At 67.3% G+C, this 54,103-nt stretch carries 65 protein-coding genes and 1 tRNA gene (1 of these 66 cut by a window edge); 45 read left to right on the forward strand and 21 right to left on the reverse strand.

The features are described 5' to 3' along the window. A partial coding sequence (locus HCX50_RS16905) for a biotin carboxylase N-terminal domain-containing protein (protein ID WP_272953125.1) occupies positions 1-396 on the reverse strand: 396 nt, incomplete at its 3' end. Between the two features lie 78 nt (positions 397-474). Further along, the gene (locus HCX50_RS16910) at positions 475-1,113 is read right to left on the reverse strand and encodes a Maf family protein (RefSeq protein ID WP_167635166.1); all 639 of its coding nucleotides are present in this window, start codon (positions 1,111-1,113) and stop codon (positions 475-477) included. A 23-nt stretch (positions 1,114-1,136) separates the two neighbouring features. Between HCX50_RS16910 and HCX50_RS16915 the strand changes: the two genes are divergently transcribed. The 6 genes from HCX50_RS16915 to HCX50_RS16940 all read left to right on the forward strand — a co-directional run bounded on the left by HCX50_RS16915 (position 1,137) and on the right by HCX50_RS16940 (position 9,956). After that, positions 1,137-2,384, forward strand: a complete 1,248-nt coding sequence (locus HCX50_RS16915) for a class I SAM-dependent RNA methyltransferase (protein WP_091030264.1) — start codon at positions 1,137-1,139, stop codon at positions 2,382-2,384. 40 nt (positions 2,385-2,424) lie between these two features. Next, the gene (locus HCX50_RS16920; RefSeq protein ID WP_091030266.1) at positions 2,425-3,084 is read left to right on the forward strand and encodes a response regulator transcription factor; all 660 of its coding nucleotides are present in this window, start codon (positions 2,425-2,427) and stop codon (positions 3,082-3,084) included. Next, positions 3,074-4,309 (forward strand): hypothetical protein, encoded by a 1,236-nt coding sequence (locus HCX50_RS16925; protein ID WP_091030269.1) that lies wholly within the window; start codon positions 3,074-3,076, stop codon positions 4,307-4,309. The genes HCX50_RS16920 and HCX50_RS16925 overlap by 11 nt, the downstream gene beginning before the upstream one ends. Beyond that, positions 4,306-5,313 (forward strand): hypothetical protein, encoded by a 1,008-nt coding sequence (locus tag HCX50_RS16930; protein WP_244175894.1) that lies wholly within the window; start codon positions 4,306-4,308, stop codon positions 5,311-5,313. The genes HCX50_RS16925 and HCX50_RS16930 overlap by 4 nt, the downstream gene beginning before the upstream one ends. Before the next feature lie 315 nt (positions 5,314-5,628). Further along, entirely contained in the window at positions 5,629-6,828 is a 1,200-nt protein-coding gene (locus HCX50_RS16935) for an ROK family transcriptional regulator (protein ID WP_167635167.1), read from the forward strand. 98 nt (positions 6,829-6,926) lie between these two features. After that, positions 6,927-9,956, forward strand: coding sequence for an alpha-mannosidase (locus HCX50_RS16940; protein ID WP_167635132.1), 3,030 nt, complete (start codon positions 6,927-6,929; stop codon positions 9,954-9,956). A gap of 7 nt (positions 9,957-9,963) precedes the next feature. Here HCX50_RS16940 and HCX50_RS16945 read toward each other — a convergent pair whose 3' ends face one another. From HCX50_RS16945 to HCX50_RS16960, 4 genes are all read right to left on the reverse strand, one after another. After that, positions 9,964-10,206 carry an acyl-CoA carboxylase subunit epsilon gene (locus HCX50_RS16945; RefSeq protein WP_374225478.1) on the reverse strand — a complete coding sequence of 81 codons (243 nt, stop codon included), beginning with the start codon at positions 10,204-10,206 and terminating at the stop codon, positions 9,964-9,966. Beyond that, positions 10,203-11,792, reverse strand: coding sequence for an acyl-CoA carboxylase subunit beta (locus tag HCX50_RS16950; protein WP_374225477.1), 1,590 nt, complete (start codon positions 11,790-11,792; stop codon positions 10,203-10,205). Before HCX50_RS16950 ends, HCX50_RS16945 begins: the two co-directional genes overlap by 4 nt. A gap of 87 nt (positions 11,793-11,879) precedes the next feature. Continuing rightward, positions 11,880-12,839, reverse strand: a complete 960-nt coding sequence (locus HCX50_RS16955; protein ID WP_091030285.1) for a hypothetical protein — start codon at positions 12,837-12,839, stop codon at positions 11,880-11,882. 79 nt (positions 12,840-12,918) lie between these two features. Then, positions 12,919-13,611 carry a phosphocholine cytidylyltransferase family protein gene (locus HCX50_RS16960; RefSeq protein ID WP_091030288.1) on the reverse strand — a complete coding sequence of 231 codons (693 nt, stop codon included), beginning with the start codon at positions 13,609-13,611 and terminating at the stop codon, positions 12,919-12,921. A gap of 247 nt (positions 13,612-13,858) precedes the next feature. On the opposite strand from HCX50_RS16960, the gene HCX50_RS19960 reads away from it, so the two are divergent. Genes HCX50_RS19960 through HCX50_RS16975 form a run of 3 tightly spaced genes read left to right on the forward strand, consistent with a single transcriptional unit; the run spans position 13,859 to position 17,587 of the window. Then, on the forward strand, positions 13,859-15,739 hold the full coding sequence (locus HCX50_RS19960) for an ABC transporter ATP-binding protein (protein ID WP_337750019.1): 1,881 nt from the start codon (positions 13,859-13,861) through the stop codon (positions 15,737-15,739). Then, positions 15,715-17,280 carry a hypothetical protein gene (locus HCX50_RS16970; RefSeq protein WP_091030292.1) on the forward strand — a complete coding sequence of 522 codons (1,566 nt, stop codon included), beginning with the start codon at positions 15,715-15,717 and terminating at the stop codon, positions 17,278-17,280. Before HCX50_RS19960 ends, HCX50_RS16970 begins: the two co-directional genes overlap by 25 nt. Positions 17,281-17,320: 40 nt before the next feature. Further along, positions 17,321-17,587: a DUF3039 domain-containing protein gene (locus HCX50_RS16975; protein WP_046013003.1), complete on the forward strand. Its 267-nt coding sequence runs from the start codon at positions 17,321-17,323 to the stop codon at positions 17,585-17,587. A 2-nt stretch (positions 17,588-17,589) separates the two neighbouring features. On the opposite strand, the gene HCX50_RS16980 is transcribed toward HCX50_RS16975, so the two are convergent. After that, positions 17,590-18,915 carry a nicotinate phosphoribosyltransferase gene (locus HCX50_RS16980; protein WP_091030295.1) on the reverse strand — a complete coding sequence of 442 codons (1,326 nt, stop codon included), beginning with the start codon at positions 18,913-18,915 and terminating at the stop codon, positions 17,590-17,592. A 63-nt stretch (positions 18,916-18,978) separates the two neighbouring features. Here HCX50_RS16980 and murI point away from each other — a divergent pair, with 63 nt between their 5' ends. From murI to HCX50_RS17000, 4 genes are all read left to right on the forward strand, one after another. Next, on the forward strand, positions 18,979-19,809 hold the full coding sequence (murI, locus tag HCX50_RS16985) for a glutamate racemase (protein ID WP_091030299.1): 831 nt from the start codon (positions 18,979-18,981) through the stop codon (positions 19,807-19,809). A 53-nt stretch (positions 19,810-19,862) separates the two neighbouring features. After that, complete coding sequence (rph, locus tag HCX50_RS16990; RefSeq protein WP_091030304.1) at positions 19,863-20,600, forward strand: ribonuclease PH; 738 nt, start codon at positions 19,863-19,865, stop codon at positions 20,598-20,600. A 2-nt stretch (positions 20,601-20,602) separates the two neighbouring features. Further along, a complete protein-coding gene (gene rdgB / locus HCX50_RS16995; protein ID WP_091030495.1) occupies positions 20,603-21,196 on the forward strand; it encodes an RdgB/HAM1 family non-canonical purine NTP pyrophosphatase in 594 nt (197 codons plus the stop codon). A 106-nt stretch (positions 21,197-21,302) separates the two neighbouring features. Further along, complete coding sequence (locus HCX50_RS17000) at positions 21,303-22,223, forward strand: cation diffusion facilitator family transporter (protein ID WP_091030308.1); 921 nt, start codon at positions 21,303-21,305, stop codon at positions 22,221-22,223. Between the two features lie 20 nt (positions 22,224-22,243). Here the strand turns inward: HCX50_RS17000 and ligD are convergent, their stop codons facing one another. Then, positions 22,244-24,214, reverse strand: a complete 1,971-nt coding sequence (ligD, locus tag HCX50_RS17005; RefSeq protein ID WP_167635133.1) for a non-homologous end-joining DNA ligase — start codon at positions 24,212-24,214, stop codon at positions 22,244-22,246. A gap of 58 nt (positions 24,215-24,272) precedes the next feature. Here ligD and ku point away from each other — a divergent pair, with 58 nt between their 5' ends. Then, the gene (gene ku, locus HCX50_RS17010) at positions 24,273-25,082 is read left to right on the forward strand and encodes a non-homologous end joining protein Ku (RefSeq protein WP_029262512.1); all 810 of its coding nucleotides are present in this window, start codon (positions 24,273-24,275) and stop codon (positions 25,080-25,082) included. A 32-nt stretch (positions 25,083-25,114) separates the two neighbouring features. Here ku and HCX50_RS17015 read toward each other — a convergent pair whose 3' ends face one another. The 3 genes from HCX50_RS17015 to HCX50_RS17025 all read right to left on the reverse strand — a co-directional run bounded on the left by HCX50_RS17015 (position 25,115) and on the right by HCX50_RS17025 (position 26,358). Then, positions 25,115-25,879, reverse strand: coding sequence for a DedA family protein (locus HCX50_RS17015; RefSeq protein WP_091030316.1), 765 nt, complete (start codon positions 25,877-25,879; stop codon positions 25,115-25,117). A 96-nt stretch (positions 25,880-25,975) separates the two neighbouring features. Next, positions 25,976-26,057, reverse strand: a tRNA-Leu gene (locus tag HCX50_RS17020). 85 nt (positions 26,058-26,142) lie between these two features. Continuing rightward, on the reverse strand, positions 26,143-26,358 hold the full coding sequence (locus tag HCX50_RS17025; RefSeq protein ID WP_140403302.1) for a hypothetical protein: 216 nt from the start codon (positions 26,356-26,358) through the stop codon (positions 26,143-26,145). 189 nt (positions 26,359-26,547) lie between these two features. On the opposite strand from HCX50_RS17025, the gene HCX50_RS17030 reads away from it, so the two are divergent. From HCX50_RS17030 to HCX50_RS20275, 11 genes are all read left to right on the forward strand, one after another. Then, complete coding sequence (locus HCX50_RS17030; RefSeq protein WP_337750028.1) at positions 26,548-27,690, forward strand: CpaF family protein; 1,143 nt, start codon at positions 26,548-26,550, stop codon at positions 27,688-27,690. Beyond that, on the forward strand, positions 27,687-28,544 hold the full coding sequence (locus HCX50_RS17035; protein ID WP_091030320.1) for a type II secretion system F family protein: 858 nt from the start codon (positions 27,687-27,689) through the stop codon (positions 28,542-28,544). Before HCX50_RS17030 ends, HCX50_RS17035 begins: the two co-directional genes overlap by 4 nt. Beyond that, positions 28,541-29,425 carry a type II secretion system F family protein gene (locus tag HCX50_RS20225; RefSeq protein ID WP_167635134.1) on the forward strand — a complete coding sequence of 295 codons (885 nt, stop codon included), beginning with the start codon at positions 28,541-28,543 and terminating at the stop codon, positions 29,423-29,425. Before HCX50_RS17035 ends, HCX50_RS20225 begins: the two co-directional genes overlap by 4 nt. 711 nt (positions 29,426-30,136) lie before the next feature. After that, positions 30,137-30,358 carry a hypothetical protein gene (locus HCX50_RS17045; protein ID WP_167635135.1) on the forward strand — a complete coding sequence of 74 codons (222 nt, stop codon included), beginning with the start codon at positions 30,137-30,139 and terminating at the stop codon, positions 30,356-30,358. Further along, entirely contained in the window at positions 30,355-30,753 is a 399-nt protein-coding gene (locus tag HCX50_RS17050) for a hypothetical protein (RefSeq protein WP_167635136.1), read from the forward strand. The genes HCX50_RS17045 and HCX50_RS17050 overlap by 4 nt, the downstream gene beginning before the upstream one ends. Further along, the gene (locus HCX50_RS17055) at positions 30,750-32,660 is read left to right on the forward strand and encodes a bifunctional DNA primase/polymerase (RefSeq protein WP_167635137.1); all 1,911 of its coding nucleotides are present in this window, start codon (positions 30,750-30,752) and stop codon (positions 32,658-32,660) included. The genes HCX50_RS17050 and HCX50_RS17055 overlap by 4 nt, the downstream gene beginning before the upstream one ends. A gap of 162 nt (positions 32,661-32,822) precedes the next feature. Then, positions 32,823-33,131, forward strand: coding sequence for a WhiB family transcriptional regulator (locus HCX50_RS20270; protein ID WP_167635138.1), 309 nt, complete (start codon positions 32,823-32,825; stop codon positions 33,129-33,131). After that, positions 33,128-33,700, forward strand: a complete 573-nt coding sequence (locus HCX50_RS17065) for a hypothetical protein (RefSeq protein WP_167635139.1) — start codon at positions 33,128-33,130, stop codon at positions 33,698-33,700. Before HCX50_RS20270 ends, HCX50_RS17065 begins: the two co-directional genes overlap by 4 nt. Positions 33,701-34,018: 318 nt before the next feature. After that, on the forward strand, positions 34,019-34,150 hold the full coding sequence (locus HCX50_RS20090; protein WP_272953126.1) for a hypothetical protein: 132 nt from the start codon (positions 34,019-34,021) through the stop codon (positions 34,148-34,150). Then, entirely contained in the window at positions 34,147-34,803 is a 657-nt protein-coding gene (locus tag HCX50_RS17070; RefSeq protein WP_167635140.1) for a recombinase family protein, read from the forward strand. The genes HCX50_RS20090 and HCX50_RS17070 overlap by 4 nt, the downstream gene beginning before the upstream one ends. Further along, positions 34,803-35,261, forward strand: coding sequence for an XF1762 family protein (locus tag HCX50_RS20275; RefSeq protein ID WP_443189884.1), 459 nt, complete (start codon positions 34,803-34,805; stop codon positions 35,259-35,261). The genes HCX50_RS17070 and HCX50_RS20275 overlap by 1 nt, the downstream gene beginning before the upstream one ends. Here HCX50_RS20275 and HCX50_RS20280 read toward each other — a convergent pair. The 4 genes from HCX50_RS20280 to HCX50_RS17090 form a co-directional block, all read right to left on the reverse strand. Then, entirely contained in the window at positions 35,252-35,485 is a 234-nt protein-coding gene (locus HCX50_RS20280; protein ID WP_443189885.1) for an HNH endonuclease, read from the reverse strand. The genes HCX50_RS20275 and HCX50_RS20280 overlap by 10 nt on opposite strands. Continuing rightward, positions 35,445-37,337 carry a Druantia anti-phage system protein DruA gene (locus tag HCX50_RS17080; protein WP_167635142.1) on the reverse strand — a complete coding sequence of 631 codons (1,893 nt, stop codon included), beginning with the start codon at positions 37,335-37,337 and terminating at the stop codon, positions 35,445-35,447. Before HCX50_RS17080 ends, HCX50_RS20280 begins: the two co-directional genes overlap by 41 nt. Before the next feature lies 1 nt (position 37,338). Then, on the reverse strand, positions 37,339-39,162 hold the full coding sequence (locus tag HCX50_RS17085) for an ATP-binding protein (protein ID WP_167635143.1): 1,824 nt from the start codon (positions 39,160-39,162) through the stop codon (positions 37,339-37,341). Between the two features lie 74 nt (positions 39,163-39,236). Further along, entirely contained in the window at positions 39,237-39,770 is a 534-nt protein-coding gene (locus HCX50_RS17090; RefSeq protein WP_167635144.1) for a sigma factor-like helix-turn-helix DNA-binding protein, read from the reverse strand. Positions 39,771-40,128: 358 nt separating this feature from the next. On the opposite strand from HCX50_RS17090, the gene HCX50_RS17095 reads away from it, so the two are divergent. Continuing rightward, positions 40,129-40,350 carry a hypothetical protein gene (locus HCX50_RS17095; RefSeq protein WP_167635145.1) on the forward strand — a complete coding sequence of 74 codons (222 nt, stop codon included), beginning with the start codon at positions 40,129-40,131 and terminating at the stop codon, positions 40,348-40,350. A gap of 18 nt (positions 40,351-40,368) precedes the next feature. On the opposite strand, the gene HCX50_RS17100 is transcribed toward HCX50_RS17095, so the two are convergent. Beyond that, a complete protein-coding gene (locus tag HCX50_RS17100; protein ID WP_167635146.1) occupies positions 40,369-41,781 on the reverse strand; it encodes a recombinase family protein in 1,413 nt (470 codons plus the stop codon). Between the two features lie 130 nt (positions 41,782-41,911). Here HCX50_RS17100 and HCX50_RS20095 point away from each other — a divergent pair, with 130 nt between their 5' ends. After that, a complete protein-coding gene (locus tag HCX50_RS20095; protein WP_272953127.1) occupies positions 41,912-42,043 on the forward strand; it encodes a hypothetical protein in 132 nt (43 codons plus the stop codon). 60 nt (positions 42,044-42,103) lie between these two features. On the opposite strand, the gene HCX50_RS17105 is transcribed toward HCX50_RS20095, so the two are convergent. Genes HCX50_RS17105 through HCX50_RS17115 form a run of 3 tightly spaced genes read right to left on the reverse strand, consistent with a single transcriptional unit; the run spans position 42,104 to position 44,385 of the window. Then, positions 42,104-43,549, reverse strand: coding sequence for a recombinase family protein (locus HCX50_RS17105; protein WP_337750038.1), 1,446 nt, complete (start codon positions 43,547-43,549; stop codon positions 42,104-42,106). After that, positions 43,549-44,007: an ImmA/IrrE family metallo-endopeptidase gene (locus tag HCX50_RS17110; protein ID WP_205829336.1), complete on the reverse strand. Its 459-nt coding sequence runs from the start codon at positions 44,005-44,007 to the stop codon at positions 43,549-43,551. Before HCX50_RS17110 ends, HCX50_RS17105 begins: the two co-directional genes overlap by 1 nt. Beyond that, positions 44,008-44,385 (reverse strand): helix-turn-helix domain-containing protein, encoded by a 378-nt coding sequence (locus HCX50_RS17115; RefSeq protein ID WP_167635148.1) that lies wholly within the window; start codon positions 44,383-44,385, stop codon positions 44,008-44,010. A 56-nt stretch (positions 44,386-44,441) separates the two neighbouring features. Here HCX50_RS17115 and HCX50_RS17120 point away from each other — a divergent pair, with 56 nt between their 5' ends. From HCX50_RS17120 to HCX50_RS17145, 6 genes are all read left to right on the forward strand, one after another. Further along, positions 44,442-44,699, forward strand: coding sequence for a hypothetical protein (locus tag HCX50_RS17120; RefSeq protein ID WP_167635149.1), 258 nt, complete (start codon positions 44,442-44,444; stop codon positions 44,697-44,699). Beyond that, positions 44,696-45,163 carry a phage antirepressor KilAC domain-containing protein gene (locus HCX50_RS19970; RefSeq protein WP_205829337.1) on the forward strand — a complete coding sequence of 156 codons (468 nt, stop codon included), beginning with the start codon at positions 44,696-44,698 and terminating at the stop codon, positions 45,161-45,163. The genes HCX50_RS17120 and HCX50_RS19970 overlap by 4 nt, the downstream gene beginning before the upstream one ends. Before the next feature lie 65 nt (positions 45,164-45,228). After that, positions 45,229-45,552 (forward strand): hypothetical protein, encoded by a 324-nt coding sequence (locus HCX50_RS17130; protein ID WP_167635150.1) that lies wholly within the window; start codon positions 45,229-45,231, stop codon positions 45,550-45,552. Then, on the forward strand, positions 45,549-46,538 hold the full coding sequence (locus HCX50_RS17135) for a hypothetical protein (RefSeq protein ID WP_167635151.1): 990 nt from the start codon (positions 45,549-45,551) through the stop codon (positions 46,536-46,538). The genes HCX50_RS17130 and HCX50_RS17135 overlap by 4 nt, the downstream gene beginning before the upstream one ends. Next, positions 46,531-47,244 (forward strand): hypothetical protein, encoded by a 714-nt coding sequence (locus HCX50_RS17140; RefSeq protein WP_167635152.1) that lies wholly within the window; start codon positions 46,531-46,533, stop codon positions 47,242-47,244. Before HCX50_RS17135 ends, HCX50_RS17140 begins: the two co-directional genes overlap by 8 nt. Beyond that, positions 47,241-47,675, forward strand: coding sequence for a hypothetical protein (locus tag HCX50_RS17145; protein WP_167635153.1), 435 nt, complete (start codon positions 47,241-47,243; stop codon positions 47,673-47,675). Before HCX50_RS17140 ends, HCX50_RS17145 begins: the two co-directional genes overlap by 4 nt. Before the next feature lie 17 nt (positions 47,676-47,692). On the opposite strand, the gene HCX50_RS17150 is transcribed toward HCX50_RS17145, so the two are convergent. Continuing rightward, entirely contained in the window at positions 47,693-47,965 is a 273-nt protein-coding gene (locus HCX50_RS17150) for a hypothetical protein (protein WP_167635154.1), read from the reverse strand. A 32-nt stretch (positions 47,966-47,997) separates the two neighbouring features. Next, positions 47,998-48,474 carry a hypothetical protein gene (locus tag HCX50_RS17155; RefSeq protein ID WP_167635155.1) on the reverse strand — a complete coding sequence of 159 codons (477 nt, stop codon included), beginning with the start codon at positions 48,472-48,474 and terminating at the stop codon, positions 47,998-48,000. Positions 48,475-48,501: 27 nt separating this feature from the next. Between HCX50_RS17155 and HCX50_RS17160 the strand changes: the two genes are divergently transcribed. The 12 genes from HCX50_RS17160 to HCX50_RS17210 all read left to right on the forward strand — a co-directional run. Continuing rightward, positions 48,502-48,900, forward strand: a complete 399-nt coding sequence (locus HCX50_RS17160) for a hypothetical protein (protein WP_167635156.1) — start codon at positions 48,502-48,504, stop codon at positions 48,898-48,900. Then, positions 48,897-49,109 (forward strand): hypothetical protein, encoded by a 213-nt coding sequence (locus HCX50_RS17165; protein ID WP_167635157.1) that lies wholly within the window; start codon positions 48,897-48,899, stop codon positions 49,107-49,109. The genes HCX50_RS17160 and HCX50_RS17165 overlap by 4 nt, the downstream gene beginning before the upstream one ends. Then, positions 49,106-49,567 (forward strand): hypothetical protein, encoded by a 462-nt coding sequence (locus tag HCX50_RS17170; RefSeq protein ID WP_167635158.1) that lies wholly within the window; start codon positions 49,106-49,108, stop codon positions 49,565-49,567. Before HCX50_RS17165 ends, HCX50_RS17170 begins: the two co-directional genes overlap by 4 nt. Beyond that, a complete protein-coding gene (locus HCX50_RS17175; RefSeq protein WP_167635159.1) occupies positions 49,564-49,866 on the forward strand; it encodes a hypothetical protein in 303 nt (100 codons plus the stop codon). The genes HCX50_RS17170 and HCX50_RS17175 overlap by 4 nt, the downstream gene beginning before the upstream one ends. Continuing rightward, the gene (locus HCX50_RS17180) at positions 49,863-50,108 is read left to right on the forward strand and encodes a hypothetical protein (RefSeq protein ID WP_167635160.1); all 246 of its coding nucleotides are present in this window, start codon (positions 49,863-49,865) and stop codon (positions 50,106-50,108) included. Before HCX50_RS17175 ends, HCX50_RS17180 begins: the two co-directional genes overlap by 4 nt. Beyond that, positions 50,105-50,365: a hypothetical protein gene (locus tag HCX50_RS17185; protein WP_167635161.1), complete on the forward strand. Its 261-nt coding sequence runs from the start codon at positions 50,105-50,107 to the stop codon at positions 50,363-50,365. Before HCX50_RS17180 ends, HCX50_RS17185 begins: the two co-directional genes overlap by 4 nt. A gap of 336 nt (positions 50,366-50,701) precedes the next feature. After that, positions 50,702-51,370, forward strand: a complete 669-nt coding sequence (locus HCX50_RS17190; RefSeq protein WP_205829338.1) for a hypothetical protein — start codon at positions 50,702-50,704, stop codon at positions 51,368-51,370. Between the two features lie 277 nt (positions 51,371-51,647). Beyond that, the gene (locus tag HCX50_RS17195; RefSeq protein WP_205829339.1) at positions 51,648-52,589 is read left to right on the forward strand and encodes a helix-turn-helix domain-containing protein; all 942 of its coding nucleotides are present in this window, start codon (positions 51,648-51,650) and stop codon (positions 52,587-52,589) included. Continuing rightward, entirely contained in the window at positions 52,586-52,789 is a 204-nt protein-coding gene (locus HCX50_RS20285) for a helix-turn-helix domain-containing protein (RefSeq protein WP_443189886.1), read from the forward strand. Before HCX50_RS17195 ends, HCX50_RS20285 begins: the two co-directional genes overlap by 4 nt. A gap of 37 nt (positions 52,790-52,826) precedes the next feature. Beyond that, positions 52,827-53,354 (forward strand): hypothetical protein, encoded by a 528-nt coding sequence (locus HCX50_RS17200; protein WP_167635162.1) that lies wholly within the window; start codon positions 52,827-52,829, stop codon positions 53,352-53,354. Further along, positions 53,347-53,805, forward strand: coding sequence for a hypothetical protein (locus HCX50_RS17205; protein WP_167635163.1), 459 nt, complete (start codon positions 53,347-53,349; stop codon positions 53,803-53,805). The genes HCX50_RS17200 and HCX50_RS17205 overlap by 8 nt, the downstream gene beginning before the upstream one ends. Before the next feature lie 79 nt (positions 53,806-53,884). Then, a protein-coding gene (locus HCX50_RS17210; protein ID WP_167635164.1) for a hypothetical protein crosses the window boundary here: on the forward strand, positions 53,885-54,103 show its 5' end (the start). Its footprint extends 786 nt past the window's final position; 219 of the gene's 1,005 nt are visible here — the first part of the coding sequence; the start codon lies at positions 53,885-53,887; the stop codon falls past the right edge of the window.

Genomic DNA, 54,103 nt, shown 5'->3' on the forward strand with positions numbered 1-54,103 from the left:
GAGGGGAGCGCCGACCTTCTCGGCGACGTGACGTGCGGTCACCTTGTCGCCGAGGGCTTCGATCGCCTCGGGCGACGGGCCGATCCAGGTCATCCCCGCATCGATGATGGCGCGGGCGAACTCGGCGTTCTCAGCGAGGAACCCGTAGCCGGGGTGCACGGCGTCGGCACCGGCGCGGCGGGCGATCGAGAGGATCTTCTCGATCTGCAGGTACGTCTCGGCGCTGGTCGAGCCGCCGAGCGCGTACGCCTCGTCCGCGAGACGGGAGTGCAGGGCATCACGATCCTGGTCGGCGTAGACGGCGACCGACGCGATCCCGGAGTCTCGAGCGGCGCGGATGATGCGTACGGCGATCTCGCCGCGGTTGGCGATGAGCACCTTGGCGATAGCAGGCATGGTTGCCAGCCTAGCGAGAAGGCACTCGATCCCTTTGACGACTCCCCACAAGAAAGAGGGGGAAACGTGGAGGGGAGTCTACGACCACAGGTCCGTCCACTGGACGCCGAGCTCTGCGGCCAGGCGCCGCACGGTCGACAGGGACATGCCCACCACGGTCGAGGGATCGCCGTCGACCCGGGTGATGAAGGCGCCGCCCAGGCTGTCCACCGTGAACGCTCCGGCCACGTGCAGCGGTTCGCCCGAGGCCACGTAGGCCACGATCTCGGCGTCGCTGACATCTGCGGCGAAGGTCACCGCCGCTTCGGCGACGGCGGTCGCCTCGACGGGCTCGGCGCCAGGAACGATCCGGAACACCGAGTGCCCGGAGTGCAGGATGCCGGTCGCGCCGCGCATCTCCTGCCAGCGTCGGGTGGCCTCTTCCGCGGTGTACGGCTTGCCGTAGACCCGCCCGCCGAGCGCGAACATCGAGTCACCGCCGATCACGAGACCGTCGAACTCGCCCGCCTCGGCGAGACTGCGGGCGACCGCTGCGGCCTTGGCGCGGGCGAGGAGCAGCACCAGTTCGGCGGGTGCGAGCGGGCTGCCGTGTTCGGCCTCGGCGGCCGCGGCTACGGCATCCTCGTCGACGTCCGGAGACAGGGTGAGTGGCTCGATCCCCGCCTGCCGCAGCAGCATCAGTCGAGCGGGAGACGTGGAGGCGAGGCAGACGCGCATGTCCACCACCGTATCCTCGAAGAATGACTTCCTCCGCAGCCGACGTGCTCGAACTCGACATCACCGGCATCGCACACGGGGGCACCTTCGTCGCCCGCCATGAGGGCCGCGTGGTCTTCGTCTCCGATGCGATCCCCGGGGAGCGCGTGCGCGCCAGGGTGATCGCCCCGCAGGAAGGGGCGGATGCCTCCACCCGCAGCTTCTGGCGGGCCGAGACGATCGAGGTGCTCGACGCCTCGGAGCACCGCCGCCCGCACATCTGGGCCGAGGCCGATCTCTCCCGTGATCCGGCGGACCGCCCGGGCGGAGCCGATCTCGGCCACATCGACCTCGGGCACCAGCGGGTGCTCAAGCGCCAGGTGCTGACCGAGGCGCTCGACCGGTTCGCGGGATCAGGCCTCGTCGCTCCCGAGATCGAGGCCGTCGATTCCGGTGACGGCACCGGCTGGCGCACCCGCGTCACCCTGCACGTCGATGAGTCCGGTGAGGTCGGTCCGTTCGCTGCGCGCAGCCACCGCGTGATCCCCGTCACCAGCTACCCGCTCTCCCGTCCTGCCATCGCCGAGGCCGCGCTCGCGCTGCACGGCGAGGCACCCGGACGCATCGAACTCGTCGAGCCCGCTGACGGCAAGGTCCGTGTCATCCGGCGGGAAGAGACCGAGCGGCCGGCGAAGGTCGCTCGCGGCTTCCGTCGCCGTCCGACACCGGAAGTGATCGAGGAAGTCGTCGGCGACCGCCGCTTCCAGGTCGATGCGACGGGCTTCTGGCAGGTGCACCCGCGCGCGGCGTCCGTGCTCGACGCCGCGGTCTACGGCGTGCTCGAGGGGCACGTCGACGAGCAGAAGACGCACTACGACCTCTACGGCGGTGTCGGGCTCTTCGCGGCGACGCTCGCCGACCTCGGCGGCACCGACATCGTCACGGTGGAGTCGAGCGCGCGGGCCACGCAGCACGCAGCCGCGAACCTCGCCCCGCTCGATGTGAAGGCCGTGACCGCGCGCGTCGATCGCTTCCTCTCCACGCAGAAGAGCGGGGGGCGCACCGGAGCGGTCATCCTCGACCCGCCGCGTGCCGGGGCCGGGCGCCAGGTCGTCGACGCGGTGCACGCCCTCGCGCCGGAGGCCATCGCATACGTCGCGTGCGACCCGGTGGCCCTCGCCAGAGACCTCGGGACGTTCCGTACCCTCGGGTGGAAGGTCGACCGCCTGCGCGGCTTCGACCTCTTCCCGCACTCGCACCACTTCGAGGTCGTCGCGCTCCTCACCCGGTGACCGATCCGGGCCGCCGCCGGGTACTCACTAGGCTGGGTGGATGAGCAGGGTCGCACTCATCGACGATCACGAGTCCGTTCGCCTCGGCCTCGAGGCCGCGTGCGCGCGCGATTCGCAGACGGTGGTCTTCTCCGGCAGCACGGTCGTCTCCTACCTCGAGTGGCGAGTGGCCTCCGCGTCCGCTCCGGCCGACGTGGTCGTGCTCGACCTCACTCTCGGTGACGGTTCGACCGTGACCGAGAACGTGACCTCGCTCGTGAACGACGGCGCGAGCGTCGTCATCCACAGCGTCGCGGACCGTCCCGCAGCGGTGCGCGAGGCGCTCGCCGCCGGGGCCGCCGGTGTCGTCAGCAAGTCGTCCGCTCTCGACGACGTGCTGGATGCGATCCGCACCGTCGCTCAGGGCGAGGCGCTCAACAACGTCGAATGGGCCAGTGCCGTCGACGGGGATCGGGCCTTCGCCGACGCCCAGCTCTCCACTCGCGAGCGCGAGGTGCTCCGGCTCTACGCCACGGGGCTGCCGCTGAAGGCGGTCGCCGAACGCCTCGGCGTCGCGTACTCGACGGCCAAGGAGAACATCACCCGCGTCCGCGTGAAGTACGTCGAGGTCGGTCGCCCCGCACCCACCAAGGTCGACCTCCTCCGTCGGGCCATGGAGGACGGGATCGTCGCGGCCGACGGGGCGCCGAGTGCCCGCTGATCCGCTCAGCATCCGCGATGCCTGGAGCAAGATCCCTTCTCCCGGCAGCGCGGACACCGAGTTCGAGCGCTTCACCGGCAAGCGCATGGAGCGGATCCTCGCGATCGTGGTGGCGATCGGCTCGGCCGCGCTCGGCGTGCAGGCCCTGATCGCCGCGTTGAGTTCTCCGATGCGGGCCGATGCGGGGGATGTCGTGATCCTGGCCGCGGTGTTCGTGCCCCTGGCTGCGATGCTCGTGGCCTGTCTGATCGGACGCGGTGTACGCCTCTTCTCCGGCGTCTTCGCCGTGATCTACGTCCTGGCCCTGGCCGCCTGGCCGAGCGTCGTCGATCCGACCGACAAGAGCGCGGGCGATCAGCCGTGGATCTTCTTCCTCGTCAACGTCGGCGTGGTCGCGGCGATGCTCGCGTTCCCGCTGCGGCTCCAGTTCGCCTGGGCGGCGGGGATGCCGTTCGTCTACGGGTACGTCCGACTCGTTCAGGGCGAGTTCTCGCGGGAGTTCTGGGTGACGACCGCTTTCGACGTGTCGTTCACGCTGATCCTGGGCGTGGTCATGATCGCGCTCGGCTGGATGTTCCGCTCGGTCGCCGCCGGTGTGGACGAGGCCAGAGGTCAGGCCGTCTCGTCGTACTCGACCGCCGCCGCTGCCGCTGCCGCAGAGGAGGAGCGGGTGGCCATGTCGGCGCTCATGCACGACAGCGTCCTGGCGGCGCTGATCGCCGCCGAGCGTGCGGAGGGCGAGCGGGCGAAGGAGCTCGCGGTCGCGATGGCGCGCGAAGCGCTCACCCGACTCGCCAATACCGAGGTCGCGGTGGCGCAGGAGGGGAGCGATGAGCCGATCGGGACGGCGCAGATCGTGGTGGAGCTGCGTCGCGCGCTCTCCGAACTCGGCGCCGATGCGATCGTCGAGGAGCGGGGCGGCATCGGGCTGATTCCGGGTCGCGCCGCCCGGGCCCTGGTGCTCGCCGCGCGTCAGGCCATCGGCAACGCCGTCGCTCATGCCGGCGGGCGGGGCCTGCACATCATCGCCGAGGGTCATGGCGACGAGGGGATCGCCGTGACGGTGTCCGATGCCGGGCCGGGTTTCGATGTCGACAGCATCGGCGCGGATCGTCTCGGCATCCGGGCTTCCATCCTCGCTCGCATGGCCGGTGTCGCCGGCACCGCGCAGATCCGGTCCGACGACCACGGCACGATCGTGGTCCTGGGGTGGGAGCGCTCGTGAACCGCACCGTCCGCAGCGTCGCCACCTCCCTCGCCGTCGGCTTCGCGCTGTACTTCGTCGCGCGCGGCATCTGGTGGATCGAGCAACCGACCGCACCGCTGGTGATGGTCCTCGCGATCGGTCTCTATCTCGTCGTGGTCAACGTCGCGATCCTCGGCAGCGCCAATTCGGTGCGGATGCCTCTGTGGTCGGCCGTGCTCGCGCTGCTGGCGAGCGCCGTCATCCCGGCGCTGGTCACGTTCGCGCTCGATCCCGCCGACCGCACGGCGCCGTTCGCCACCTGGTACATCGGCGCACTCGGCCTGCTCGGGGTCGTGTGCGTCGTCCGTCGTCGGTTCCTCGTCGGCTGGGCGACACTCGCGGTCCTGGTGGCGGCGACGTCCGCCTATCTGGGCCTGGGCGTGGCGCTGAGCCTCGGTCTGGTGGGCTCGATCATGTGGGTCGTCGTCGCCCGACTGCTCGTCATGTTCTGGGACCGAGCGGTCCGCGACACCGAGCGCCTCGCCGAGATCCAGCAGGCGGTCTCGGCCTGGCATGCCACGCAGCGGGTGCGTCAGCGTGAACGCCGCCTGCGCACGCAGTTCGCTCTGGCCGTCGCGGGGCCCGTCCTGAGCCGTGTGGTGGCGTCTCGTGGAGCGCTGGACGATCAGGAGCGCCTGGATGCGCGTCTGGCCGAGGGGCGACTGCGGGATGAGCTGCGCGGGGCGGACCTGCTCAACGACGCGGTGCGGAACGCGATCGAAGCCGCGCGTCGCCGCGGCGCTGTCGTGACGGTGTTCGACGAAGGCGGTTTCGACGGTATCGAGGCGGCGCGTCGGGTCGAGATCAGAGATGAGCTGGCCGCCGTGCTCACCCGCGCGGAGAGCGCTCGCCTCATCATCCGCTCGTCCCGCGACCCGCGCGTCGCCGTGACCGTGGTCGGCCGCGCCGGCACCCGCGCCTCCGGGGACGACGATTCCGTCGACCTGTGGCACGAGATCCTGAGGGAAGCCGCTGCGGTCTGATCGCCGCCCGACGCGGCGCGCCGCCCCTCGGCTCCGGTGGGGGAGGAGACCGGAGTCGAGGCGGTAGAGAGAGTGGGCGAGGGGCGGCGTATCCGCCTGCCCCTCGCCGTGCGGACAGTTACCCGAAAACCGTCCGCTGGTGGCCGATCAGCGTCTGTCTACCCTGGGACAGAGAGACCAGCCGAACGCGAAGCGTCTCACTCAGTCTGAAGGTTCTTCCAATCGTTGTCTGTAGGTATTTTGGGGGACACGATTTCCCCGGCAATGGGGGATCATTGGACGATGGGAACGCGCCGGGGCACGAATCTTCCGCGGATGGGCGACTTCAACCAGTCCGTCGTGCTGGAGGCCATCCGGCAGTCCGGTGACGGATCGAGCCGGATCGAGCTCGCCGAGGCGACGGGCCTGTCGGCCCAGACCGTCACCAACATCACGCGGCGGCTGCTCGACGAAGGCCTCATCCGCGAGGCCGGGCGCACCATCAACGGACCGGGCAAGCCCCGGGTCACGCTGCGGCTCGTCGCGGACAGCCGGTTCTCGGTCGGGGTGCATCTGGACCCCGCCATCATGACTTTCGTGCTCCTCGACCTCTCCGGTGCGGTCGTGCGGCGTGTCGGTGTGCGCACCCCGGCCATGGAGCCGCGCCGGATCGTCCAGGCCATGGCGGCGACGATCGACGCCCTCATCACGGTGTCGGGCGTCGACCGGGCATCGATCGCCGGTGTGGGGGTCGCGGCCCCCGGCCCGCTCGACGCGGAGAAGGGCACCGTGATCGATCCGCCCAAGCTGCTCGGCTGGAACCGGGTGCCGCTTCGCTCGGTGCTGGCCGAGGCGATCGGTCTCCCCGTGGTGCTCGAGAAGGACACGACCGCCGCCGCGGTGGGCGAGCTCTGGACGCGGAGGGCGTCGGCCGATGACTCGTTCGTGTTCGTGTATCTGGGTACCGGCATCGGTGCGGCGCTGGTCAGAGACGGGGAAGCGGTCCCCGGAAGCACCCGCAACATCGGAGAGGTCGGACACCTCATCGTCGACCCGGACGGACCGCCGTGCACCTGCGGCTCCCGCGGCTGCGTCGAAGTCGTCTGCACGCCGCAGGCGATCGTCGCGCAGGCGGAGCGAGCGGGAGTGTTCCGCGACGATGTCGAGGTGAGCGATGTCGAGGTGGTCGACACGCGCTTCACCGAGCTGTGTCGACGGGCGGCCGAGGGTGATGCGCTCGCCGACGGTGTGCTGCGGCAGGCGGCGGCGCACATGTCGGTGCTGACAGCTGCCCTGACCAACATGCTCGACGTGGATCGTGTGGTGTTCGGCGGCCCGTTCTGGTCGCGGCTGGCCGAGGTCTATCTGCGAGAGATCCCCGACCTGCTCGAACAGGCGAGTGCCACACGCTCGGTGCGCTCGCTGCCTGTGGACGGAACGGTCGTCGGTGACGATGTCGCCGCTGTGGGGGCCGGTTGCGTGGTGCTCGACGCGGTGCTGAGCCCGCGAGCATCGACTCTGCTGCTCGATCACTGAGCGGGATTCCGCAGGCGAGGGATCCGTGGCGAACGCTTGACAGAAATAACTCCAATCGATGTATTATCTGTCATTCCCCCTCAGCGATCGGACCACCGATGCATGACAACTCCGTGCTCGTCGACGCGCGCCTCGAGCGCTTCGTGGAGGAGCGGTTGCGTCCCGCCGTGTACGCCGGAGCGGTGGCGCTCGAACTTGCGGCGTGGACGGCTCCCGGAGAGCCGGTGCCCTTCGCCGAGGCGGTGCAGCAGCGGTTCGCGGACTTCGAGGTGGGGACGCCGTGGGGTCGGGCATGGAGCACGATGTGGCTGCGCATCACCGGGGTGATCCCCGCCGTCGGCGAGGGACAGCGGGCAGAGCTGCTGCTGGATCTGGGCTTCAATACGGCGGATCCCGGATTCCAGGCCGAGGGCACCGTCTATCGCCCTGACGGATCGATCGTCAAGGCCGTCGAGCCCCGCAACTCCTACGTCCCGCTCGACGGTGCCGCCGGAGACTCGTTCGAGTTCTACCTGGAGGCCGCGGCGAACCCCGACGTGGCCGAAGGGTTCCGGCTCTTCCGGCCCACCACGCTGGGTGAGTGGCACACGGCGGGGGAATCCCCCCTCTACGTCTTCCGGCAGGCCGACGTCGCCGTCCTCGACGTGACGGCGTGGGAGCTCCTGCAGGATGTCGTGGTGCTGCGTTCGTTGATGCACGAGCTTCCCGCGCAGTCGTCGCGGCGCGCCGAGATCCTGCGGGCGCTCGAACGCGCGATCGACGCCGCCGACCCCGAGGACATCGCCGGCTCTGCGGCAGCCGCCAGGGCAGAGCTCGTCGGAGTGCTGTCGCATCCGGCCGCAGCGTCGGCGCATCGCGTGCACGCGGTCGGCCACGCGCACATCGACTCGGCGTGGCTGTGGCCGGTGCGCGAGACGCAGCGGAAGGTGGCACGGACGTTCTCGAACGTCCTCTCGCTGCAGCAGGAGGACCCGGACTTCGCTTTCGCCGCGTCGTCGGCGCAGCAGTACGCGTGGATGAAGCGGTTCCAACCGGAGCTGTTCGAGAGGTTGCGTCGCGCGGTCGCCGAGGGACGCTTCGTCCCGGCGGGCGGGATGTGGGTCGAGTCGGACACCAACATGCCCGGCGGTGAGGCGCTGTCGAGGCAGTTCATCCGCGGCAAGCGGTTCTTCCTCGAGGAGTTCGGAGTCGAACCGTTGGATGTCTGGCTGCCGGATTCTTTCGGATACTCCGCGGCGCTGCCGCAGATCGCGCGGGCGGCCGGATCGCGATGGATGCTGACGCAGAAGATGTCGTGGAACGAGTCGAACCGGATGCCGCATCACACCTTCCAGTGGGAGGGCATGGACGGCACCCGGATCTTCACGCATTTCCCGCCGGTGGACACGTACAACGCACAGCTCTCCGGAGAGGAACTGGCGCGCGCCGAGGCCCAGTATGCCGAGAAGGGCCGCGCGAACACCTCGCTCGTGCCGTTCGGCTACGGTGACGGCGGCGGAGGACCCAATCGCGAGATGCTCGCCGCGGCCGCACGCCTGCGTTCGCTGGAGGGGTCTCCGACCGTGACACTGTCGACGCCGCGCCGTTTCTTCGAGGCCGCCGAGGCCGAATATCCCGATCCTCCGGTGTGGACGGGGGAGATGTATCTCGAATTCCATCGAGGCACCTACACCTCTCAGGCCAGGACGAAGCGGGGCAACAGGCGCAGTGAGCACGCCCTGCGTGAGGTCGAGTTCTGGGCGACGGCTGCGGCGCTGCGTGGTGCCGACTACCCGTATGACGAACTCGACGCGCTCTGGGAGGTCGTGCTGCTGCAGCAGTTCCATGACATCCTCCCCGGCAGCTCCATCGGCTGGGTGCATCGGGAGGCGGAACGACGCTACGACGAGGTCCTCGCCTCGGCGGAGCGCATGATCGCGGAGGCACTGGCTGTCGTCGCCGGTTCGGGTGGATCCGAGCTGGTCGCGAACGCGGGTCCCTACGCACGGGAGGGAGTGGCGGCGATGGGGATCGCCGCCACGCGGGGCACTGGGGGTCCTGCGGCGGTCTCGCGGACGACGAGCGGCTTCGTGCTGGAGAACGCGCACCTGAGGGTGACGATCGACAGCGCGGGCCTGGTGACGTCACTCGTCGTCCGCGCGACCGGGAGAGACGCGATCGCGGTGGGGGAGCGGGGGAACCTCCTCCAGCTGCATCGCGATACGCCGACTCGCTGGGATGCCTGGGACATCGACGAGCACTACCGCCGACACGTCATCGATGTGACGGATGCGGTCTCGGTCGACATCGTCCCGCATCCCGCGTCGGCGGTCGTCTGCGTGGTCCGCGAGTCGGGGGGTTCGCGGATCACGCAGACACTGACGCTCGCGTCCGACGCCGAGGCGCTCGACATCGAGACCGTCGTCGAATGGCACGAACGGCAGAAGCTCCTCAAGCTCGCGTTCCCGCTCGACGTGCACACCGACCTGGCGACCTCCGAGATCCAGTTCGGTCACGTGCATCGCCCGACGCACATGAACACCTCGTGGGACGCCGCGAGGTTCGAGACCGTCGCGCACCGATGGGTGCACGTCGGGGAACCCGGCTTCGGCGTCTCGGTCGCGAACGACGCCACCTATGGGCACGACATCACTCGCGCACCGCGTGCGGGCGGCGGAACCACGACGACCGTGCGCCTCTCGCTCCTGCGGGCGCCGCTCTACCCCGACCCGGAGGCGGATCAGGGCACGCACACGTTCCGCGTGAGCGTGCGCCCGGCGTCGACCATCGCCGATGCGGTCCGCGAGGGGTACCGGTTGAATCTGCCGCTGCGTCGAATCCAGGGCGCAGGCCCGGTGGAACCGTTGTTCTCCGTCTCGTCGGACGCGGTCGTCGTCGAGGCCGTGAAGCTCGCGGAGGACCGCAGCGGTGACGTGGTGGTGCGCCTCTACGAGGCGCACGGTGGGCGTGCGGCTGCCGCGCTGACCACCGGATTCACATTCGACTCCGTCGTCGAGACCGACCTCCTCGAGCGCGAGATCGCCACCGGCACGGTCGGCGGGGTCGATCAGCAGTCGGTGCAGCTGGAGCTGCGTGCTTTCCAGCTGGTGACGCTCCGCTTCCGCGGGGCATCGTCGCCCGGGGCCTGATCCGCGATCAGCCGGAGAATCGTCCCCAGGGGATGTCTCGACGCAGCGGACGGCGCAGCGGGCGCTGCGTGCGGGTCCACGCCGAGACCGATGGCTCTTCGACGACGGCGTCCGCCGCCTCGGTGGCGTACGCCTCGCTGATCACCGCGATGAGGGCGGCGAGTTCCTCTTCGGTGGCGGCCCCGCGGGTGATCTCGAGCATCGGGGCGACGTCCCCCGATGCTCCGCCCTGTGCGTCGTGCGCGGTCACAGCGGGATGTTCCCGTGCTTCTTCGGCGGCAGCTCTGCACGCTTGCCGCGCAGAGCCCGCAGTGCCTTCGCGATCGAGACGCGGGTGTTCGCCGGCTCGATGATGCCGTCGAGCTCGCCGCGCTCCGCCGCGAGGAACGGCGACGCCACGTTGTACGTGTACTCGTTCGCGAGGCGGGTGCGCACGGCGGCGACGTCTTCGCCAGCCTCCTCCGCCTTCTTGATCTCGCCGCGGTAGAGGATGTTGACGGCGCCCTGGCCACCCATGACGGCGATCTCGGCCGTGGGCCAGGCGAGGTTCACGTCGGCGCCGAGCTGCTTCGATCCCATCACGATGTACGCGCCGCCGTAGGCCTTGCGCAGGATGACGGTGACCAGCGGCACGGTGGCCTCGGCGTACGCGTAGAGCAGCTTCGCACCGCGGCGGATGACGCCGGTCCACTCCTGGTCGGTGCCCGGCAGGTATCCGGGCACATCGACGAGGGTGACGATCGGGATCGAGAACGCGTCGCAGAAGCGCACGAACCGGCTGGCCTTCTCTCCGGCCTCGATGTTGAGCGTTCCGGCCATCTGGGAGGGCTGGTTGGCGATGATGCCGACCGAGCGCCCCTCGATGCGGCCGAAGCCGATCACGATGTTCGGGGCGAACAGCGGCTGCACCTCGAGGAAGTCGCCTTCGTCGACGATGTGCTCGATCACCGTGTGGATGTCGTAGGGCTGGTTCGTCGAGTCCGGCACGATCGTGTTCAGCGTGCGGTCGGCGTCGGTGGTCTCGAATTCGAAGGTGCTCTCGTACGAGGGCAGCTCCGCCATGTTGTTGTCGGGGAGGAAGCTGAGGAGCGTGCGCGCGTAGTCGATCGCGTCGTCCTCGTCCTCGGCGAGATAGTGCGAGACGCCGGAGCGCGTGTTGTGCGTGTACGCGCCGCCGAGCTCCTCCATGCCCACGTCCTCGCCGGTGACGGTCTTGATCACGTCGGGTCCGGTGACGAACATCTGGCTGGTCTTGTCGACCATGATGACGAAGTCGGTGAGGGCAGGCGAGTACACAGCTCCTCCGGCGGCCGGGCCCATGATGATCGAGATCTGGGGGATGACGCCGGAAGCGCGGGTGTTCAGGCGGAAGATCTCGCCATACTTGCCGAGGGCCACGACACCCTCCTGGATGCGTGCGCCGCCCGAGTCGAGGATGCCGATGCACGGCATGCCTCCGGAGAGGGCGAACTCCATGATCTTGATGATCTTCTCGCCGGCGACCTCGCCGAGCGATCCGCCGAAGGTCGAGAAGTCCTGGGAGTACACCGCGACGGTGCGTCCGTTGATCGTGCCGACGCCGGTGACGACCGAGTCGCCGTAGGGACGGGAGCGGTCCATGCCGAACGCGGTCGTGCGGTGGCGCACATACTCGTCGAACTCGACGAAGCTCCCGGGGTCGACAAGCAGTTCGATGCGCTCGCGGGCGGTCATCTTGCCCTTGGCGTGCTGCTTCTCCTTCGCCTTCGCTTCCGCGTCGACGACGGCTTCCGTATAGCGAGCGCGCAGATCCGCGATCTTGCCGGCGGTGGTAAAGAGGTCGGGCTTGTCCGTCACGGATTCCACCCTAGCGTCGGGGCGACGCGCGCCGTTGGATGCTCGGCACAACGGGGCGGTCGATCCTTTGGCGATGAACGCGCGAGCTCAGTGCCCGCTGGGGTTCGGGTCCTGCTCCTGGCCATTGCCTTCGAGTGCCGGATCTGTTTTGGGTGAGCGGCCGAGGGAGAGCGCTTTGCGACCGACCCACTCGACACCGCGGACCGTCGTCCCGGCAGCGCCGGCCACCGCCGTGCCCGCGTACCGGGCGCCGCGCAGCATACGAAGTTCGACCTTCTCGGCACCGGGAACGGGCTCCAGCTCGAGAGGGAGATCGATCGGGGCCGCTCCGAACGCCCGATGGGATGTGGTGAGTACGCGACGACCGAGGATGTGGTTCCCGGCCCCGCCGATCGCCGCCCCGATACCGAACGGCAGCGCTTTGCCGATGATCGACGCTCCGCCCTTCGCGGCGAACTGCTTTACGAACATGCTCTTGAGCTGGTCGACCAGGGGCCCGACGGCGGCACGGGGCAGCGACTTCGTGACCAGCTCGCCCCAGTAGGACGATCTGCTCCCACCGCGTCCGGCCACCTGTCCGGCGAGCTGCCCGACCAGATCGACGCCCTCTTTGCCGAGCATGAGTGTCATCACGAGTGCGCGTGCGCGATCAGGGTTGGCGACCGCGATGCCGTGCACCTCGGCGACGGACTGGGCGAAGAGGGCCGTCGATTCCACGAACCCCACCGTCTCGACTCCCGACAGTGCCAGGGTCACTCCCGTGCCGATGCCGGGAACGACCGCGGTCGCTCCCACCGCGGCCCCGCCTGTGGTGACGGCAGCCAGGTAGCGCCGCTCGAGGATGCGGATGATCTCGGCGGGCGTCGCGTGCGGGTTGCGCAGGCGGATGCTGCGGATGTGCGCGAGGACGAGTGGGCGCTGGATCGACAGGACGCGGTCGAGCCCGCGCACCATCATCGGATGCTCAGGCGACCCGGCGGGCGGCACGCTCTTGTCCCACGGGGCGTCGTCCGGAAGGGAATGGATCTTGTGCACCTTGGGGGCCATGGAGTGATCCTACGAAGCCCGGCCGCGAAAACGCCGAAAGCCCGGCCCCTCGAAGGGGCCGGGCTTTCGGGAAAGCGGGTCAGACGAAGAGGTTCGCCCGCTCGAGGTCTTCGGCGAAGTCGACTTCCACCGCGTACAGGTCCGAGACGTCCATCGGCTCGAGGAGCAGACCGTCTTCGGCGATGGCCAGCTCGAGCCCGCGCTCGAAGTAGTCCTGGTCCTCGACGCGCTGCAGCTGGCGCATGAACGCCTTCTTGTGCGTGGAGGAGATGTAGTTGATGCCCACAGCCTCGCCCAGACCGCCCTTGACGGTCTTGGACAGTTCGTTGATGAAGCCCTCGGCGGTGACCGTGTACTTCACCTCTTCGTCGCTGACCTTGGAGGTGTTGACGGTGACGAACGACTGGTCGCGCTCGATGTAGGCAGCCGCCCGACCGAGGATCATCGGATCGAACACCACGTCGCCGTTCATCCACAGCACGCCGCCCTTGCCGGTCGCGCCGAGGGCGCGCAGCAGACTCTTCGACGTGTTCGTCTCGTCGTAGCGCTCGTTGTGGACGTAGTTGACGGCGGGGAAGGCGTCGATGATGGTCTCGGCGCGGTAGCCGACCACGGTGGTGATCCGCGCGTCCGAACCGAAGGCGGCGCGGATGTTGTCGTGCTGCTGGCCCATGATCGTGCGGCCGTCGCTCAGTTCGGTGAGCGGCTTCGGCAGCGCTCGGCCGAGGCGCGAGCCCATGCCGGCGGCGAGGATGACGGTCTGAAGAGTCACGAGTGCTCCTAAAGGAAGTTGTGTTCACGGTCGATTCATCGACCAGACACTTCGTCGTGCCGAGTTCATGGTAGCGAGGCAGCCTGGGAAGCCCCGGGTCGAGGGGCCTCCCGTTGTCATTTCGTGATCGAGTACACACCGGACGCACAGGCTCGCCACGAGCCGGTTTGTATCGGATCCGAGGGCTGTGCGGTCGAATGTTGCGCGGCGGCCTTGGTATGCCGCCACCCATTGATACCGTAGGACGGTGACTTCCTCCCCTGACGACCGCGCCGCCGAGGTGGACGATACCGAGACCGCGCCGCCCCAGGCATCGACGAAGCGTGCTTCGACTGGTGAGCCCACGCCGGACGCCGCCTCAGCGCCGAAGAAGACGAGTCGCACGTCGCCCGCGAAGTCGAATGCCGCGAAGACGAGCGCCAGCACGGCGAGTGCCACGAAGAAGCCCGCCGCGAAGAAGCCCGCCGCGACTCGCGCTCCGGCGAGACCCGCTGCCTCGAAGGGCACGGCAGCGAAGGTGCCCGCCACCAAGACGACGGCGAAGGCGGCTGCCGAGAAGGCGGCGCCGACCGCTGAGGTCGTCGTGGAGCCGCTGAAGAACGCGATGCTCGATCGACCGGGGGCGAAGGCCGCGCCGAAGCGGACGCCCGCGGCGGCCCGGACGGCCGCGGCGAAGAACACGGTCGCACGTGCCGCAGCGACGAAGTCCCCCTCATCGACAGCGGCGGCGGCCAAGACCGCGGCTGCGAAGACGGCGGCTGCGAAGACCGCGGCGGCCAAGACCGCGGCGGCCAAGACCGCGGCGGCGAAGACCGCGGCGGCGAAGACGGCAGCTGCCAAGACCACCGCCGCCAAGACAACAGCCCGGTCGGCGACCGCGAAGACGACGGCGGCGAAGACGGCTGCGGCGAAGACCGCGGCGGCGAAGACGGCTGCGGCGAAGACGGCTGCGGCGAAGGCGGCCGCAGAAGAGGCCGCCGCAGAAGAGGCCGCCGCAGAAGAGGCCGCCGCAGAGAAGGCGGCAACGGAGAATGCGGCGACGGAGAGTGCGGCGACGGAGAGTGCAGTAGCGGCCGAGGCGCGTGCCGACGCCCCGGCGACGCCCGTCGTAGAGCCATCACCCACTGCCGATCAGACGCCCCCGGTGAAGTCCGCTCCGGTACTCGAGTCCGCTCCCGCTTTCGAGGAACCGGCGCTCGGCGAGGCAGACGCACCCGTGGTGCCGGTCGCCGACGACGTCGCTGCACCCACCGTGGTCGCCGAGCCGGAACCGACAGAAGAAGCGGCGTCGGTCGAGGTCGTCGAAGCCGTGGTCGACTCGGATGATGCGACGTCTGACGCCGTCGGCGCGATCAACAGTGCGTCCGGCGGCGAGGCCATCAGCATCCGCGGTCTCGTCAAGCAGTTCGGCGACAATCGTGCCGTCTCCGGGATCGACCTGACCGTGCCTGCCGGGTCGTTCTACGGGGTCGTCGGCCCCAACGGTGCCGGCAAGACCACCACGCTCTCGATCGTCGCCGGCCTGCTGCGCGCCGATGAGGGAAGCGTCGTGATCTGCGGAATCGATCAGGCGACGCAGCCGCAGGCCGCGAAGCGCATGATGGGTGTGCTGCCCGACCGGCTGCGCACGTTCGACAGGCTCACAGGGCGTCAACTCCTTTATTACTACGGGCTTCTGCGGGGGCTCACGGCCGATGTCATCGAGAAGCGTGCGTCCGACCTCGCCCGTGCGTTCGATCTCGGCGACGCGCTCAGCCGGGTGGTTTCGGACTACTCGGCCGGCATGACGAAGAAGATCATGCTCGCCGGGGCAATGATCCATTCGCCGCGCGTCCTCGTGCTCGATGAGCCGTTCGAATCGGTCGACCCGGTCTCGTCCGCGGTCATCCTCGACATCCTGCGTGCCTACGTCTCACACGGTGGCACCGTCATCCTCTCCAGCCATGGCATGGACCTGGTCGAGCGCGTCTGCTCGCGGGTGGCCATCATCGTGAACGGCGAGGTGCTCGCAGAGGGAACGATCGACGAGGTGCGCGCAGGCCAGACCCTCGAAGCGCGCTTCGTGGAACTCGCCGGTTCCAGCGGAGAGGTGGAGGGGCTCGAGTGGCTGCACACGTTCTCCGACTGAGGTTCGCGCTGCTCGTCGGGGCGCTGCGCAGCGATCGTCGGGTTCGGATGCTCGTTCTGCTCGCTGCGGTCGTCGCGGTCACCGTCGTCGTCTGCCTGGCGGTCTTCAGCCTCGCCGATGCTCCTGTTCCCGTCGCCCGCGCGGTCACTGTGCTCGGCGGGGCTGCCCTGCTCGTCGGCTTCCTCGTCGGCCCGATCCTCGTCGGCGCGGTCGACCAGCTGGATCCCCGCCGATTCGCCGTCTTCGGCGTGGACGAGCGTCAGATGCCCTGGGTGCTCACGCTGGCGGCTTTCGTCAGTGTGCCGAGCCTGGCACTGCTCGCCGTCTACATCAGCGTCTGCATCGTCGCGGTCCGGGCGGGGACACCGTGGCCGCTGGCCATCCTGATGACGCTCCTCGGCGTCGTCACGACCGTGCTCATCTCCCGGATCGGTATGGGGGTCAACGCCCTGCTGCTCCCGGAGCGCCGATCGCGCGAGCTCACCGCACTGTTCGCACTCGCGCTGCTGGTGATCGCGTTCCCGGTCGCTGTGTTCCTCGGTTCGCTGCGCTGGGACGGCCTCGTCCCCGACTCTCTGGCGACGCTGTCGACCGTGCTCGGGTTCAGCCCGTTCGCGGCTTCGCCCGCCTTCCTCTTCTCGTCCGCGGCGGGAGAGACGGCATCGGCGTGGGTGAGTGGCATCGTGGCGGTCCTCACCGTCGGCCTCCTGTGGGTCGCATGGTCGTGGCTCGTGCGTCGCCTGCTCACGACGACCGAGCGCCCCGTCACCTCGCGAGAGCGCACCGGGCTCGGCTGGTTCGGTCTGCTGCCGTCCAACGCTTTCGGCGCGATCGCCGCCCGCAGCCTCGTCTACTGGCTCCGGGACCGCCGGTACATCATGAACATCATCGTCGTCCCGGTCGCCGGGGTGCTGACGGTGCTTCCGCTCATCGTCGCTGGCGTGCCCGTCGAGGTCGCCGCACTGGTGCCCGTCCCGGTGATGGCACTGTTCTTCGGTTGGCTGCCGCACAACGACGTCGCCTACGACTCGACGGCCCTGTGGACCCACGTGGCCAGCGGGGTGCGAGGGCTTCCCGACCGCCTCGGTCGTCTGGTTCCGGTTCTGCTGGTGGCGGTGCCGGTCCTCGCGATCGCCACACCGCTGTCGCTTCTCCTCATCGGCGACTGGAGTCTCCTGCTGCCGCTCGGGGGCCTCGCGGCGAGTCTGCTGTTCTCGGCGCTCGGCATCTCGAGCATCGTCTCCGTCGTGGCCCCGTACGCGGTGTCCCGGCCCGGTGACAGCCCCTTCCAGCAGCCGCAGCGGCCCAGCTCGCGAGGCACGTACGGCCCGGCGGCCGCTTTCCTCGGAGCGATACTGGTCAGCATCCCGACCATCTGGCTGTTCGCTGCCACGCTTCTCGAGGGCTCGGCCTATGCGCCGGCGACGTTCTGGGTCGGGCTCCTCATGGGGCTTGCGGTGCTGGTGGCAGGAGCGGTCATCGGCGGCCGTATCTTCGAGCGCAGCGGCGAGCGGCTGATGGAGTTCGTCGAGACCGCGTGACGACCGCCCGCGGTGTCTTCGACGCCGCTAGACTCTCGGGATGAGTACTCCGCTGGACAGCCCCGATCAGGGCGGCGTGGCAACGCTTGATCGCGAACTGGAAGAGCTCCTCCGCGAGGAGAATCTCGAGCCGGGCGACCACGAGCGCTTCTCGCATTACGTGAAGAAGGACAAGATCCTCGAGTCCGCGATCACCGGGAAACCGGTGCGGGCGCTGTGCGGCAAGAAGTGGACGCCGGGTCGCGACCCGGAGAAGTTCCCGATCTGCCCCACGTGCAAGGAGATCTACGAGTCGATGATCAGCTGACGTCAGTCGGCTTCGACGTACACGGTGGGAATCGCCGGGTCGGACTTGCTGAGCGCGAGAGCGCGCACCGGCAGTTCCTCGCGCACGCGCAGGTGGTGCGCTCGCGCGGCCGCCGTCCCCGCCGCCCCCTCGTGGGCGGTGTCGATATCTCCCGCCTCGACGAAGGTCACCTGAAGCGAACGGCCATCGGGGTGCTCGTCGGGCGTGTCGAGCTCCTCGAAGCCGTCGGAGACGACGACTGTCTCTGCGGTCGCGACGCCGTCGACCAGCGTGCGGAACGCGGCCTTGCGGCCGCCGTAAGACGCCTTGTCGGCAGATGCCTTCGCGACGCCGATCCATGACCCGTCGGCATCCTGCCGTGCGACGAGCTTGTAGACCATGCTCGCTGTCGGGTAACCGGAGCCGGTCACCACGGAGGTGCCGACGCCGTAGGCATCGACCGGTGAGGCGGCGAGGGCTGCGATGGCGTACTCGTCGAGGTCGCTGGTCACGGTGATGCGCGTGTGGGCGGCCCCGAGCTCGTCCAGCTGCGCGCGCACATCGGCGGCGACGGTCGGAAGGTCGCCGGAATCGATGCGCACGCCGCCGAGCCGGGTGCCGGCGACGCGGATCGCCGTCTCGACGCCCGTGCGGATGTCGTAGGTGTCGACGAGCAGTGTGGTGTCGGTGCCCATGCTCTCCACCTGGGCGCGGAACGCCTCCTCCTCGGAGTCGTGCAGCAGCGTCCACGAGTGGGCGGCCGTGCCCATCGTGGGGATGCCCCAGCTCCGACCGGCTTCCAGGTTGCTCGTGGCGCCGAACCCCGCGATGTAGGCGGCGCGCGCTGCGGCCACGGCCGAGCGCTCGGCCGCGCGGCGTGAGCCCATCTCGGCCAGCGGACGCTCGCCCGCCGCGATGCTCATCCGGGCGGCGGCGGTCGCGACGGCTGAATCGTGGTTGAGCACGCTGAGCGCCAGGGTCTCCAGGACCACGGCATCGGCGAATGTTCCCTCGACGGTGAGGATGGGCGAGCCGGGGAAGTACAGCTCACCCTCGCGGTAACCGTGGATCGATCCGGTGAATCGGTAGGCCTCCAGGTGCTTCAGCGACGCCGCATCCACGACCTGCGCGTCGCGGAGGAAGCGCAGTTCGTCCTCTCCGAAGCGGAAGTCGCGCAGCAGTCCGAGAAGACGGCCGGTGCCGGCGACCACGCCGAACCGGCGGCCGCCGGACAATCGTCGGGAGAACAATTCGAAGACGCTGGGGCGGAAGGCCGTCCCATCCCGAAGGGAAGCGGCGAGCATCGTGAGCTCGTAGCGGTCGGTGAGCAGCGCCGTCGACGTGGTCATGCGCTCAGCTTACTGAGCGTGCTGATGCGCGGGTCGGGTCGCGCGCGGGTAGGCTGGGGAGTCATGAACGACGCGCCGATCGGGATCTTCGACTCCGGTGTCGGCGGGCTCACGGTGGCGCGGGCCATCCGCGCCCAGCTGCCCCGAGAGTCGTTCGTCTACATCGGCGACACCGCGCACTCCCCGTACGGCCCCAAGCCGATCGCCGACGTCCGCCGGTACTCCCTCGAGGTGCTCGACACACTGGTCGACCAGGGTGTGAAGATGCTCGTGATCGCCTGCAACACCGCGTCGTCGGCGATGCTCCGTGACGCGCGCGAGAGATACGAGATCCCCGTCGTCGAGGTCATCGGGCCCGCCGTGCGCCGAGCGGTGTCCACGACGCGCAACGGACGAGTCGGCGTCATCGGCACGGTGGGCACGATCGGATCCCGCGCCTATCAGGACATGCTCGAGGTGAACGAGAGGCTTCAGGTCTTCACCGCGGCCTGCCCGCGGTTCGTCGAATTCGTCGAAGCGGGGATCACGGGGACTCCCGAGGTCCTCGCGGTCGCCGAGGAGTACCTCGCCCCGCTGCGGAACGCGGACGTCGACACACTGGTGCTCGGATGCACGCACTATCCCTTTCTGCGCGGTGCCATCAGCTACGTCATGGGCGAGGGCGTCACCCTCGTCTCCAGCGATGATGAGACCGCCGGTGATGTGTACCGCCAGCTGGTCAGAGGCGACCTCCTGGCATCGCCCGATGCGACAGCGACCTACGTCTACGAGGCCACCGGCGCCTCGGCCGATGAATTCACGGCACTGGCCAACCGACTCATGGGTCGCGAGGTCCGGGACGTGCAGCTCGTGCAGACCGGCGTCATCACCCTTCCTGACATCGCCTTCGAGTAAGGCCTCTTCGAATCGTCCGCTCGATTCGTCTCCACCCCGACCGAGAGAAGCACATGTCCGAAATCGTCCGCGTCGACGGCCGTTCCACCGATCAGCTGCGAGAGATCACCATCGAGCGCAACTGGAGCGCGCACGCCGAGGGGTCCGCCCTGATCAGCTTCGGCGGCACGAAGGTGCTGTGCACGGCATCCTTCACCAACGGCGTCCCACGCTGGCTCACCGGCAAGGGCAAGGGATGGGTGACGGCGGAATACTCGATGCTTCCCCGCGCCACGAACAGCCGCAACGACCGCGAGAGCGTCAAGGGCCGCATCGGCGGTCGCACCCACGAGATCTCCCGCCTCATCGGCCGTGCGCTGCGCGCCGTCGTCGACACGAAGGCACTCGGCGAGAACACGATCGTGATCGATTGCGATGTGCTGCAGGCCGACGGTGGCACTCGCACCGCTGCCATCACGGGTGCCTATGTGGCGCTGGCCGACGCGATCGAGTGGGGTCGGGAGAAGAAGTTCATCGGTAAGAACTCCACGCCACTCCTCGACTCCGTCGCCGCCGTATCGGTGGGGATCATTGACGGCGAACCCATGCTCGATCTGGCATACACCGAGGATGTCCGCGCCGAGACCGACATGAACGTCGTGGTCACCGGGCGCGGGCTCTTCGTCGAGGTGCAGGGCACCGCCGAGGGAGCGCCGTTCGACAAGCGCGAACTCGATGCGCTGCTCGAGCTCGGCGTGGCCGGCTGCGAGGATCTGAAGGGCAAGCAGCTCGCCGCGCTGGCGGGGGAGTGACGATGCAGGTCGTCCTCGCGACCCACAACGCCCACAAGGTCGCGGAGTTCCAGCAGATCGTGGCGCAGGCGCGCCCTGATCTCGAGGTCGTCGCCTACGACGGCCCCGAGCCGGTCGAAGACGGCGTCACCTTCGCCGAGAACGCACTCATCAAGGCGCGCGCCGCTGCTGCCCATACCGGACTCGCGGCCCTGGCCGACGACTCCGGGATCTGCGTCGACGTGCTCGGCGGTGCGCCCGGGGTCTTCTCCGCCTACTGGGCCGGACAGCAGAAGGATGCCGCGGCGAATCTCGAGCTCCTGCTCGACCAGCTGCGGGATATCGCCGACCCGCACCGGGCCGCACACTTCACCTCGACGATCGCCCTCGTCCTGCCGGATGGGCAGGAGCACGTCGTGGAGGGCCGATGGCCGGGGCGCCTCGCGCACGCAGCGTCCGGGGAAGGCGGCTTCGGGTACGACCCCATCTTTATCCCGGACGGGCAGCCGGAGGGGCAGGAGCGGACCGTGGGCGGCTTCTCCGCTGACGAGAAGCAGTCGCAGTCGCATCGGGCCCGCGCCTTCGCGGAACTGCTGCCGCTGCTCGGCGCGCTCTGACGTCGGACCGTCCTTCAGCGAACCGCAGATGACGGTGAGAATCGTTACCCTTCCCGACTAGTCGGAACCGGGCTTCCGGCCCGGTTTCCCGGTCTAGCCTGGGGGCATGCACGATCACGCACCCGCCGCCGGCGGCATCCGTTCAGCCAGCAGTCGACGCCTGTTGGCGATCTCGCTGTCGCTCACCGCGACCGTGATGGTCGTGCAGGTCATCGGCGCGATCCTGACCGGGTCGCTCGCCCTGCTCGCGGATGCCGCGCACATGTTCACGGATGCATCCGCCCTCGTGATCGCTCTGATCGCGGCGACGGTGGCCGCACGCCCGGCCGACGACCGACGCACCTTCGGCTATCAGCGCGCCGAGGTGTTCGGGGCGCTGATCAACGCCGTGATCCTGATCGCCCTGGCGACCTGGGTCGCCGTCGAGGGAATCGGGCGGCTCGTGAACCCGGGCGAGGTCGAGGTCGCCGGCGGGCTCATGCTGGTCGTCGCCGTGGTGGGCCTGTTCGCGAACGCCATCTCGATGTGGCTGCTGAGCCGCGCGCAGCGGACGAGCATCAACGTACGCGGCGCGTATCTCGAGGTGATGGGCGACCTGATCGGATCGGCGGCTGTCATCGTCGCGGCGATCGTCATCCTCCTCACCGGATGGATGCCGGCGGACGCCATCGCCTCGCTCTTCATCGCCGCGATGATCATCCCGCGGGCGATCACGCTCCTGCGCGAGGTCTTCTCGGTCCTCGCCGAGTCCGCGCCGAAGGGGACGGCTGTCAGCGACATCCGGACTCACCTGCTCGGCTACGCGGGTGTCATCGGCGTGCATGACGTCCACGTCTGGCAGCTGACCCGAGGCGCCCCGGTCTTCACGGCCCACGTGAGCGTCGATCCGCAGTTGCTCGCCGACGGACGGTCGACGCAACTGCTCTCCGACATGCAGGCGTGTCTTGCCGATCACTTCGATGTCGCGCACTCGACGTTCCAGATCGAGCCGGCCGAGCAGTCCGACTGCGAACCGCATCACGCCTGAGCCGTCGTGACGAGCGGCGGTCAGACCTCCACGACGATGTCGTCCGGCTCTTTGTCCGGGCGCAGCCCCCGCCACCGCGCGTGACGGAGGATTCCGTCCGGGGTCCAGTTCGCGAACTCGACCTCGCCGACGAGCTCAGGGCGCACCCAGAGCGCATCGGACGCATCGGGGGACGGCACGCCATCGAGGGGAGCGGTCTTCACGCGCAGAGGTTCGAGGCGAGTGAGAAGGTCGCGCAGGATGCGGTCGGTGAACCCGGAGCCCACGCGGCCGACGTAGCGGAGCCGAATCGATCCATCGACGCCGCGCGCCGGTTCGGGCACCGCCAGCAGCAGAGAGCCGAGGGTGCTCTCCCTGTCGCCTCTTCCCGGGCGGATGCCGACGATCACGGCCTCCTGCATTCGGGTGTGCTTGAGCTTCAGCCATGACGGGCTTCGTTGCCCCGGGCGGTAGCGGGACTGCGGATCCTTGACCACGACCCCCTCGAGACCGAACTCCCGGCTCGCGGCCAGGGCGGCATCGACATCGTCGAAGACCGGCGGGAGCTGGACGGGAGCATCGAGGTCGGCGATCACGTCCTCGAGCAGTGTGCGCCGTTCCCGCAGCGGCATGCCGGTGAGGTCATGACCGTCGAGCCGAAGCAGATCGAACAGCATGTAGACGATCGGCGTGCGGATGACCTCGCGCTCGATCTCGCGCGGTCGCGTGAGATGCATGCGGTTCTGCAACAGCGAGAAGCTCGGCCGGCCGTGGGCGTCGAACGCCACGATCTCTCCATCCACGACGGCGTCCGCGACCGGGAGGAACGGCGCCCCGTCGGCTGTCAGCTCGGGGTAGCGGGCCGTGATGTCGGTGCCGCGACGCGCGTGCAGCCGCATCCGCCCGTCCGCCCATGTGCCCATCGCGCGGATGCCGTCCCATTTCACCTCGACCCAGGAGGGGTCGCTCAGCGCGCGCGCGACCCCGGGGGTGGCGTTCTCCGCGAGCATCGGTGCGAGCGTGGCGGCGGTGCCGTCGGTCGCCGGGATCGGCTCGCTCCGCGGATGGCGCGACGGTCGACGCGGCGATACCGTCGCTGCGGGCGGCGGCGTCGATTCGACGGCGAGAGGCCGAAGGCTCGCGAGGGGGTCGGTGCCGGAAGCGGCCCTGGCCAGTACCTGATCGAAGTCAAGCTGCGCCAGGGCGGGGTCGTCGAGTTCGTCCCAGGTGCGAGGGGCAGCGACCCAGGGCCGTGCGCGGCCACGGAGGGAGTACGGCGAGATGGTCGTCTTCTTGCCGTTGTTCTGACTCCAGTCGAGGAAGACCTTGCCCCCGCGCACTGCCTTCGACATGACGCTGGTGGCGAGGTCGGGGTGATCGTTCTCGATCAGGCGCGCGAGCTCTTTCACGACGGCGGAGATCTCGTCGCTGGTCTGCTCGCCCGGAAGGGCCGCATAGAGGTGGATGCCCTTGCTCCCGCTCGTGACGGGGAACGGATCGAGGCCCATGTCGGTCAGGATGACGCGGGCGAACCGGGCGATCTCCGCGCACTGCGCGAGGCCCACGCCGGGTCCCGGATCGAGGTCGAGGACCAGTCGGTCCGGACGACCGGGCAGACCCTCCGACGTGAAGCGCCATTGCGGCACGTGCAGCTCGATCGCCGCGACCTGGGCGAGCCACACCAGGGTGGGCACGTCTTCGACGAGCGGATAGTCCTTCGGTCCATCGGAGTGCTGGATCGCCTGCCGCGGAATCCACTCGGGTGCCCCGGGTTCGAGCTGCTTCGTGAAGAATGCATCGGCCGGAGCATCCTCGGTCCCGACGCCCTCCACCCAGCGCTTGCGCGTGACCGGTCGCCCGTCCAGGAGGGGGAGCAGAAGGGGAGCGATGGCGCTGTAGTAGGCGATGACCTCGCCCTTGGTGGTGCCGGTCTCGGGATAGACGACCTTGTCGAGGTTGGTCACGCGCAGACGACGGCCGTCGACCTGCACGACCTGCCCCTGTCCGACCATGCAGCCAGCGTAGTCAAGGGTCTGGCCGCGACGGCGTCGGCTGGTGTTCACTGGTCACATGAGAACGATCTGGAAGGGCGCGCTGACGTTCGGCCTCGTGAATGTGCCGGTCAAGGTGTACTCCGCGACCGAGGACCACGACGTGCCGCTGCATCAGGTGCACGAGAAGGACGGCGGGCGCATCCGCTACCAGCGCACCTGCGAGGTGTGTGGCGAGACCGTGGCCTACGCCGACATCGACCGCGCCTACGTCGAGGAGGGGCAGACCGTCGTGCTCACCAAGGACGACCTCGCCGCCCTCCCTGCGGAGAAGAGCCGGGAGATCGACGTGGTCGAGTTCGTCCCGTCCGACCAGGTCGATCTGCTCACGCTCGACAAGCCGTACTACCTCGAACCGGACTCGAAGTCTCCCAAGGCGTACGTGCTGCTGCGGAAGACCCTGGAACAGACCGACCGCACCGCGATCGTGCGGTTCACGCTGCGGCAGAAGACGAGGCTGGCGGCGCTCCGTGTGCGGGGCAAGGTGCTCGTGCTGCAGACGCTCCTGTGGGCCGACGAGGTGCGCGAAGCCGAGTTCCCCGCGCTGGACGAGGACGTGCGGATCTCGAAGAAGGAACTGGAGCTCTCGGCATCCCTCGTCGACAGCTACTCGGCCGATTTCGACCCCGAGGAGTTCGTCGACGAGTACCAGAAGGAATTGCGCACCCTCATCGACGCGAAGATCGAGGCGGGCGACACGTTCGACGTGGCCGAGACCTTCGGCGAAGCCGAGAAGGCGGCCGAGGGCGGCGAGGTCATCGACCTGATGGAGGCCCTCCGTGCCAGCGTTGCGCGCACCAAAGAGGAGCGCGCCAAGAACGCGGGCTGAGAGATCGGCTCCGCGGTGGCGGCGCCGGGTTCTCAGTGCTTGCCGTCGCCGTCCAGGTCGGGCGCGCGGTCGAACACGTCGGCGTCGAGAACGAGTTCCTGCGCCTCTTCGGCATCGGTCACGACGTCTTCACCGGCGGCCGCGGCCTTCTTCGCCTTGTGGCGCTCTGAGAAGTAGTGCCAGAGGGTCACCAGCGCGGTGCCGCCGACCGCGATCAGCAGGATCACGTCAATGTACTCGACGACGAGATTGCGCACCCACGGGATGTACGCGATCAGGTAGCCGACCATCGTGAGGCCGAAGCCCCAGATCATGGCGCCGATGAAGTTGTACAGCGAGTATCGACGCCACGGCATGTGTCCGACGCCCGCTGCGACCGGGGCGAAGGTGCGCACGATCGGGACGAAGCGCGCCAGGATGACCGTGAGACCGCCGAAGCGCTCGAAGAACGCGTTCGTGCGCTCGACGTTCTTCTTACTGAAGAGGCCCGACTCCTTGCGCTCGAAGATCGCTGGGCCGCCCTTGTGGCCGATCAGATAGCCGACTTCGCCGCCGATGAACGCCGAGAGGGCGATCAGGAGCGAGACGACCCAGATGTTCACGCCGAACACGTTGCTGGTGTGCGTGAGCAGGCCCGCGATGATGAGCAGCGTGTCGCCGGGAAGCAGGAACCCGACCAGCAGACCCGTCTCGGCGAAGATGATGAAGCACACGACGAGAAGTGCCCACGGCCCGGCCGCGCCGATGATCGTCTGGGGGTCGAGCCAGGGGATGAGGGCGGTCGGCGCGTGCAGCATGGTTTCGAGCACTGGGGGAGTCCCGTCGGTCGTGATTGGTCGGCGGTAGAACAGAGCGATGTCGTGGCGGCCTGAGATGGCTGCCGTCGTCTCTCGTGCGGAAGGTGGGACTTGAACCCACACGCCCTGGGGCACAGGAACCTAAATCCTGCGTGTCTGCCAATTCCACCACTCCCGCGCGGTGGAATCAGTCTAGTGACCGCTGAAACGGCGTGTCTGGGGATCAGCCCGCAGTTCGCCCCCGCCTACCGACGGGCCGCGCGTCACGCTTGAGGGGTCGAGGGCGGGATGCCGGGCTCCGACGGGTTCGGCGCGAGAGGTTCTTCGGGGTTGGGGGCCAGAGGCTCCTGGGGGTTCGGCGCCAGCGGCTCTTGCGGGTTCGGGGCCAGTGGCTCTTCCGGGTTCGGGGCGAGCGGCTCATCGGGGAAGAGCGGAGAGGGCTCGTCGGGGTTAGACGGGGACGGGGTGGTGTCGGTCATGTCGGTGTCCTTTCGCTGAGATCACGGCTTGTACCAGCGAGTTCAGCAGGGTGCGGCCACGGCGTCTGCTCCCTTGCGCAGCGGTGACGGATGTGGTGGGGGTCGCGGTGAGGCGGCCCTCGCGCCGGTCCGCACGACGGCTGTGGATAACTTCGGACCCGCCTGGCGGATTGTTGCGAGGATGCCGGGGTGAGTCATCCTTCCGCCCTCGTCGCCGAACGCGTGCGGATGCGTCTCCGGTCCGAGGGGGTCGACCCCACCGTCGATCCGGACTCGGCCTGGCGGATCACTCACGCGGAGGTACGTCGTCATGACGACCATGCCCTGGCGCGTGGAGAGGCCCTGATCGAGGATGAGGCGGCCTGCGTCCGCGAGGTGCTGGCATCCCTCAGTGGATTCGGGGCGCTGCAGCCCCTGCTGGACGATCCTGAAGTCGAGGAGATCTGGCTGAACGGCACCGGGCATGTGCACGTGGCTCGCGAAGGCGTGGCCGAACGAACTCCGTTGCGCCTCGGTGAGATCGCGGTGCGTGACCTCGTCGAGCGGATGCTGCAGTCGACCGGACGGCGCGTCGACATCAGCCAGCCGTTCGTCGACGCGTCGCTGCCGGACGGCTCGCGTCTGCACGTTGCCATCGCCGATGTCGTGCGCGGTTCGTGGGCTGTCAACATCCGCAAGTTCCTGCCGAAGTACCGGTCGCTCGAGGCGTTGACGCTTCAGGGCATGATGCCCGCCACCATCGCGGAGACCTTGAGGGGCGCGATGCACGACGGTCGCAGTGTGATCGTCTCCGGAGCGACGCATGCCGGCAAGACGACCGTCCTCGGGGCGCTGCTGGACTCGTGCGCCGGGTCGCAGCGCATCGTGACGGTCGAGGAGACGTTCGAGCTGGCTGTCGACGGTCCCGACCTCGTCGCGCTCCAGGGGCGTCAGGCCAGCCTGGAGGGCACCGGCGAGATCACCCTGCGCCGCCTGGTCAAGGAGGCATTGCGCATGCGACCCGATCGGTTGGTCGTCGGCGAGGTGCGCGATGCCGAGGCTCTCGATCTGGTGCTCGCACTCAACACCGGCGTTCCCGGCGCCTGTACCGTGCACGCGAACTCCGCCACGGAGGCGCTCGAGAAGCTGAGCATCCTGCCGTTGCTGGCCGGCCGCAACATCGATCGCGGATTCATCGCACCCGCGCTCGCGGGCTCGGTCGACCTCGTGGTGCACTGCGTGCGCGACCGCGCGGGGGAGCGGCGCGTGCAGGAGATCGTCGCCCCCACGGGCGCCGTCGAAGACGGACGCATCCTCACCACCCGGATCTATCACGCCGAGGTCGCGTCGTGACGTTCCTCCTCGGGGCCGTTCTCGCGGCCGGAGTGCTCCTGTGCGCGTCGCCGTGGCTGTGGCCGCCGAGGCCGGACGCGATCCCGACGGCCCCCAGGTCGCGCCTGATCCGGCTGAACGCCGAGGCCGGGTTCGACAGTCTCTCGGCACGAGCGCTCATCGCCGTGATCGTCGCCGCCGGGCTCATCGCCGCCTCCACGGTATGGCTGCTGACGGGGCTCCCCGTGCTGGTGCTGCTCGCCGCGTCAGCAGGAGCCACGGCACCGATCATGTTCCTGCGGGGAAGGCGGCTGCGCCTGCGACGCCTGCGTCGGCAGCTCTGGCCCGATGTGTGCGACCTTCTGATCGCGTCGATCCGCGTCGGACTCTCCCTCCCCGATGCCGTGGCGAGCCTGGCCGAGTCCGCACCCACGATGCTGCGGCCTGCGTTCGGCGTGTTCGCCAGAGACCTGCAAGCGAGCGGTCGATTCGAGACGAGCCTCGATCGGCTGAAGTCGTCGTTGGCGGACCCGATCGGCGATCGCATCGTCGAGACCCTGCGGATGGCGCGTCAGGTCGGCGGCACCGAGCTGGTCGGGGTGCTCCGCGCGCTCTCCGCGTCCGTGCGGGCGGATGCCGCCCTGCGGGGAGAGGTCGAGGCGCGGCAGTCGTGGATTCGCGGCGCGGCCGTGCTCGGCGCGATCGCACCGTGGGTCATCCTCGCGCTGCTGGTCATGCGACCGGAAGGCGCCTCGGCGTATGGCACACCCGAAGGCGTGATCGTGATCTGCGTCGGTGCGGGGGTCTCGATCATCGCCTTCCAGATCATGGTCCGGATCGGGCGGCTCCCGGAACCTCGGCGGTGGTTCGGGTGAGCGGGTTCTCTGCGCTCGCCTGTGCCGTGCTCGTCGGTGGGGGCTTCGCCGCCGGGGTACTGAGCATCCTCTCCGGCCTCCCGCGCTGGAGGGCCGCTTCACTGACCGTGCGGATCGGTCCCTACGTTCGAGACGTGGTTCCGGATGAGGACCTTCCGCGGGGGGTCCTCCCGCTCGCGGGCACCCTGCCCGCGAGCGCCCGAACGTTGTGGGGCGGGCTGCGGGAAGCCTTCGAGCGCATGCTCGGAGGCGGAGAGTCACTTCGGCAGCGGCTCTCCCAGGCCGGTGTTTCGATGGAGCCGGCGACGTTTCGCGGTAGGCAGTTGGGCTGGGCGCTCGCCGGCATCGGTGCGGGCGCCGTCGTCTTGATCGTGCTCGCCCTCACCGGACGACTGTCCGTCCCCACGGGTGTCATGCCATTGCTGTGCGGCGCGGCCGCCGCGGCCGCGTACGACCTGCAGCTGTCGGCGCGGGCCAAAGCGCGCCGTGCCCGCCTCACCGATGAGCTTCCGACGACTCTGGAGTTCCTGGCCCTGTGCCTTTCGGCCGGCGAGGGCTTCCTCGATGCCCTGCGCCGTGTGGCCGCTGTCGGCTCCGGCGAGCTGACCGGTGAGCTCCGCAGGGTCGTGCTCGCGGTCGGCACCGGGTCGCCGCTGTCCGATGCACTGACCGAGATGGCGAGACGCCTCGACCTGGCCGCGCTGTCGCGCGCCGTCGATCAGGTGATCGCCGCCCTCGAGCACGGTGCGCCACTCGCCGCGGTGTTGCATGCGCAGGCAGGAGACGCGCGGGAAGACGCGAAACGCACGCTGATCGAGCAGGCGGGACGCAAGGAGATCCTGATGCTGCTGCCGCAGACAATTGTGAAAAGGTGCTACTGATGAACGACCGCGACCTGGCCACACCGAGCTGTCCTGAATGCCTAGAGCCTATGCAACCGCGGGCGGCGTGGTGGTTCTGCCAGCCGTGCCACGTCTATGTGGACGTGTGACTGCTGGCGGTGCCGGGGTGACAGTAGCGGTGGTCCTAGCGAGCGGCTCTGAGCGCGCTCTGAGCGGTCTAATGGCCCCGCTCGGCCCTTACCCCCTACTCCCGGCAGCCTCACACGCCTCAGAGCCAAACACGCCGCAGAGAACGAATAGGGGTATCGGCCAGGGGGCGGGGCATAATAGCAAACATGCAATCCACTATCAAGGTGGTCTGTCGGGGCACCAAGCGCCACGGGAGCCACCCTTCGCGCATCGTCGCTCAGTACCACTGGTCTGAGTCCGACGCTGTGTGGGAGCGGGTTGATCAGTTCGGGTCAGACCGTGACTGGTTCATCCAGGCAGGCACGGATGGCGCGCTAACCGGCTACCCCACGCCGCGCTTCAAGTGTGCGTGTGGCCGCGATGAGCAGCCCCGCGACGAGGACTTGCAGGCCCGCCTTCAGCGGGCACAGGCCACGGGCGAACTCGTCTTGTAGGCTCGACACACACAACTGAATAACCGCTGGTGATCGGCGGCATACAAAAGCAAGGTCACATTCCAACTCCTCACCGGGAGTCAGTTAGTCAGCCAAGAGCTGACCTGACTCCGTGGGGAGTTTTCCGTTGTCTAGCTCCAATTCTCCAACACAGGCCAAGGCGCTGTCCGACGTCATGGTCGGCGTGCGCACTGGTGACACCCAGAGGGAAGCCAAGGGACGCCGGGACCTGGCCGAAGCCAAGATCGCCGCCTACATCGAGCGCAACCTCGCTGTCGCTCCACCGCTCACCAATCAGCAGATTCACCGGCTGACTGCTCTGCTGCGCACGTCAGGCGGTGCGAAATGAGCGCCCTGGCAGTCGCCCCGTTCACCGAGGCTGACTACCCCAGTAAGCCGAGGCTGTCACGTTCCGAGGCGATGGTCGTGCTGCGCTTGGGGCCGAACGTCGAGTGGCTCCGCCCGTTCGCTGAACACGCTGGCGTCGCCCCGGTCGCCGCCCCGCCGTGGGGGTACATCCACGTTCATGGCGAGTGGGGTGAGTCGCCCTTGTGGGAGCTGAAGGGGTTCTACTCCCGTGGCGACCTCGCATGGGGGCTGCAGTCGCTCTACAACCGTGACCACGACTGGTGCCTGCTCGACATCAACGGGTACCTGAACGACCACGAGTGCCACGGGGTGTTCTACTGGCTCCCGACCGACCCCCGCGAGTTGCGGCTGCGGATGGGGGTGACCCCGTGGTGAGCAATCTCGACATCGCGCTCAGCCTCGCCCGAGCGGGCTTCTACGTGTTCCCACTGACCTCAAATGGCAATTTCCTGAAGGGGTTCAGCTGGGACAGGGGCGCGTCACGATCCCAGAAGCAGATCCGCGCGTGGTGGGCCAGCGACTCCCGGCAGCGCATCGGCATCCACTGCGGGCGGAGCGGCATCGTGGCTGTGGACCTCGACCGCAAACATGGCAAGGACGGCTTCGCGAGCCTGAGGGCTGCGGGCCTCACCCTCCCGCGCACGTTCAACTACACCAGCCGGAGCGGCAACGGCGAGCACCACATCTTCCGGGCACCGGCAGGGGAACAGCTAACCATCGACCGCGATCTCAACGGCATGCCGGGAGTCGATATCCGCAGCGGTATCGGGATGGTCGCGTACGTAGGGCCGAAGCTGACAACTAAGCCCCGGCTGGCACCGGCTCCAGAGTGGGCGTTGGTCCATAAGAAAGACGGCTGGGACTACGACACGGCCGACCTGGAGGCGTGGCTCGACGCGGAGGGCAGCGCGCCCGACCCGAAGCAGAAGGCGCGGGCTGCCAAGGCGCGCCGCATGGCGACTATCTTCCCCGAGGGCGGTGTGGACAACGGCGACCTGCTCAGGCGGATCACCCCGCTCGTGTCGGGGTTGATGTGGGGCAGCGGTCGCCGGCAAGCGTATGAGGCTGCGCGGGCGCGGTACACAAGTGACTACCCCGACCCGAAGTACCTGATCGCGTTCGACCGCGCGTGGGCCAAGGCAATCACGCGGGTAGAGGCCGACGGACAGAAGCCGACAGCACCGATCGACGCGCACGACGGTTCGCGCACGCTTCAGCTCACCCCCGCATCGGCTATCAAGCCGCGCCCCGTCAGGTGGCTATGGGAGGGCCGCATCGCTATCGGCACGCTGGCACTGCTGGCAGGCCGGGAGGGCATCGGCAAGTCGACGCTCGCGTACTGGCTGGTCGCGCAGATCACGCGGGGCAGGCTGCCGGGTGAGTCGTTCGGCAAGCCGCGCGCGGTGCTGATCGCTGCCACCGAGGACTCGTGGGCGCACACCATCGTGCCCCGGCTCATCGCGGCGAAGGCTGACCTTGACAAGGTGTTCCGGGTCGCGGTGCGCAGCGCCGATGAGGTCTACGTCGGCATGAACGTCATCAAAGACCTGAAGCTGCTGGAACAGGCAGCCGCGCAGGTCGATGCGGGCCTACTACTGCTGGACCCCCTGATGAGCCGCCTCGGCGACCAGGACACCCACAAGGACTCCGACGTGCGTATCGCGCTGGAGCCGATGGTTGACGTTGCCGACCGCGTCGGAATGTCGGTGCTGGGGCTGATCCATCACAACAAGTCCGGCAGCACGGACCCGCTTCAACTGATCATGGGGTCGAAGGCGTTCACCGCAGTAGCGCGCAGTGTCCACACGGTGGTGATCGACCCGGACGACGAGGAAGAAGAGCGCAAGCTGTTCGGCACCCCGAAGAACAACCTCGGGCGGACCAACCTGCCCACGCTGTCATTCACTATCGCATCCACGGCCATCGATACGGACGAGGGCACCGCCTGGACGGGGCGGCTCGTGTGGGGTGCCGAGGTCAGCGAGTCGATCAGCGCCGTCATGGAGCGTTCGGGTGCGGAGAACACCGACCGCACCGCATTGAAGGAAGCAGCTGACTGGCTGCATGACTTCCTGTCGATGACCGGCGTGGTGGGCTCAGCGCGCGTCAAGGAGGAGGGCCGTAAAGCGGGGCACTCGGAATCGGCGCTGAAGCGTGCTCGGCACCGCATCAAGGCTGAAACGCGTTCGGAAGGCTTCCCGCGTACGACGTATTGGTACCTGCCGGGTGAGGAAAGCGTTTCCAGGGGTGCCGCTGCTGGGCCAACGCCGGGGGAGAGCTAATGACTGGCCTAACTAACCCAACTAAACCAACTGGCCCGACTGGCCCAACAGTCGTAATCAGTGCAGTCGGGCCAGTTGGTGCAGTCGGCCGGGTCCCCACGCGCGCGGCCCAACAGGCACCGCACTGTGTGGACATTTCACTAGCTGCACAGGAGGACAGCGATGAGTGCTGATGACGCCTGGGGTGACCTCAACGCCGCTCTGGAGGACTACGCGCCACCTTGCAGCGGCCTGCACCTGTTTACCGCCGATTCTCGGACCGACGAGCAACGGGCCGGGTGTGCATCAATCTGTGCGCGCTGTCCCATCGCTGACCTGTGCAACCACTACGCCGTCGCTTCGCGAGTTGACTCCGGCTTCTGGGCTGGCATCGACCGGGCTGGACGCGGCAGGGGTTGCCCGCACACATCAACCCCCGACGCTGGGGCGGTTTCCCCAGCACCCATCACACAGAAGGAAGAACCATCATGAGCAAGACCACCGCAGCATCCGTCGAGTCGGCCCTCCCCGCCGCCCTGAATGGCTTTAAGGAGCAGGCCGCGCAGGTGAAGGAGGCGCACCGCGCCTCCCGCCAGTCGATCCAGGATGACCCGATGATGTCCGACCTGGGCAAGCGCGGCAAGCTCGACATGCTCAAGATCGAGACCAGGGCCAAGCTCGATGGAATCAAGGCCGAGCAGGAGGCCTTCGTCAAGAACCTGCGCGCTCAGGTCGAGAAGGAGTTCCGGGGGAACCAGCCCGCGGACGCTGACTCGGTGCTGCTGCGCCGCGACGCGGCCGACCGTGCGCGCAAGATCATCGACCACCGCGAAGCGATGGAGGTGCTGCAGGACGCCATCGCCAACGGTGACGCCAGCATGGCCCACGCCATCGGCATCCGCGCCCGGAACAGCGTGTGGGAGGCCGTGGCCGAGGCGTACCAGGCTGCGCACCCCCAGACGGCGGACGCGGCAACAGCGCTGTCGTACGTCGAGGCGAACACTAGCGGCGCGGCGTACAACATGGCCAACAACATCACGTTCTCGGACCCCAACGTCTGAGTCATGACTGGGCGGGGTTGTTTGACTCCTTTCGCCCCGCCCCGCTGAGGGTGCATCCTCAGCCGCAGAGGCTCCCTGGCACACGCTGGGGGGCCTCTCTGCGTACCTGGGGCCAGGGCGCGGGCGCCAGGCCGGCGAGCAGCCGCTCAGAAGCGCTCGCGGACGGGCGCGCGGCACGCCACACGACCAACAGTGCGGAACGGGTGAGCAGAATGTGAAGCGTCAAGCGCCATGACTGAACATTGTGTTTGCTGAAGGGTCCCCTTGCGGCTAAAGTTCACGCATTCGAACAAAGCTTCGAAGGATTGGGATAACCGCATGAACGCCGCACAACGCCGTCACTATGACGCCATTCAGCAGCTCGCCCGCGACGAGTGGCCGGTCAACGAGCCAAGACCCAAGGACCACGTTGACGACGAGTTCAAGACGGCGCAGGAAAGCAAGCGATGACCACCATGATCGGCTATCTACGCGTGTCCACCGAGGAGCAAGCGAATAGCGGCCTGGGGCTTGACGCCCAGCGGGAGTCCATCGAGCGCTATGCCGACGCGCACGGGTGGGACGTGGTCTGGTACGTCGATGAGGGTCTGTCGGCTAAGTCGCTGGCCCGCCCGCAGCTACAGGCCGCGCTCACGCGTCTTCACGTGCTACCGAAGCGCCGCGACGTCGACGGCATCGTGGTGGCCAAGCTCGACCGCCTGAGCCGCAGTGTGCATGACTTCTCGGGCATCCTCAAACTCGCCAACGCGCGCAAGTGGGCTGTGGTAGCCATTGACCTCGGTGTGGACACCAGCACTCCCACCGGCAAGCTCGTGGCCAACGTGATGATGTCGGTTGCCGAGTGGGAGCGCGAGGTCATCGGGGAGCGCACTTCCGCCGCCATGCAAGCTGCCAAGCGTCAGGGGAGGCATATGGGGCGAGTATCCGCGCTGCCGCCGAGCACGGGTGATCGTCTGATGACGCTGCGAGCCACGCACACCATTGCTGGGACAGCGCACGCTCTCAACGTCGAGGGTCTTTGCACCGCATTAGGAGCGCCGTGGTCGGCCAACGCCGTAGCGAAGGCGCAGAAGCGCATCGAAGCTAGGGCGGCGACCAGATAATGAGCCAATCACGGCTGCGCATCCGAACGATCAGCTTGCGTGATGCCAACGCTTTCATCGATCAAGAGCATCGGCATCACAAGCCGGTCACCGGACACAAGTTCTCGCTGTCCGTCATCGATGGCGAGGGCCGCGTGCGCGGCGTTGCCACGATTGGGCGGCCGGTCGCGCGACACCGGGATGACGGAACGACTGTCGAAGTCACGCGGGTCGCAACTGACGGATGCCCCAACGCGTGCTCGGCGCTGTACGGCGCTGCCTGGCGGGCAGCGAAAGCACTCGGGTATGAGCGCCTAGGCACGTACACCCTGTTGTCTGAACCCGGCACCAGCCTCCGCGCAGCTGGTTGGCAGCAGGTGCATGTGGTCCGTGGGCGATCCTGGTCCGCCCCTAGCCGTCGGCGGCTCGACCAGCACCCGCTTGAGGACAAGATCCTTTGGGAGCCGCGTCAGCCCTGATATCTGTTGCCCTTGCGGCGATTGCATGGGCGGCACAGAGTTTGCAGGTTGACGAAGGAGTCGTCGCCCGTCCACGAGAACGGGACGATGTGGTCTACTTCCAAGTCGAAAACCACACACTCCTGGGCGCAGTGAGCACACCTGTATCCGTCACGTCGGAAGACGGCGAGGCGAAGATGCAAATCAAACGTCGAACGCCGAGTAGTGACCATCGGGAATCTCATCCAACTTCGGCGCGCGCGTCGCGATGGTGGGTACCTTCGGCATCGCGGCACCCGTGTCGTGCTGAAGCTTGAAGGCTATGCCTCGCGTGAGTGCCCACACCACGGCTGGTGTCACAAGGTCCGCGTTATCGAACACGACCGCCAGCTGATTCTTACGCGACCCGCTGTCCTGCAGCAGTTCGGAACGTGCCCCCACCAATGCTTCGGTGAGGCTGTCGAGAGCGCCAGCCACACTGAATCCAAAGACAGTCGTTAGCTCCAGGTTCGTCGTCTTGTACACCTGTGCCCCTTGGTCAGCTTCGGGGACACGCACGAGCCGAATCTCCGCGACAGACATGCCCCGATACCGTTCCGCCGGGTGGATTCCGATTCGCAGGCGTCCGATCAGGGCTTCGTACTCCGCGCCTGAACTGTGCCGGTCCCAGCCGCGCATTTCGTGCTCACCGTTGGACCAGCGCACGTCGGCGAAGGTGAGCTCTAGGCCGTCGCCCTCGAGCTTGTGGAAAATCGCTTCACCCTCGTCTGCAACTCCATTAGCTGTCCGCCCGCGGATGCGCTCCTTGGAGACTCCGACCGCGATTGAGTACGGTCCCATAGATACGCGCCCGTGGCGCGCCGGGAGCGTGTGGCCACTGCTGACAAGAGGCCGGGCCAACTCGGCCGTGAGGCGATTGTCGAGGTGCGACCAGTCAGCGAACTCGGGCCGACGCTCTGCCCTGCCGACTGCCCAGCGCTCACGCCAGAAGGTACCGATGTCAGCTGCTGGGAGATCGAATGGTTCGTAGTCGTCGGTCTCACCCCGGAGGTACTCGTCCCAGCGTGATGCGGTGGGTGCGAGGAACACCTCACGACGAATGTTGTGTTGCAGGCTCTCTTCGGGGATTTGTAGAGCCTTCAATGCGGTACGGATCACGCGGAACCGCCAGTTCGGTCCGCTGCCGTACTTGGTGGACATAACCTTCGTGTTCTGATCCTCAAAGCCTTCGAGGGCGAAGTCCCGGAGTTCCGCGAACAGCGCGTTGGAGAACTGGAAGTGCCCGAAGCCGCGAGTGAAGCCCACCGAACGGAACATGGTCTGCCCCTGGTAGACGAGCCGGTTATAGATGGATGAGCGCCCCAGGGCAGATGAGGTCGTAATGAGCATCGGTGTTGGGTCCTTGACCTTGCCCCGGATCTCGGTGATGTTTCCGCGGTACTTCTGCGTAAGGAATTCGCGCGTCTCATTGGAGAGGCTGAGCAGGGCTACAAGCTTCCCGGCGATCAACTGCCGGTATGGCTCGACTGCGCCAAGCACGAACGCGTCGTAAACGCTATACAGACGCTCGTTGCGCTGCTCAGTAGTCCACCCGATCATCGCGTCTCGGGCTGACTGCGCAATCACAGGGTCGCCAAGCGCGAATATCGCCATGAGCTTGCCGTTTTGGCGGTCGCGAACTAGGAAACGCGAGCGGCGTCCGTAACCCGAGGAGACCGGCACGGACCAAGTGAACGCGGCGTACCTGAATAGGTTGGCATCCTGTTCCGTGCGGACGGGGACGAGCACAGGGTCGATAGCAGCGGGATTGATGTCCTTGCCATCCGCGAACTGGCGGAGCAAGCCAGCCTCGTGATCCCAGAGCCAGGCGGCGTTGTCTTGCAGCATAGAGATGCGCTGGCCGCTATGGGCAAGTCGCAGTTGCTCCTTGGCTGCGACAGGGTCGAGCGCGCCGTTAGCAAGATCCACACGCCCTCGGACTGTGGACAATTCATCGAGAACCCGATTGCGGAGTTCGCGGACATAGTGCGGGTCGTGGGCTGCATGCCGACGACCCGCCGGACGGTCAGTGCTCTCGTCCGGCAGGTCGATGGTCACGTTAGTTGCCCTCGTCGGACTCGTCGTAGCCGCTGTCGTGGTCGTACTCATCGCGCGAGTCCGCGCCGCCACGGTTGAACATCGCCGGGTGGAGTTCAAACGCGTCTGCGAGCTTACGAGACCACTCCCGGCGCTCTGCCCGGTAGAAGCCCTTGGTTTCGGTGGGGGAGTCGAGCTCACTCGTTGCCAGAATCCAGAGCATCAGTTCGAGTCCTGCGCGCAGGTCGGCCTGATCCGTGGCTGTCCGGCTATACACCTCGCGATACCAGGGATGCCCAGTGTTGATTCGGAGGATGACCTGAGTTCCAACCATCGTCGGCGTGTAGAAAGCATCATCCGGTGTCTGCTCGACGAACTCGACCTTGTAGGGCTTCTCGCGGGCGACCTTCTCCTGCGCGGCGGCAACATCCTCTTCGGGCACACCCGTGTCCTTCGAGATGTCCTCGACGCGCTTCTTGAAGTTCTTCTGTGCTTCCTCCTGCGTCTCCTTGCTGGCCTTGCGCGTGCGCCGGTAGTCCCGTTCCAGTGTCTTGGCGATGATCGACTCCGAAGGTCGCTCGCCGGCACTCTCCTCGGCCTTGGCGTCGTCCTCCACGTCGCGGCGCTTGCGCTCCGCCTGAACGTCGCTGACGAGCTTCTTGAACGCTCGGATGACGCCGTGCTGTTCGAGCAGCTGATTCGTTCGTTCGGTGAAGATGATGGTCTGCTTGTCAGGCGTCACGCCGAACAGGTCATCGAGCTCAGGCGGGAAGTCGATCGCCACGCCCACCTGGCGCGAATAGACGCTCCAGTTCAGGATCGACGGTCGCGCCAACTCAATGAAGCGGCCATGACGCGTGACAAAGAAGCCGTTGTACTCCTTGCGGATCTTCTGGCGAATCTTGGCCGGACGTCCGCGGCCTCCGCTCGACCATTCCGCGTTGTGCGCATCGACACCCAGTACTGAGAAACGCACCGTCACTGTGTGACGGTTGCCGTTCTCGTCTGCCACCTCGAACTCGATGGGGCTCTGGGCCTCGGCCTTCGGGTAGCCCTCGATGTCGTAGTAGCGGTGCCCAGGAGTGGTGAAAAGCACATCCACCGGCTCGACTTCCTCGCCGTTGACGTAAAGCTTGCAGACATCAAGCCATCCCGCGTAGGTGATGCCGAGGTGCTGCCGAATGCTGTTCGTGGACTGCTGCTTGTTTGGCCAGGTCAGGCGGTCAAGCTTGGACCAGACCACTACCGTGCGAACAGTCTCAGGGCCGCCACGGAACGACTTCGCGATGTAGTCGGCGACCCACTTGGGCAGCGGCTCGTGGACCACTTCGGGAAGTTGTGCGGAGTTGCCCTCGAAACGCAGGTTGTCCAGGTCGACGGTGACTCGTGCATAGTCGGCGCCGTCCTCCGTGCGGGAGTAGACGCTGAACTGGCGGCCGCGGTTGACGGATGCGCTGGGGAGCCCGAAACCGAAACGACCGAAGATGTTGCGCTGACCCTGATTGGAAGAGCCGCCCCACTTGGTTGCGTGCGGCAGGAAGGACTCGTCGATGCCGGACGCGTCGTCGATGAACGCGATCTGGGAAACCGAATTGCCCTCCGTCGCCTCGATGATGTGCACCTGAGACGCACCCGCCTCGATTGCGTTGTCGATGATGTCGCCTGCAGCGTGAGCCTCGTCGGCGTAGCGAACAGAACGCATCGTTTGCGCGAGCATGCGTTCGTCCACGAGTCCAGAGCCCGCGCCATTCTTCGCGGCCTCGCGCTGGCTGTCGAGCTGACGCTCCTTCACATAGGCGCGCTGGCGCTTGAGGTGGTCCTGAGCGGTGTTCTTGATGGCGGCCATGATGGCCCTCCTTACTTTTTCGTTTGCACGGCGACGTTTGCGCCGCGATTGATCCGCGCTAGGCGAACCAAGTCTTAGGGGTTGCGCAGGGACTCCTGCAGTGAAGCGCGTGCGAGAGCGAGGTTCCGGCGAACTGTCGACTCGGATACGCCGAGGATCGATGCCGCGTCGGGGTAGCTGTAGCCGTATTCGCCGCACAGGGTGAACGCCCGCGCCTGGGCGAGGGGGAGGCGACGGATGAGGTCGCGGATCTCCAGTTCGCCGATGGACGGGCGCTGGTAGACGTCGGACCGGTACAGCGTGTAGTTGTCCGAGTCTTCTACTGTCATGCCCTCGGCGCGCGACTGTACGCCGAAGCGGAAGCTTGTCGCGAAGGGCTCGGCGCCCTTGACCTTGTCCGCGATGTAGCGAGGCCGATGGGTGTTGGCGATCGCGGCGGCGAAGACGGAAATGCCGTCGCGGGGCGCGGTGCGCGAGGCAGCCAGCAGCACGTCGCCGGTGATCTCGTCGGCGTCGTCGCGTGTGAGGAAGGGCGAAGTCGCGTTACGCCGCACGGTGGCGTGGACGATTCGAAGTTCGCGCTTGGTAAAGGGCTCGATCATGGTCATGCTCCATCCTGGATAAAAGGAGAGCTCCCCACGACCGTGAGGTCATGCGAACTGAGGCTGTAAGTACGGAGGGTATTTGGCGAGGCACGTTTGGCCACACCAGGTCCGGAGCTCCCGTGTTCTTGAGTTAGTAGTCAGAGTCTACACGCGGGGTCCGACATCGATCCAGCGTGTACCTCTACTTCTAAGCAGGCGATCAGAACCGCGAATCTGTTCACGTGCCGCCGAAGTAGTTCGGATTGCGGCCTCGCTGCGGCATAGGCGCTCGTGGAGGCGGACAGCTAGGTGCCTGAAGGGGGCCGTTCGGGCCAGGGACAGACGCCCATCGCCGCTCGCCTCGCCGCTACACTCAGGCGTCATGACGACGATCTACACCACCCAGGAGTGGAAGGGCCACGGCAAGCAGAACTACTACTGGAACGAGTACCGCCTCGAAGGCGACACAGTAGTCAAGTACAAGTGCAACCGCTTCAAGTTCTTCGATGGGGATGAGAGTAACTGGGAACACGGCGAGACGGTGCAGGAGTCCTGGACTCTAGACAGCCCGAACATGCCCGACTGGCTGCGGGAGAAACTCTGATCGCACCGCGCTCGCGGTTTAGCTCTTCCACGTGACACGCACGGTGTCCGGGTCGAAAGCCTTGCCGCTGCCGCTGGGCAGGATGGTCACCGTCACGAGGGTATCGAGCACTGCGCGCTTGACGTCCATGCTGAGCCCGTCCCACACCTGGCGCGCGTTGGGGCCGATCAGGTCGGCGGGTACGGCAGGGGGCAGCGCAGCATCCAGGGCAGCCGCAGCCTGCACACGGTCAGCCCGCAGCCGCTCGGTAATGCGCGTGAGCTGCGCCGCGTCAATGTCACCCGCGGCGAACATGTCGGCAGCATTGGCCAGGCGGGCGTCCAGCGCCTCGATGGTGTCACGCGCCTCTTGCAGCGCAGCGGGGTCGCCCTGGATGAACAGCAGGGCAGCATCAGGCATCTGCAAGCGGCCCACCACGATTCCCTCTACCAGAGCGTCTACGAGGTCTTGCTTGCGCCGCACCCGGTAACACTCGCTGCACACGTAGCTCGGGGGCTGACGCTTCGTGCCGTTGGGCTGCGGTGTCTTGCGGCCCACTGCGCGCACCATCACGCCACCGCACTCCACTGGCTCGCCGGCCTCATCCAGCGCACCTGTAAGGCGACCGCAGCGGGCGATGCCACCCAGCAGGTACTTTGGCGCACGGCCTGCGGGGCTGGTGCGGCGCAGCGGGTCAGTCAGCACGGCCTTCAGGCGCTCATGAGTGTCCTCGTCGATGACGCGCGGGGCGATGGCAGGGGAGCGGCCTACGACCTGCCCTCTGTGGACAGTCAACCCGGCCAGACTGGGCCTGAGCAATAACTGCTTCAGAGTCGTGGTGTTCCAGCCTGCGCCCCGGCCTGGCGTCGGCACCTGCTGCGCGTCCAACCCCTTGCAGATAGCCCGCAGCGACTCCCCATCGAGCACGCGCCTTACGGCTGCGCGGATAGTAGCGGCCTCAGCGTCATGCAGCATCACAGCGGCCCCCTCGCGCCGGTAGCCGTAACCCACGCGTCCCTGATGCACGCCGTTGGCTGCGCGCTGCACGTTGGCGGCTACCTGACGTGTGGCCTTCTGCTCGCCCTCGTACTGGCTCCACGCGGCCACGGTGCGCGCCACGGCACGGCCTGCGGGCGTGGTCAGGTCCAGCGTGCCTGCGGTGACGGTATAGACGGGCACGTTCAGCGCGATCACCCGCTCCAGGTCACGGGTCAGGCGCAGCAGCCGGTCCTGATGCCAGGCGATGATGGCCGGGGGCTGCGCGTCCAGCATGGCCTCGAAGCCGGGGCGTACCTTTCCGCTGGTGGCGCTGATGTCGTTGTCGCTGAACACCTGGGCGACTGTCATACCCAGCCGCTCAGCCAGGGCGCGGCACTCCTGCTCCTGGCGGGCCACCCCGAGCCCCTCACCCGTGCGGTCAAGGCTGATGCGGGTGTAGATAACGCAATCCATGAAGGTACCTTAGCGCCATACTTGCGCCGCTCGTCTTCCTCATCCTCCCGTTGTCGGTGTTGTTCGCCGTCTACCCGGGACTCTTCATCCTCCGACTCGGTATCGGCTGACCACCAACGAAAGGACCACCATGACTGCACGAACCCGTGCCCGCCGGCTACTCCCGTGGAGCGGCACTGCGACCCGATTCCGTGCGTTCGCTGACGACGAAGCGGGCGACGTGCCGGGCTGGGTGCTCGTCACGTTCGTGACTATGCCCTGATCCCGCGGCGGGATCGAGCACCAATCACACTCGTGACTGTGTCCTGATCCCGTAATGGTCCTAGGAGCTGTGCGCGACGATCTCGATCTGGGCGCGGGGGCGCCCCGGGGTCACGACGATACGAGCGACCAGCGCCCGCAGATACTCGCGTCGCTCCGACACCTCGAGGTCGTCCCACCGGTCGAGCAGCACAGGAAGGACACGAATCGGCGCGGCCTGCTGCACCTCTGTTGTCCGAAGCTCTTGCTCGAGCGCAGCGGCCTCGCTCGCGTATCGGTCGCGCAGCGTTTCATACGCCGCCTGGGGCATCCCCATCGTGAGGCGCTGCTCTGCGAGCACCACCTGGCGGTTGGCGAGGTCGGCGAGGCGCCGCTTGAGATCGGCTGTCGGGTCGACGGTAAGTCGCCGTGGTCGGCGTTGTATGCCCGCCTCGGCTTCGGCTCGAACCCGGCTCTCACGTTCGTTCAGCCAAGCCCTGACCGCTTGGTGGATGAGTCCTTCTGCGACGTAGCCGCCGTCGTGGGTGCCCTTTTCCTTGCCGTCCTTGCATCGGTACGAGTTCGCTCGGTCGTGGCCGCGGGCGCCGCCGTGCATCTTCGAGCCGCATGCGCACCAGACCATGCCGGAGTACGCGTAGGTCGACCGCTCGGATCGCCTGTACACCCGCCGACGTCCACGGGCCTCGCAGTAGGCATCCCACTCGGCGGCCGTGAGTATCGGGGCGTGGATCCCTTGCTTCTGCTCGCCCTGATAGGTGATGAGTCCCGCGGCGAAGCCAGAGTCCAGCACTCGTCGAAGCGTCCGTTCGGACCAGAGACCGTCGCCGGTACCCCCGTAGCCGCCGACAGGACGAGTGGGACCGTCGTTGAGCCACCGCACGAGGGCGTAGACGCTCTCGCCGGCGATGTACCGTCGGTAGGCGTCAGCGAGCACCGGGCCCGTGATCGGGTCGGGAGTGAAACCATCGGCGGGGGAATAGGCGTATCCGAAGCGGGGCTTACCGTTGATCGGCTTCCCCTCGCGGAAGCGGCGAGCATGTGCCTCTCGCCAGGTGTCACCGATCAGGTCGGCTTGGTACGCGTTGAACTCTCCAACCATGCCTCGGGCGAGCCTTCCATGTGAGGTGCGGTCATCGATCGGTTCGGTCGCCGAGAGTAGCCCGCCGCCGAGAGCATCCACGCGATCGAGAGCGACCGCCCACGTAAGACGGTGGCGGGCGGTTCGAGAGAACTTCCAGACAACGATCACCTCGAACTCGCCAGCTTCGAGACGCTCGATTGACTGGTCAAGTCTCGGCCACCAGGCTGAGCGCGCGCGGGAGCCGGTTTCGTCGATGCCCTCGACCCAGTCGACGATGTCGATTCCGTTCGCAGCTGCGTAGCTCTCGATCGCATGGCGCTGGACGTCAGGCGAGGTCATGCCGTCACGCTCGCGCGAGACGCGGATCATCCCGAGTCCACGTCTGTGCGCGGGAGTGGCGGCGACGTGCCGCCGCGGGTTGGCCATCAGCTGACCTCGATGCGGTGAGCCCACTGCCCGGCGCCCATCTTCGGCGCGATGTAGACGTCTTGATCGACGCGGAGCAGGACGCGGCGGAAGGCCTCGACGAGATCAGTAGTGACGTGCAGAGCGATCGCCATCGCCTCGAGGTGGCCGTCGTGACGGGCTTCCTCGCGGCGGTAGTCGTCGGGGTCGATCAGGCGAAGCGCCGCCCACTCATCGGCGCGCCGCTCACGCTTTGCATTCACAGGGCCGAAGCGTGTCGGAATATCGCAGTAGACAGCGTGACAGGTTTCATGCGCGAGCGTGCTGGCGTAACGCCGCAGCAGCAGATCATGCTGGATGCGGATCAGGCGCTCGGTGTGCAGGTACTCGCCGTCGCGATCGCCGGGCAGGTCGCAGAACTCGACCCGCACGCCGAGCGCGTCGAGCATTTCGTACAACTCAAGAATCTTCGAGTCCACTCAGAACTCCCCCTCGTCCCCTCCGGGGTCGCGCGACTTCTTCTTCGCGACCGCTCGCATATCCTCTGGTGATCCACTGACACCGAACTGGCCGTGGATGAGTTCGCCGGACTTCCGCCGTGGTCGCGCCTTCGTAGCGGCGTCCGCTGCGGCGATGACCTCGATCAGGTCTACGCCGATGACATCGCACACGGCGTCAAGCTGGTCGAGCGTGAAGACCTTCTTGCCGGTCAGGGCTCTGGACAGCTGAGACGGGGAGATCCCGGCCTCGTCCGCGACGCGGGCCTGCGCGAGGCCGCGGTCGGAGATGGCCTCGCTGAGCAGCAGGCCGACGTGCTGGCTCAGGGGGCTGGGCAGCGGTTGAGTTCCGGTGGGCACCTGCCAATTGTGGCAGGTGACTTGCCATTTGGCAACGTTCATCGCATCATTGCCATATGGCAACGCAACCGATCAGCGCGAAGGTGACCGCAGTCGTTCGTATGGCGCTCGACGAGCGGGGACTCACCCATGAGTGGCTCTCCGAAGAGACCGGCATCCCGATGCGGACACTCGCTCGCCGACTGCACAAGGTCAACCCGTCGAGCTTCCCTCTCGATGAGGTTGAGGTCATCGCAACGGCCCTGGGGAGCGACCTCGTCTCGCTGCTTACTGCGGCGCGCCAGCTGCAGCCAGTCCTGGCGGCGGCATCGTGAGCGCCGTCATCGTCAAGGCCCGCAACGAGCCGTCGGATGCTGCCTGGCGGCGATCCGGCGACATCGCAGCTCGCATCCTTGAGAACCTCGCTCAGCGCGACGCGCGCTCCGCTGCTGCGAAGCTCGCGCCTCGTGCTGAGGCATGGGACGAGATCGCCGGCGCCGGCACGGACTACGCCGTGCGCGACGTCGCCCCGATGCTGAGCCGCGCAGGCATCGAGACCGGCCCGCAGCGACTGTTCGAAACGCTCCACGAGCTCGGCTGGATCTACCGCGGCGAGAAGCGTCGCTGGGCGCCGTACGCACGCGCAGTCGACGCCGGATTCCTCAAGGTGCGCGCGATGGCTCCCTATCGGGACCGTGACACAGGAGACCTCGTGCCTGCAGCCCCGCAGGTGCGCGTAACCGCGAAGGGCGTCGAACGCCTCCGCGTCCGCCTCGGCGCGGGCGCACTTACTCCCTGACCCACACACACGAAAGCGGGGCGCCCGTTGCACCGGACGCCCCACCGAAAACGAAAGGCAAGCACATGCCTCAGCCGCAGGATACCGACGAGAACGTCGAACCGGTGGACGACTTCGCTCCGCTGACCGCTGACATGCACCTCAGCGTCATCGAGCGCACCGAGCCCGCCATCGTGGGCCCGATCGCCACCGACCCCCGCCGCTTCTGGCCCCTCGCGCCGTGGCGCATGGCCCTCTTGGTCATCGCCCTCCTCGGCGCCGCGGTATGCGGCCCGCCCGCAGCCGATCCGACAACCGGATTTAACGGCGCCGATCTCGGCGTCCTCATCAGCCTCGCGACGTTCGCCGCCGCATTCCTCATCCGCATCCCGAAGAAGGACCAGCCATGACCACGACGATGCCGAGCCTGGACACGAAGACGACTGCGCGGCTGATCGTTCCTGAAAACGCTCCTCGCACGGTGTGGATGCTCGAGCGCGGAGAGGGCGTCACGGCCTCCGAGGCGTGGGCGATCGCGACCGGCGGCATCAAGACCTGGCGTCGCATCCTCGAGCAGAAGATGAACGGGTCGACCTTCGTCGGCACGAAGTTGACCCGCGCCGGGTCCGCCCGTGAAGCGGCGCTTATCGCGGAGGCGATCGACGAGCTCGACTGGGTCACCGCGAACGGGGGGCTCTGGGCGGCCGCAGAGAACGACCGCCACCGCGCGACCCCCGACGGCATCGGCCTCCTCGCCGGCGGACTCTGCACCGTCGAGGTGAAGTCGCACGAGCACGGATACAAGGGCGACGCGTTCCCGAAGGACCACAAAGCGCAGGCCGTCTGGCAGCGCTACGTACTCGGCGCAGAGTTCGGCCTCTACGGGTCTGAGGTCCGCGACGAGGACGACATGCCGCCGGTCGACGGCGCTGACTGGCAGTTCGTCGATGACCCCGACGACGAGCTCCTCGCCTTTCTCATCTACCGGGCCGACAAGTTCCTCGCGTGGCGCGACGCCGGATGCCCCGACTTCGACGACCTGCCCGAGGACGTCGCCGCCGCGCAGGCGAAGTGGGCACCGCTGAAGCGCCAGCTCGACGCCGCGGCCGCTGCCGAGAAGGAAGCGAACGATGCCGTGAAGAAGGCGATCGCGAAGCTCCCGCACGCCGATCGATTTGGCGCGGTCGGCATGACCGAAGACGGCGGCTTCCAGAGCATCGTCACCGAGTCCACGTCGATCGACGAGGCCGCATGGAAGGCCGCGTCTCCCGAAGTGCACGGATACGCGGAGATGCTGCGCGTCGAACTCGCACTACTCGAGGCGTCAGCGAAGCAGTACTACCCGAAGACCGCACGCCGCACGTCGCTGCGCTTCCAGGAGGCCGAGAATGTCTGACCCCAACACGATCCCCGAGGTCAAGACGATCGCCGAGGTCGAGCGCATCGTCAACGGCTCCGGACTCTGGGACGGCACCGGAGTGATCGAGTTCTCCGACGACGGGGTCACCTGGACCCCGGCATGGTCGCCGACCGACGACATCGCGCATCCGCAGTTCGCTCGAGTCGCGGTGCACCGCAAGGACGTGCGCATCCCCACGACAGCGATCATCCGCTGGGATGAGCAGTTCCCGGAGGCGTCCGAGGAGTGGGCGGGGAAGTGGCTTCGTTCGCCGATGCGTCACTTCGGCCGCACCGTGCGCATGGTCGCCTACCGCCAGACATTCCGTGAGCTGCTCGGCAACGTGCGCATCGAGGATGAAGCCGACGAGCGGGTCACCGGGCTCGTCGCGACGGAAGCCAAGGCTCCGACAGGGGATCGCGACTGGGCGGCGGAGTTCGCCGCCGCCGAGACCCGTGAGCAGCTCGACGAGCTCGACAGCGAGGCGCGCGCCGCGAAGGTCCTCAAGCCGAACGCGGCAGGAACGGCGCTGCATCTCGCGCTTACCACGCGCCGCCGTGCGCTCACCGCGACCGAACCGGAAGACGCATGGACGCCTGCCGAGCATGTCGCGTCGCAGCGTCCCGCACCGCGCGACTACCTGCCGCCGGCGAACCGTGCGGAGCGTCGCAAGGCCGCCCGCAAGAAGGGTGGGAAGCGATGATCGTCGACGACGCCACGGGCACCGTCGCAGAGGGCGGTGTCGAACTCGTGCCGCTGGATCTCGCCGCGCTGAACGAGGACGAGCTGATCCAGCTGTTCCCGACTCCGGTGCAGTGCGCGGGCGCGCTCCTGAAGGCGCGGGCCATGATCGCTCACGCGCCGGCCGTGCTCGCCGCCCGCTCGAAGGCCGTGAAGGACGCGAAGCGGAACCTGATCGTTGCACGCGGCTACGCCCGCCAGGCCGCGATCGGCCGCGACGCCGAGACCCGCCGCCTCGTCGCCGAGAGCGACGCCGACGTACTCAAGGCATGGGAAGCGATCGATGTCGCCGAGCTCGCCCTCGAGTACGCCCGCGAGATGCGCAAGACCCTCAGCGAGGACATCGAGATCCTTCGCTCCCTGAACGCCAATTTCCGAGGAGAACACCGATGATGGGCAGCCGAGAGCGTCTATTGAGGAGCGTCGTCTCCGCGAACGGTGCCAAGGAAGAGATTCGGCTTCTGCAGCTCGACGGCTCCGATGGCATTGACCAGAGAGGTAAGCCGAAGCTCGAGGCTTGCGATCGCCAAGATGCTGGCTTCGAGGGTCTGAAGAAGGACATCGTCGGTTTCCGTGGATCCCACTTCGTTCACCTTGTCGATGAACGACTGAGCGATCGGGAGCGGCTCGCTCTCGTAGCTGGGGGAGCCGGTGAGCACGTCGGGGCGAATGATCTGAGTCATGCCCGCACTCTACCGGGGGAGACCTCGACGGGTCAGCCGGGGTATTTAGGGAGCAAGTCGAGATCTCTCAGCTCGAGGATCATCCGTCGCCGCGTGCGTGCCGGGCGGAGACGCCAATCGCGCAGCCCCAAAACGACGCGGCCCTTCAGCCTTCCAACGGATTCCCAGCGTCCGCCCGATTCGCGATACTCCTTGACGGTCTGGTTGCCCATGGCGTTTACCCAGTTCGTAACCACCTCGTCGCGGGCGTCGAGCAGCCATGTGAATCGCATCAGCGAGTCGATGAAAGCGTCGATGACCTGCGGCGTCAGGTCGGGTGCGCGCTGCACAATGCCGAAGGCATCCATGACGTGCTCCATCGCCGCATCCTGGCGCTCGCGGAGTTGCCGTTTTCGCGCAGCTCGATCGTTCAACCAGAAGGCAATGATCGCCGTTGCCAACGCGATCAGCGCGGCGGTCAACGGTGGCGCTGTTGCTGCGATGAAGTCGGTCCATTGCTCTGGAGTCACGCTCGGCACTCTATCGGGGGCGACCCGATGAGCGCGCCGACCACGGAGACGCGCAACGCCGTCTACCAGCGTGACGAGCGTCGCTGCGCAGCGTGCGGTGTGCTGGTGCTCACGTTCCAGCACCGCCGCGCGGTCGGCATGGGCGGGTCGAAGAACGTCCCGTCGCCCGTCGATGGCCTGTCGCTCTGCGCGTTCTGCAACGCGGCCTGCGAGGGCGCACTGCAGGCGCAGGCGCTCCGCTTCGGGTGGAAGGTCCGCCGCTGGGTGACTCACCCCGAGCGTGTGCCGGTGTTCTACCCGATCGAGATGTCCTGGTACCGCTTCGAGGGCGTGGTCCGCATTCGGATCTCTCGCGCTGTCGCGATGGAGATGGGCTGCAGCGTCTACGGCGCTGAGTGGCTGGCCTGGCATGAGGCGATCGCATGAGCCGCCGCACTGTGCTGCCACCGCGGCCCGCCGACAAGCGCAGAGGAATGACAAAGGTCGGTGCGCTGCGTGACGAGTACAACGCGGTCGTCGAGGGTCGCCCCACTCGATGGGTGAGGACGCTCCTCGGCTACGAGCCGAACCCGGCGTTCACCGAGCGGGTGAAGCGCGCTAACGCTTGGGCCGCAGAACGGGAGGCGATCGCATGAACATGACGACGACGGACGAGATGCGGGCAAAGCTCGCGTACTCGCGGGATCGACTCAAGGCGGCACAGCACGCCAAAGAGCAGGCCGAGCGCCTATCGGCCTCCGCACACGAGATGGGCGGCGGCATCCCGGGCTTCGGCGGATCCGGCAATCAGAGGGCCGCAGGTCAGGTTCGCGGTGCCCATGATCGTGCTTACCGTGCACATCAGGAGGCCGACGAACGCATCCAGAAGTGGTCGCACCGAGTCCGGTCGCTCGAGCGGCGGATCGCTGAAGCGGAGCGAGTGCACTTCACGCGCGACGACCTGACCGGAGCCGAGTTCATCCACGACGGGATCTCGTGGCGCCAGGTGCGCAAGATCAACGCGAAGACCGTGTCCGTTGAGACCGGCTACTCCTGGGTCGACCGCGTTCCCTTCGAGAAGATCCGAAGCGTGCGACCGGAGGTGAAGCGGTGAGCATCATCAGCGAGGCCTTCTCCGCGTGGCGTGAGTGCCGCGCCGAGTATGACGACACCCTCTATGCGCAGTATGAGGCGGCCGAGGCGGCGACGAACGGCGCGATGCTGAACGCTCGCGGGCGGGAGAAGAAGATCAACCCGTTCACCCTGTTCATGGGGACGGAGGTGCGTGCCCGCGCGTATGCCTCCGAGGAGCTCATCGAGCACTGGGAGAAGCACCCGCGGATCACGTTCGCGAAGTTCGAGCGGGCATGGCAGAGGCAGCGCGAGGCCGAGCTCATCGAGGACGCAGCATGACCCCCGTGCTCGCCGTCGCGCCGGCGGAAGCAGAGGAGAAGCAGTGGACGTCGAACCGTGAGGTCACGCTCGACCGTCTCCGCATCGTCGCGATGATGCACGAGGGCTGGCCGCAGTGCCGCCTCTGCGGTCAGACGGTCTACCGCCTCGACAAATTAGGCCTGTGCTCGAAGGTCTCCGACGCGCACAGGGAATGGCGCGGCGACCCCGTGCCCCGCAAGAAGAAGGCAGGTGTCCGATGAATGTCGCGCGTGAGATCCGTGATGCGGACCGACGTATTCAGAAGCAGATCGATGTGAGTGCACGCGCCGCGTTGGTCCGCATCGGCGTCGACGTCGATGCGATGGAGCTTGCCGAGCGCGAGAGGGAAGCGCGCGAGTCACGCGAGGCCTTCGCGGCGCTCGGCACGGCGCTTGGGTCCGCCGTCGCCGTGCTGGTCGATTGGTCGATCGCGTTCGCCACTGCCATCGCCGACGCGCTCGACGAGGCACCGCGATGAGTGCCATGCCGAAATTCGCGATGACGTACGTCGTGTACTGGCCCGAAGCGGGGGTGCTGAAGGTGGGCCGCGCGTGGCGCTTCCACCGAGTGCAGATGATGACCCGCTCGGGCGGGCACATCATCGTCCTCGCACGCGGAACGGATGCCACCTGGGAGGCCGAGGCGCTGCGCACTCTGCGCCGATGGTTCCCGAAGGCGTTCCGCAACGAGAACGAGGCGCGGGAGCTGCTGTTCATGGGCCGCGGGTGGACCGAGTGCTTCGAAGTCGACGAGCACCACCTGCAGCTCGCCGTCGACCTGTGTTTCGAGGGATTCGCGAGAGGGAACGATCAAGGTGTCAACGAAGAACGTGCAACGGAAGATCAGCGCGGAGGATCTGCAGTTCACGGGATACCTGCGAGCACCGATGGCCGCGAAGCCGACAGCGATCGGTCTGTGGCTGCACACGGACGGGCTCGGCCGTCGCGAGGTGGTGCCGGAGCTGCTGGCGGCGGCGATCTATCCCGGCGAGGCGGCGACGGAACTCATCATCAACCACCTGCTGATGCTCGACGAGTCCGGGTTCCTCGACTTCTACATGGAGGACGGGACCGAGTATCTAGCCCTACGGCGGCCGCTGAAGTTGGACGCCCGGCTCGCGTGGTCGAACTGCCCCGATCCGCCCGTTCGCGAAACTTCGCGAACGTTCGCGGCTGTGGGGGGAGCGCGGGCGAGAGCGGGGGAGCGGGTGCGTGCCGAGCAGGCCGAGCGGATGTCGGAGTGGGCACGCTGGGCGGACGAGCACGAGAGCAAGCCTCAGCCGCCTCGGAGACCGCTGTTGCTGGATGCTCCGCCCATCGGATGCCCCGATCACCCCTTCGGCAGGTTCAAGGACTGCGGTCCCTGCGGTACCGCGCGCCGCAGGCACGATCGCTGGGTCCAGGAGGCCCGCTACGGCGAGCAGATGACCGAGTACGAGCAAACGCAGGACACCGGAGAGGAGTGGGGCGGTGATCCATTCTGATGCCCTCGCTGACTTCGTCGAAATGACCGTCACGAGGTTCACGAAGGACCAGCAGTTCAGATTCCGCCTCATGGCCGAGGCCGATGAGACCCCGCGGGAGACCGCATACAAGATCCGCCGTGAATCCATGCTCGCGGCACGGAGGAGGACAGCATCATGAACCGTTCTGAGGGCCACGACGCATGCAAGTGGTGCCACGGGAAGCTGTCGATCATCGTGTCCCGTGACCCGGATGAGGAGGTCGACTGCGTCTGCACCGATCGAGTGGAGGTGGAGCATGTCTGACCGCTACTGCATCCGTGGGTGCCTCCGGCATGGCGAGCACTTCGCGATCTGCGACCGCAACGGCGATGACTACAAGGGGGACAACCCGTGCCCTGGGTGCGCGCAGGTCGACGCTCGCGACGGGGTACTGATCTGTGAGCGCTGCTACCGGCGTCTGCGCCGACACCTCGAGGATGCCGCGGATATCGTCGGTCACCTTCGCTCGATCGCAGACCCGACGAAGGCTGCGGCGTTCGATCGAATCCGTGTGCAGTCGTCGTCGATCGAGATCCCGGCGCCCGTCGCCGCAGACCTGATCGACGCGTCGAACGACATCACTACGACACTGAACATGTGGGCGAATCACGTCGCGGGGGAGGACCGGCCCGGTGCTGGTCTCCCAGCCGGTGCGACGGCGGATGCCGCGCATGACGTGGTGCAGCTCGCCGTCGACGTGATCCTCGAGGACCTCGACAGCCTGGCGAACGACTCGCATCAGGTCTACTCGCTCTGTGAGGGCGTGATGGTCGTGCACAAGGATGCCCCGGACGTGTGGACCGTCGCGGATGCCGCCGTGCGCTGGCCGCTCGAAGACGCGCCCCGGTGGGCGCAGGCCGCGTGCCCGGCGTGCGATCTGATGGCCGTGCGGGTGCAGCCGGGGCGTAGCGGCCGTCCCTCCCGCTACCGCTGCACGACTCCGGAGTGCGAGTGGGGAGCGAACGCGAACGACGACGGCGGCCTCTGGGCGTCGGTCTTCGCTGAGCCCTCATCTCCAGAGATACTCCCGCACGACCCAACCCTCCTCACCCTCGTGGACGCCGCTCGCCTCGTGCACCGCGAACCGGGCACCGTGCGCGGCTGGGTGAAGGCCGGAGACATTGAGCCGCACCTCGGCCGATACCGCACAGACGACGTGCTCGCCGTGGCAGCACGCAAGAGAGGACAGGCGGCATGAAGCTCTGGCTCACGCTCTCCGAGGCGGCAGACGCAGCAGGACGTACCGAGCGCACAATCCGCAACTGGGTCGAAGCCGACGAGCTCAAGGCGCGCCATGGGCGATACTTGCGCGACGAAGTGCTTGCCGCTGAGAAGCGGATGCGTCGACGGATTGGGCGACCACGGAAGGCTCAGCCGGGGGAGATGGAGAGCTATTAGATTGGCGAGACTTCATTCTCCGTGGCACACTCGCGTCATGACCTCGACAAACGCGAAGCAGTCGCGTGGAGTGCCGTATGTCGATTTTCGTCACTCCCGGCTGTACTTCGGGGTCAGGTTCTGGATCGCAGTGGCGCTCGTCGTGCTCTCCTTAATCGCTTACACCAACGCCGACTCGGCGACAGGCGAGGGGAGGTTCTTGCTTGGATGCGTGGGGCTGGCAGGTGTAGCAGTGGGACTCTTGTTACAGCCGAGCCCGAAGCCGGAGGACCATCAATCACGTGCTCGGCAGTCGCTTCAAAACGTTTCGACCGGAATCGAGCTAGTCGGCGACGTCCAGACCATCGCGGGCCAGCTTTCCACTAGCGCGGAACACGACATCAGGCTGAACGTTGGTCTCGCGAACATGACTACTGACCTCGAACGCGCAAAGCGACATTTCATGAGCACGATGGCCGACTGGGATGAAGTTGCTCCGGGCGCCGTGGAAGCTTTCAAGAAATCAAAGGTGCGAGGCAGCGAAATTCTGGCCGAACTCGCCGCACAGGAGGAAAACCATGAGTGATGGACCAATCGTTGGACAGGTTGCGAAGCTGGTCAGCGACAGGGAGGTGATCCTGAATCGGGGCAAAACTCACGGTATCGCGGCAGGAGACTTCGTTATCGTGATCGATCCCGAGACGACGTCGGTTGCGGACCCGGAGACGGGTGAAGACCTCGGGGGTTTGAAGAGGATCAAAGCAGTTCTGCGTGTCGTGGAGGTGGCAGACAAGCTCTCGCTTGCCCGGACCTTCCGTACCCGGAAGGTCAGGGTCTCTGGCGGTATGGGTAGCGGCGGGATCTCAAACATCTTGGCGGAACCGAAGTATGAGGTGCGTGTGGAAACTCTCGAGCTAGACCCCCTCGCGGGGCGTCCTCTGAGCGAGGATGCAAGTGCGATCGCGACGGGTGACCCCTTCGAAGTCACGACGAAAGAGGAAGCGGAAGATCAGCGGACCGTCACCCTCTGGCGCTAAGGGTGAGCATCCGGGGTACCCGGCCAAAGGCTGGTATCCACTACCTTGATGGGAGATTGTCACTTCGAGGGAGTAAAAATTGGTAGCCATCACGCGGGATCGAGACGAGATCGAAGACGGGGTCGTCCAGCTTCGATTCGCAGATGACGGCGACAACGTCCGCGACATCAGCGCCGCTGACCTGGCCGAAGTGCTTGAGGGACTCGTTGAATTCACGCGCGAACTCTCCAAGTCGGGTGAGTTCGGGGACGGTGCTGCACCGCGGATCCGAATCCGGGCACCGAAGGAGGGGTCGTTC

The sequence above is a fragment of the Microbacterium sp. B19(2022) genome (genome assembly GCF_012030385.1).
In the GTDB taxonomy this organism is placed as follows: domain Bacteria; phylum Actinomycetota; class Actinomycetes; order Actinomycetales; family Microbacteriaceae; genus Microbacterium; species Microbacterium oxydans_B.

Excerpts from the sequence above, each read along its gene's own strand:
- HCX50_RS16910 (WP_167635166.1), bottom strand. The coding sequence starts at position 1,113 with ATGCGCGTCTGCCTCGCCTCCACGTCTCCCGCTCGACTGATGCTGCTG.
- HCX50_RS16915 (WP_091030264.1), top strand. The coding sequence starts at position 1,137 with ATGACTTCCTCCGCAGCCGACGTGCTCGAACTCGACATCACCGGCATC.
- HCX50_RS16920 (WP_091030266.1), top strand. The coding sequence starts at position 2,425 with ATGAGCAGGGTCGCACTCATCGACGATCACGAGTCCGTTCGCCTCGGC.
- HCX50_RS16935 (WP_167635167.1), top strand. The coding sequence starts at position 5,629 with ATGGGCGACTTCAACCAGTCCGTCGTGCTGGAGGCCATCCGGCAGTCC.
- HCX50_RS16940 (WP_167635132.1), top strand. The coding sequence starts at position 6,927 with ATGCATGACAACTCCGTGCTCGTCGACGCGCGCCTCGAGCGCTTCGTG.
- HCX50_RS16955 (WP_091030285.1), bottom strand. The coding sequence starts at position 12,839 with ATGGCCCCCAAGGTGCACAAGATCCATTCCCTTCCGGACGACGCCCCG.
- HCX50_RS16975 (WP_046013003.1), top strand. The coding sequence starts at position 17,321 with ATGAGTACTCCGCTGGACAGCCCCGATCAGGGCGGCGTGGCAACGCTT.
- HCX50_RS16980 (WP_091030295.1), bottom strand. The coding sequence starts at position 18,915 with ATGACCACGTCGACGGCGCTGCTCACCGACCGCTACGAGCTCACGATG.
- murI (WP_091030299.1), top strand. The coding sequence starts at position 18,979 with ATGAACGACGCGCCGATCGGGATCTTCGACTCCGGTGTCGGCGGGCTC.
- rph (WP_091030304.1), top strand. The coding sequence starts at position 19,863 with ATGTCCGAAATCGTCCGCGTCGACGGCCGTTCCACCGATCAGCTGCGA.
- rdgB (WP_091030495.1), top strand. The coding sequence starts at position 20,603 with ATGCAGGTCGTCCTCGCGACCCACAACGCCCACAAGGTCGCGGAGTTC.
- HCX50_RS17000 (WP_091030308.1), top strand. The coding sequence starts at position 21,303 with ATGCACGATCACGCACCCGCCGCCGGCGGCATCCGTTCAGCCAGCAGT.
- ligD (WP_167635133.1), bottom strand. The coding sequence starts at position 24,214 with ATGGTCGGACAGGGGCAGGTCGTGCAGGTCGACGGCCGTCGTCTGCGC.
- ku (WP_029262512.1), top strand. The coding sequence starts at position 24,273 with ATGAGAACGATCTGGAAGGGCGCGCTGACGTTCGGCCTCGTGAATGTG.
- HCX50_RS17015 (WP_091030316.1), bottom strand. The coding sequence starts at position 25,879 with ATGCTGCACGCGCCGACCGCCCTCATCCCCTGGCTCGACCCCCAGACG.
- HCX50_RS17025 (WP_140403302.1), bottom strand. The coding sequence starts at position 26,358 with ATGACCGACACCACCCCGTCCCCGTCTAACCCCGACGAGCCCTCTCCG.
- HCX50_RS17050 (WP_167635136.1), top strand. The coding sequence starts at position 30,355 with ATGAGCGCCCTGGCAGTCGCCCCGTTCACCGAGGCTGACTACCCCAGT.
- HCX50_RS20270 (WP_167635138.1), top strand. The coding sequence starts at position 32,823 with ATGAGTGCTGATGACGCCTGGGGTGACCTCAACGCCGCTCTGGAGGAC.
- HCX50_RS17065 (WP_167635139.1), top strand. The coding sequence starts at position 33,128 with ATGAGCAAGACCACCGCAGCATCCGTCGAGTCGGCCCTCCCCGCCGCC.
- HCX50_RS20090 (WP_272953126.1), top strand. The coding sequence starts at position 34,019 with ATGAACGCCGCACAACGCCGTCACTATGACGCCATTCAGCAGCTCGCC.
- HCX50_RS17070 (WP_167635140.1), top strand. The coding sequence starts at position 34,147 with ATGACCACCATGATCGGCTATCTACGCGTGTCCACCGAGGAGCAAGCG.
- HCX50_RS20275 (WP_443189884.1), top strand. The coding sequence starts at position 34,803 with ATGAGCCAATCACGGCTGCGCATCCGAACGATCAGCTTGCGTGATGCC.
- HCX50_RS20280 (WP_443189885.1), bottom strand. The coding sequence starts at position 35,485 with ATGAGATTCCCGATGGTCACTACTCGGCGTTCGACGTTTGATTTGCAT.
- HCX50_RS17085 (WP_167635143.1), bottom strand. The coding sequence starts at position 39,162 with ATGGCCGCCATCAAGAACACCGCTCAGGACCACCTCAAGCGCCAGCGC.
- HCX50_RS17090 (WP_167635144.1), bottom strand. The coding sequence starts at position 39,770 with ATGACCATGATCGAGCCCTTTACCAAGCGCGAACTTCGAATCGTCCAC.
- HCX50_RS17095 (WP_167635145.1), top strand. The coding sequence starts at position 40,129 with ATGACGACGATCTACACCACCCAGGAGTGGAAGGGCCACGGCAAGCAG.
- HCX50_RS17100 (WP_167635146.1), bottom strand. The coding sequence starts at position 41,781 with ATGGATTGCGTTATCTACACCCGCATCAGCCTTGACCGCACGGGTGAG.
- HCX50_RS20095 (WP_272953127.1), top strand. The coding sequence starts at position 41,912 with ATGACTGCACGAACCCGTGCCCGCCGGCTACTCCCGTGGAGCGGCACT.
- HCX50_RS17105 (WP_337750038.1), bottom strand. The coding sequence starts at position 43,549 with ATGGCCAACCCGCGGCGGCACGTCGCCGCCACTCCCGCGCACAGACGT.
- HCX50_RS17120 (WP_167635149.1), top strand. The coding sequence starts at position 44,442 with ATGGCAACGCAACCGATCAGCGCGAAGGTGACCGCAGTCGTTCGTATG.
- HCX50_RS17130 (WP_167635150.1), top strand. The coding sequence starts at position 45,229 with ATGCCTCAGCCGCAGGATACCGACGAGAACGTCGAACCGGTGGACGAC.
- HCX50_RS17135 (WP_167635151.1), top strand. The coding sequence starts at position 45,549 with ATGACCACGACGATGCCGAGCCTGGACACGAAGACGACTGCGCGGCTG.
- HCX50_RS17140 (WP_167635152.1), top strand. The coding sequence starts at position 46,531 with ATGTCTGACCCCAACACGATCCCCGAGGTCAAGACGATCGCCGAGGTC.
- HCX50_RS17145 (WP_167635153.1), top strand. The coding sequence starts at position 47,241 with ATGATCGTCGACGACGCCACGGGCACCGTCGCAGAGGGCGGTGTCGAA.
- HCX50_RS17150 (WP_167635154.1), bottom strand. The coding sequence starts at position 47,965 with ATGACTCAGATCATTCGCCCCGACGTGCTCACCGGCTCCCCCAGCTAC.
- HCX50_RS17160 (WP_167635156.1), top strand. The coding sequence starts at position 48,502 with ATGAGCGCGCCGACCACGGAGACGCGCAACGCCGTCTACCAGCGTGAC.
- HCX50_RS17165 (WP_167635157.1), top strand. The coding sequence starts at position 48,897 with ATGAGCCGCCGCACTGTGCTGCCACCGCGGCCCGCCGACAAGCGCAGA.
- HCX50_RS17170 (WP_167635158.1), top strand. The coding sequence starts at position 49,106 with ATGAACATGACGACGACGGACGAGATGCGGGCAAAGCTCGCGTACTCG.
- HCX50_RS17180 (WP_167635160.1), top strand. The coding sequence starts at position 49,863 with ATGACCCCCGTGCTCGCCGTCGCGCCGGCGGAAGCAGAGGAGAAGCAG.
- HCX50_RS17185 (WP_167635161.1), top strand. The coding sequence starts at position 50,105 with ATGAATGTCGCGCGTGAGATCCGTGATGCGGACCGACGTATTCAGAAG.
- HCX50_RS17195 (WP_205829339.1), top strand. The coding sequence starts at position 51,648 with ATGTCTGACCGCTACTGCATCCGTGGGTGCCTCCGGCATGGCGAGCAC.
- HCX50_RS20285 (WP_443189886.1), top strand. The coding sequence starts at position 52,586 with ATGAAGCTCTGGCTCACGCTCTCCGAGGCGGCAGACGCAGCAGGACGT.
- HCX50_RS17200 (WP_167635162.1), top strand. The coding sequence starts at position 52,827 with ATGACCTCGACAAACGCGAAGCAGTCGCGTGGAGTGCCGTATGTCGAT.
- HCX50_RS17205 (WP_167635163.1), top strand. The coding sequence starts at position 53,347 with ATGAGTGATGGACCAATCGTTGGACAGGTTGCGAAGCTGGTCAGCGAC.